This window comes from Halalkaliarchaeum sp. AArc-GB, assembly GCF_031432225.1.
Taxonomy (GTDB): Archaea; Halobacteriota; Halobacteria; order Halobacteriales; family Haloferacaceae; genus Halalkaliarchaeum.
The window spans coordinates 56828-112350 of sequence record NZ_JAVKGM010000006.1 but is presented as its reverse complement, the minus strand read 5'-3'; the positions used below and the strand labels follow the sequence as shown (position 1 = coordinate 112350).

Genomic DNA, 55523 nt, shown 5'->3' with positions numbered 1-55523 from the left:
CCGCGATCGCCCGGGAACATCTGGGCGTGCCGATCGCGAACACGTCGCTTCTGGGGGCATTCGCTGCCGCAACCGGGCTGGTCGAACCGGAGTACGCGAAGTCGGTCGTCTACGAGAAGTTCGACGGCGAGATCGCCGAGAAGAACGCCGCCGCCATCGACGCGGCCGTCCGGGAGGTGTCCGCATGAGCGGCAGCGACGAGCAGTTGACCCTCGGTCCGGTCGTAGAGCCCCGGACGAGCCTCGCAAACGAGACCGGCAGCTGGCGCTCCCAGCGACCGGTGTTCGATCACGACACCTGCATTGGATGTGGCCTGTGTGAACGGTTCTGCCCGGACGGGGTCGCACAGGAAATCGAGAACGGCGCGTACGACGTGGACTTGACTTACTGTAAGGGATGCGGGATCTGCGCCGAGCGCTGTCCAGTCGACGCGATCGAGATGGTCCCGGAGGTGAAATGATGGCTCGCGAGATCATGAAAGGCACCGACGCCGTCGCAAAGGCGGTCGTCAGCGCGGATCCGGACGTCGTCTCGGCGTACCCGATCACGCCCCAGACGGGGATCGTCGAGGGAATCGCCGACCTGGCGGCGCAGGGCGCCTACGACGGGGAGTTCCTGCGGATCGACAGCGAGTTCAACGCCGCCTCGTCGGTGATCGGCGCCAGCGCCGCCGGCGCACGGACGTTCACCGCGACCTCCTCCAACGGGCTGAAGCTGATGAGCGAACCGCTGTTTACCGCCGCCGGAATGCGGCTGCCGCTCGTCCTGGCAGTCGCGAACCGCAGCATCTCCGCGCCGCTTTCGATCTGGAACGACCACACCGACGCGATGGCCGAGCGCGACGCGGGACTGGTCCAGTTGTACGCCGAAAACGTCCAGGAGGCGGTCGACAACACGCTGATCGCGTTCCGCGTCGCCGAAGAGCTGAAGCTGCCCGTCATGTCGAACCTCGACGGGTTCGTACTCACGCACGTCCAGGAGCCGGTCGACGTCCCCGAACCCGAAGCGATCGAGGAGTTCCTGCCGCGGTACGAGCCCGAACACACCCTCGATCCCTCGGACCCGAAGACGATGGGCGCGTACGCGCGTCCGGAACACTGGACGGAGACGACGTACGTCCCACACGAGGTGCTGTTGCAGGCCGGCGACGCGATCGAGCGTGCCACCGCGGAGTTCGAGGACGTCTTCGGCCGGTCGTACGGCGACGCCGGAGGACTGCTCGACACCTACCGGCTCGGAGACGCTGACGTCGCGCTCGTCGTGCTGGGGAGTTTGGCAGGGACCACGAAGGACGCCGTCGACCGGGCGCGCGAGGACGGGATCCGCGTCGGCGTCGTCCGGCCGCGGGTGTTCCGTCCGTTCCCGGGCGAGGCGCTTCGCGAGGCGCTCGGCGGCGTCGAGGCCGTCGGCGTCCTGGAGAAGGCGATCTCGCCAGGATCCGGCGGGCCGCTGACGATGGAACTGAAGGCGGAGCTGTACGACCTGCCGGACCGTCCGCTCGTCCGCAACTACGTGCTGGGTCTGGCCGGCCGCGACGTCACCGTCGAGGACGTCCGGGAGATGAGCGCGGAGCTGTACGCTGACGCCGACGTGCCTCCCCACCAGGCCCCGACCGAGGACCGCGAGATCTGGCCTCAGCTCCGCGAGGATATCCTTCCCGAGGAGGTGTCTCACTGATGGCCACCGATCAACTCGAAGACGGATCGGACGAACCAGACGAATTCGACGATTCCGACAAAACCGAGGCTGCCGACGAATTCGACGATGCCGACGAATTCGAGTTCGATTACGACGACGCTGGCTTCGCGCCGGGGCACCGCGCCTGTTCGGGGTGCGGGCCGGCGATCGTCGCGAGGCACGTCGTCGACGAGGCGGGCGAAAACACGATCGTCGTCAACCCGACCGGCTGTATGGAGGTTGTCTCCTCCCCGTTCCCCGAGAGCGCCTGGGGCGTCAGCTGGATCCACAACGTGTTCGCCAACGCCCCCGGCGTCGCGTCGGGTGTCGAGGCGGCCTATCGGTCGTTCTCCCGGCGGGGTCGCGAGGAGTTCGAGGATCACGAGGACGTGAACTTCATCGTCTTCGCCGGCGACGGGGCCACGTTCGACATCGGGATGCGCAGCCTCAGCGGTATGTTCGAACGCGGCCACGACGTCCTGTACGTCTGTTACGACAACGAGGCGTACATGAACACCGGCGTCCAGCGCAGCGGTTCCACCCCGCCGGGAGCCCACACCACCACGACGCCTTCTGGGGAGTACAGTACCGGCGAGGACGCACCGAAGAAGGACATGCCGGCGATCGCGGCCGCCCACGGCGTGGAGTACGTTGCGACCGCGAGCATCTCCGATCCGATCGACTTCCGGAAGAAGGTCTCCCGGGGACTCGAAGTCGACGGACCCGCCTACGTGCAGGTGCTCTCGCCGTGTCCGGTTGGCTGGGGGTTCGACGGCTCCGAGACGATCGAGATGGGCGAACTCGCCGTCGAGACCGGCGTTTATCCGATTTACGAGATGGAACACGGCGAGGTGACGAGCGCGAAGACCGTTCGCGATCGCAAGCCAGTCGAGGCGTATCTCGAACGGCAGGACCGGTTCTCCCACCTGTTTGGCGGCGACGCGGGCGAGGAGACGATCGAGGCGATCCAGGCCGAGATCGACGCGCAGGCCGAAGATCTCGGTATCGACGGGTAGCCCCGATTCCCACGAGGCCCCGTCAGCCGCGGGCTGATTCCGTCGTCACGTCTGCTGTGCTCGCGCGTTCGCGCGTATCGTCAGTTCGAGAGTCGTCACCGTCCGAAAGGACCGTCCGGTCGGGGAGCGTCGGGTTCGGTTCGCGACCGAGCGTCAGGAGTCGTTCGGTGAGCGTGAGCTCCTCGGAGACCGGGCTGGGCTTTTCGATCGCCTCGTATTCGACGGCCACACCCTCGGGCTCGGACTCGATGCGGACGGCACACAGCTGGTAGGAAGGATAAAAGACCGGCGGCAGTCGGCCGGCGATGACCTCTCGACGGTGGAGTCGCTTCAGCCAGGTGCCAGTGTTGACCAGGAGCCCGCCGTCGACCTGCCGAACCTTTGGACGGTGGGTGTGACCGTAACAGAAGATCGCCGTCTCGGGGTTCTGCAAGAACACTTCGCGTGCGGCCTTGCGGTACGGTCGCTCCGGATCGACCGTGATCTCGGTCTCGAAGACGCCGAAACGGTCGATCGTTTTCCGGGCGTCACGCAGGAAGAAGTAGGCGGGGATCCCGACGAGCAACAGCAGGCCGGCGATCGCGACGTTCACAGTAAGCAGGAGATGGGCGGCCGCCCCGGCGATCCCGAACTGGCCGAGGAACGCCTCGGTTCGCTCGACCGGCATCGACCAGATCCCCGCCAGGTCCAGCCCCGCCAGCACCGCGAGCACGAGGCTGATGTTGAACAGGAACAAAAACGGGACCGCGGCGTACCGCAACAGGGGGTTCATCTCCCGGTAGAAGTATTTCGAGACCAGCCAGTTCGGCATTCGCTCCGTGGGGGTCACCGCCTGGACGTCCTTCAGCCAGTTGAACCGGCCGCGATCCGAGAGGTGGCCGGCACGGCTCACGACGTGGGTGTTGTAAAAGTAGCCCAGCGGCGTCATGTGGGGGTTCCCCCAGTCTTCGATCCGGTTGTTCGGATCCTGCTGGTGGCCGTGCTCGAAGTGGATCACGCGGTCGCCGACCGGGCGGGTGATCGACCGGTCCTGGACGACCTCGACGTTGTACGCTGCGAACCGATCGACGTACTCCTCGTAGGCGGCGAGTTCGTGATCGTGGTTGCCGGGGAGCATCGTGATCGGGACGTTCTCGCCGGTGTCCCGGAGCTGCTCGAACAGCTCCGGATACGTCTCCTCGAGGACGTCGAACTTCTCCGGGCCGTCGATCCCGGTGAACTCCCAGAGGCCGAACGCGTCGCCGTTGATTATCAGCTCGGCGTCCTCGTCGGTTTTCGCCAGCCGTTGCAGGAAGTCCAACAGTTCATCGAAGAACTCGATCTCCTCCAGCTGTTCGTCGCCGCCGATGTGAAGATCGCTGATCACGTAGTAGACCGGGTCCTCGCCCTCGGCAGCCATATCGGGTGCTCCGGTTCCGGCGTAATAGGGGTTGCCCTCGAGAACGAGTCGTCGAGAACAGCTTCGAGATAGCAGTAATATTTGAGTGATGCAATAGAGACAACATGTCGGAAGCGCTGCCTTCTTGCGGGTTAATGTTTCGAACAAAGGAGGAAACGGTGCGGCGGCGTAACGTTCTGCATGTGGGGGTTGGTATCACTACTCTCACTCTCGCGGGCTGTCTCGGAGGTGACGACTCGACCGAAGGAGAGCCAGAAACGGGCGAGGAAGAGGATACAACCGGGGACGGGCGTGACGGCGGAGAGCTCGTTTTCGCCCAGCAGCAGACGCCCCTGGAGCTCGATCCGATCGAGATCGACGACATCTACTCCCAGCAGATCGCCTCACAGCTGTACGAACCACTGTACGACTTCGACGCGGGAACCGAGCCCGTACCAAAGATGGCAGCGGAATTGCCGACCGTCGAACGCGACGGCGAGCGCTACATCGTCGAACTTCGGGATGGCCCGCGGTTCCACAACGGCGAACGGGTGACGGCGACCGACGTGAAACACTCCCTGGAGGCACCCCTCGAGGAGGAGACAGCCAACGCAGCCGACGTCGACATGATCGAGTCCATCGACATCGTCGACGAGCAGACGGTGCAGATCGACCTCGAGTTCGGCTATGGGCCCTTCTTCACGTTGGTTCTCACCCGCAACATCGTCCCGATGGACGTCCGGACCGAGGACAGGACGGCGTTCAACAAGGAGGCACCGGTCGGCTCGGGTCCCTACGAGTTCGTCGACTGGACCGAAGGGGAGTTCGTGGAGCTACAGCGGTGGGATGACTACTGGGACGAATCCCCGAACGTCGAGCGGCTTCGGTTCGAACCGATCGAGGAACAGACCACCCGCGTGACGGTACTGGAAACCGGTGACGTCGACGTTATCGGTGGAATCCCGCCACAGCTGTGGGAGACCGTCGAGAACAACCAGCAGGCGACAATCGACGAGGCGCCGGGGATCTCCTACTTTTATCTTGCCTTCAACACGAACGAGGGGCCCGCTGCCGATCCGCAGGTCAGGGAGGCGATCGACTACGTGTTCTCGATGGACCAGGCCGTCGAGAACTTTGTCGAACCCGCCGGCGTCCGAAACTACGGGCCGGTCCCGGTCCCGGTGGCCGAGACGTGGGAGTTCCCGATCGACGAGTGGGCCGAGATCCCCCACGATCGCGACCTGGATCGGGCAGCCGAACTGCTCGAGGACGCGGGGGTGTCGGAGGATTACGAGTTCACCATCCTCACGCCGCCGGACGACATCCGCGAGCAGATCGGGGTGAGCGTCGGGAACGGGCTCGAGGAAATCGGTTACAGCGCCCAGGTCCAGCGGCTCGACTGGGGGACGTTCACCGACACGTACAACACCGGAAACGAGGACGACTGCAACATGTACACGCTGGGTTGGCTCGGCGGCCCCGATCCCGACAACTACGTGTACAACCTCTTTCACGAAAGTCAGGAGGGAGTCACGAACGGAGTTTACTACCGGGATGACGACCTGATGGACGAGATCCTCCAGGCCCGTCGCGGCGGAAGCATCGAGGAGCGCCGTCCGCTGTACGAGTCGGCCATCGAGACGATCCTCGAAGACCGGTTGCACATCCCGGCGTACAGCCTCAGCGTGTCGCTGGGTATCCGGGACCACGTGAACGACCTCGTCGCCCATCCCCGCGAACAGCGCAACCCGCGGCTGGTCAGCGACTACAACAACGTCTGGCTCGACGAGTGATGAAAGTCGCACTGCTGAACGCCTCGCCGAATCCCGATCGGACGTTCGACAACTTCCGCGGAATCCTCGGCGAGCTCGATTCATACCGATGTTCGCTTTCGGACTACCGAATCCAGGAGCGAACGTTCCCGGATCCCGGCGGGTACGACGCAGCTATCATCTCGGGATCGGCAGACAGCGTCTACGACGACGAGCCGTACCTCGACGAGCTCCGAGCGTGGATCCGCGACGTCGACCTGTCGTGTTTCGGCGTCTGTTTCGGCCATCAGGCGATCGCAGACGCCTACGGCGGTCGCGTCGAGGAGCTGTCCGACGGTGAACTGGGGTATCGCGGCGCCGTCCACTGGGGGGATCCGCTGTTCGATGGCGTCCCTCGGCAGTTCGTGAGCTTCCAGAGTCACGGGGACGGTGTGGTCGAGCCGCCGGACGGCGCCGACATCGTCGCCGCAAACGGCGTCTGTCTGCAGGCAATGCGGGTGGGCGATCACGCTACGGTGCAGTTTCACCCCGAGATCGGGCTGGAGTACGGCAGGGATCTCGTCGACTCGGTCGAAGCCGACGCCGACGATCCGGAAACCGAGCCAGACTTCGATGCGGTCCGGAAGACCCTGACCGAAGCCAACGAACGGCAGGCGAAGCGTGTCCACGCGGTCTTCGAAAACTACCTCGACGCGATCGCGTGAGTCTCGCCACCGGTCGTCGGTGACGGCGCCTTCGTCGGTAGCGCCGATTTGAAAATCGGTGACTCGGCTTCCTCCCACCCTACTGCGTCCTCAGAAGGCGAAGTGTTCTGATCTGCGAACGAGAGGTTTGCTCTCGCTAACGCTCTCCTTCCCGATGATCGCTGCGTTGCTCCTTGAGAACGGAGGCTCCGCCTCAAACAAATCGACCTGTCGAAAAGGATTATTGTCTCCTCGTCGGTAGAAGGGCGTATGTCCCTGCGGACTGCCCTCCTGGCCGTCGGCCTCCTCGTCGTCGGCTACGTGTTGTTCGTGGCGTTCCTCGCGATGGGACCCATCGCCTGGGTCGTGTTCGGAACGATGATCCTGATCGGAATGATCCAGGTGTATCGAACGCAGCGTGCCCCGGACCGCGATAGCGAGAGTGAGCCACGGTTTTGCGCCAACTGTGGGGCAGAACTCGCTTTCGAACCCGTCGACGAGGACGGTGACGGCGAGGACGGCGATGGTGCGGACGGTGACGGCGAGGACGGCGATGGCAAGGATGGTGAAAGTTCGGACGGCCAAGACGAGCATCGTGAATACAGTGTCAACTTCTGCAGTTCCTGCGGGGCGCCGGTGCCCGACGCCACCGACGGCGACGCTGGCGGCGGTGCCGAGAGACGGCGGCAAAACTGCCCCGACTGTGGTGCGCCGAACGATCCGGATCTGACCGCGTGTGACTACTGCGGGACGGCGTTGTGACGAGTTCCTCGGACGGAAAGGGGTCTGGGCCCTCCGGCACGTCCCGCTGTTCCCGGGTGGGGACGCTACACAACGCTGGCTTTCGCTCGCGGTTGTGAGGTGCCGAACAGTGGGCCGGCGCAGGACACATCCACTATTCCAGACAGTACACCGATAAACGATGCAAGATCCTCGCCGAGAAGGGGTTTATCAAGCAGCTGGGAACGGGATCTACGTGATCACTGAAGACGGAGAGGCGTATCTCTATGGGAGACTCGATACGAAAAACTGGGTTTACCTCGACGAATTGGAGTCGATTGGTGGAAATTCTGATTTCGAGGGAGAGGGTATTGTATAAATGCGGTACTCGTCGTCTTGGATGGTCCTAATAGAAGAACGGATTCTCGAATACCTCGCAGAACACGATCTCGCAACTCCCTCCACGATTGCCGACGCGATCTCGCAGACAGTTACGGATGGGCAAGTTCACCAACGGTGTCGGGTACTCTCACACGCCGGGTTCGTCGCACCCCTAATCGACGATCGGACTCATGCAGAGCTGTATCGGATTACTAACTGGGGAGAAGCGTATCTCAAAGGCGAGGTAGATGCTGGATTGCGGTGGCCCATCCCAGCGCCTCGACCGCCAGGAAAAATCCGGCCCGATCGGTGGAAAAGACGGTCGTAGCGAATCTCGATGAGGAATCAGCTACTGAACAAACGGGATATTTACACTATTCAGGTGTCACTTTGAACTAGATGACTGCCTCGCCTGACGAATTGCGGTCAGATCTTCAGAGTCTCGCTACCGAGTTGGGAAGAGCACCTACGCCCGACGAGATTGACGAAAAAGGTTCGTACTCGATGCAGGCGTACAGAGAACAGTTTGGATCATGGGGAAATGCACTCGCGGAGGCAGATTTGAAAAAGCCGATGGGACACCGCATTCCAGACCAAGAACTTCTCGCCGAGCTGCGGCGGTTGGCAGACGAGTTAGATCGAACTCCGAAGGAAAAGGACATGACTTCTCGAGGGCACCACGGCACCCAAACCTACAGAAACCGATTCGGTTCCTGGAATCAGGCAGTCGAAGCGGCGGGCCTCTCGCCGCGGCCCGATCGTCGTGAACCCTCACGCGAGGAGCTGATCGCTGAACTACAACGGGTCGCTGACGAACTCGGGAGATCTCCAACGTGGAGCGAAATGAAGGATCACGGTGAGTTCGTCCCGAATACGTACCGATCTCACTTCGGATCGTGGAACGACGCACTCGAGGCTGCCGAACTCGAGCCTCGAAAGGCGCCCGAGGAAATTCCACGGGACGAACTACTCGAAGAGTTACGACGTCTCGTCGACAAGCACGGTACGAGCCCAAAAACGACGGATATGGAACGCGACGGAGCGTTTAGCCCCGGAACGTATCATCGACGATTCGGATCGTGGAACGACGCACTCGAGGCTGCCGAACTCGATCCTCGCGAATCACTGGAGAGAGTTTCCCGAGAAGAATTACTCAATGAATTACGTCGTCTCGCCGACGAAAGAGGTTCGGCTCCTCGCACGACGGATATGGTTCAAGACGGAGCATTCAATCCGGGAACGTATCGCCGGCGATTCGGTTCATGGGACGGTGCACTCGAAGCTGCTGGACTTGATCCTCGTGAGTCTTCCGGACAGATCTCTCGAGACGAATTGCTTTCGGAATTGCATCGGATTGCCGACGAGAAGGGCGCGGTTCCGAAAACGACCGATATGATCGAAGAGGGTGCGTTCAGTCCCGGGACCTATAATCGTCGGTTTGGCTCCTGGGACGATGCACTTTCGGCTGCCGGACTCGCTCCAGAATAGCCTTGATACGGTTTTCAGAGAGAATATTCGGGTTTCAGAGCGACCCTGAACAGATCAAACCAGAATTTCAGGGGATTCCAGAGACTGTAGAATGGATCTCAAGGCAGGTCTGATAACTCGTCAGAATATTCTGGTATGCTCTGAGTTTCTCCCTTCATGCTTCAGGTGCCCCAATACAGTATGGGTATAGGTTATAGGGGAAACTGAGCACGCTTCCCACGACGGCCCGCTGCTCGGACGTAGGTGGGCGCGGGGGTGTGCGGACAAAACAAAGGTGAAAGAACCATGCAACGACGCAAATTCGTGATCGGAATGGGATCGCTCGTCGCTGGCGGGGCGGCTGCAATGGGTAGTGGCGCGTTCAGTGCCATGACTGCGGACAGAGAAGCAAATATTAACGTAGTGGACGATACGGATGGCCTGATCGCGCTTGACGCAAGCGATGAGGCGAGTGACACTGTTAGTCAGACAGACAACGGTGAACTGTCTATCGACTTCACTAGTGAGGAAGGTGGAAAAGGAGTCAATGTTAACTCTCGATACCAAGTCGGAACTTTCCATCATACTCATGATCTGGAAGATCGCCATGTTATCGGTAAGGACCCGTATACCCATAGTACAACCATGTCGGCTTGGGGATACGCTTTCAGTGTGACTAATCAGTCTGATGAAAGTCGGGATATAACGTTGTCATTTGAAGCTACTCAAGAGGAAGTTGAAGGGTACCTCGGCTTCGGGTGCGAATACGGCGGGTGGACCGACAAATATTTCGAGATCTACGACGATCAAGTGGAAGATAGTACAGAATTTACTGATGTGTCCCCGGGGGAGACCATACTCGTGAGTTTCGTTGTATCTACCCTTGACGTAGAGAATTTTGAGGAGGAGGATCTCTCAGGCACATTCACTGTGAGTGCTGAATAAATAAGATACTCTCGCATCCCTATTGTTGATTCCGGAGAGTAGCTTTGGAGGTAGTCACCATAGCTCGTTGGCTTCCGAATCCAATTGCGTCCCCGCGTACTGCAGATAATCGTTCGCACTCGAGAGATCGGCGTGCCCCATCGTCTGCCGGATATACTGCGGTGATGCTCCCCGATGAGCGATCGTCGTTCCGTAGGTGTGCCGCAGGATATGCGGGGTCACTTTCTTGTCTAGATCGGCGTCCTTCGCGACCGTACACACCCTATTCCGGATCGTCTGCCGAGTCACCCCGATCTCGTCGTTCCGCTTGAAGTACTGCCGAAGCAACCGAAGCGTGTCGACATCCTTCAGCGGAATCGTCCGAACAGCGTGAGACGTTTTCGGCGTCCAATCACCTTCTTCCGCCGGAACACGCACTTTCTCCCCCTGCCAGTCCATCCAGTCGGCGGTCATGTGCGCGAACTCGTCGGCGCGCATCCCGGTAAACGCGAGCGTCCGAACGGTGAGTTCGAACCGGAGCGGGTGATCCCTCGCGGCCTCGAGCAGCTGCTCGAGTTCGTCTTCGGTCAATGGTTCTCTTTTCCAGCCCATCGTTAGCGGGAAAGTCGACTTTCCATTCCGCCGGCCCAAGCCCACGGGAACCGGGGGGTCGGGCGGGGTTCGTTTTCCAGTCTTGTATCTCTGTAAAGTCTCATGGCTAGCTGATCTCAACGGTCTCGGCGTCGAATCGACTCACTCGCCATTCCCCATCCCCGACCTTCTCGATCGCGACGTGTTCCCCTTCGATGAGGTTCCCCTCGTCATCGAGAAGACCCTCGGCGCGGAGATCGTCCTTCGGAACCGTGATCCCCGCGGTACATCGATCCAACTTCCGGAGTTTCCTGATCTCCATACTTTCCGTTGCTCGTCCCGCGGGAAAGTCGTTCGCTAATGTCCACAGAATAGACAGTATAGACGCCTATACCACGATATTCCCCGTTCTTTCGCAGATTTGAGTAGTCTGTGTATACGCACTATGGCGAGTTCATACACTCGCGGTCTGTCGACGATAACGGGCGCACAGAACATGCTGATCGACATGCTGGCGTTGATCCTGGTGCCGTGGTTCGGATCGTTCATCTTCGGGGTGTTCAGCTTCGAGTTGAACATCTTCGGGGGGTACGATTTCACGGCGCCGATCTGGACGGTCGGCGGCGCCGAGATCTCGGCGAGTCTCCTGATCGTGCTGTTCGGGATCGTCTGGATCCTCGCCACCAACGAGATCGACGGCTCGAGCTACGAGCCCGAGGAGTTCGTCGTGATCGCGTTCGCGCTTCTCGCTCCGGTGATGTACGTGTTCGTCCCGGCCTTCGAGTCGCTCGTGATGTGGCACGACGTGAGTCAGCTCGGCTTTACGCTGCTGCTCGCGGCTGCCACCGTCCACCTGAGTTACACCGCCTAATCGCCCACAGCCCACAGAAAAATGAGTTCTACTCAAACCCATGAGACGGATGGTAGTATCGCGTCGGTCGGCGGTGGTGATCGCGATCGCGTGGATGCTCGCGATGCTGGTGATCTACGGGGTCGTGCTCTTCGCCGCGATCTGAACCGGCGCGGGTTCATGCGCGTCTGTGCCGGCGCGGCAGCTGCAGGGTCCGGTCTCGCAGTGTCCGGCTCCGTCACTGCCGAGGAAGACAACGGTGATGACGAAGACGAGTCAGAACCGTGGTATGAAACCGCTCAAGAGTATCCGTGGGGCTCCCCGATCCATGTGTCCGGGTGGCTGTACGAAACGGCCACCCGAATGGCGTCGGACCCGCCCTCTGACGGACTTTCGGCGGAAGCGCTGGAAACCGACGTTCGCAGTACCCTGCACTCGAGAAAATCCGACAACGCCAGTACATTCGTCGATAACCGGGAAATTCTCCGCGGCGTTGATCACGTCGCTTACGCGGAAGCGAAGATCGCCGCAATCGAGGAGTTGAACGACGGATCAAGCCAGTCCGAGTGTGAAGACGCCGGTACAACCGCACTCGACGAGTACGAAACCACGATCCGGCGCAACGCTCACGAAAACTGGAACGAATCGATTCACGAGCTGATGAACCAGTATGAGGTGATCGATGAACATGAAGACGCTTCTCTCACTAGCATCATGTACATCGGTCACGACGGAGACAATATCTCCACTGAGTGGGGTTACCGAGAAGAAGAGTGGGAATACCCCGATGGAACGACCGACACGCTGCTCGTGCTCGAGGTCGAATGTGAGATCACTGCTGGAGACAGCGAGGAAACGACCACCCTCGATTGGTCACCCGAACATGACCAAGAAGAGGAGACTATCGACGCCTACGATTCGGGTGCCGACTACACCTTTGACAACGAGGCAGACGTGTGGGCAGAAGTTCAGGTATTCGATGAAGACGATAGCTACAACGATGAGCCTGAATTCACCTATCTCGTCGAAGAGGAGTGGCGCGATCTCTTTGAGGAGATGTCCGAGAACTTCGGCAACGTCCGAGACGGATTTATTCTGTGGCTCGATTCCGTCTACGGCGACGTTCAAAGCGGTGACATCACCGTCGACGACCTGCTCACACCTCGAGAACAGGCTGAACTCCTCTCGGATGACGAGCGGTATCCCCAGGCGATCGCCGATCTCATGGCGCTGAACGTCCCGGTCGATCCGGACCGCGAGGCGACTATCGAGATCGACGAGTACAACGCCACGCTTCGGGGCACGTTCGGATTCACGGGTGACACCACATTTTCTGCCGGAGAGATATACGACCCTGCGGATCTCGATGGGGACGTGTTCTTCACCTACGATGTCACCGAATCGGAGGGTGTTTGGACAGCCTACGAACAGGGAATCGACGGCGGTGAGGTGACCTTCACTGAGCAGCCGTACGAGGATATTCTGTACCTGATCGAGACAAATCAAGACGAAGTGGCGGAGGTAACCCGTGATGACTTCGAGTTTACTGACGATCAAGAGTGGGTCGTCGATATCAGTGACCAGCTCGAAGAGCAGATCGCCGAGATCGACTCTGTGGAGTACTACACCGAAGCGGAAGACACCCACATGGAGACGATCCGAATCACGGACACCTTCGAGATCAAGAAGCTCGAAGACGCCGACGGTGAAGAAGTCGACGAAACCGAGTTCAGTCAAACAGAACCACAGGATGATGACAACTACATCACTGAAGAAGAGTGGGAGGAAGAACAAGAGCGATACGAAGAGCTAATCGCAGCCTACGAAGACGCTACCGCCGGCGGTGACCCGATTCTCGGCGGTGGATGGGGCGACTGGTTCGACGATTTCGAGGTAGACGCAAGCGCGTACGGTGGGATCGCGGTGGCGATCTTGCTCGTGCTCGCCCTGTACCAGGCGGCCCTCTCGATGCTGCCGGGGAACTAACTCGAGATAGAGATCATGAGCTCCAGATTTTTCGTGCTGGCAAGCGGGTTAGCGGTGGCGCTCTTTGTGGTGACCGCGAGCGGTGGCCTTGTGGGCGCTGCCGCAGCTGCCGATGCACCAGCAAACGAGACGGTGAACGAATCGGTCGCCGAGACGATTCTCGACGAGTCGGAAGCCGACACGCTCGAGCACCAGGAAGAGATCCGACTCTCCGATGCAGTGACGATCGTGGGCTGGGAGTTCGAAAACTCACAGCTCCGGCTCGGGATCGAAGCTGAGCGAACGACCCACGTCCAGATCGCCGACGGCGTGGCCGGCATGGGGGAGGCGGGAGCGACCCGGATCCCCCGAATCGAAGAGCGAGTCTTTGGTGACCGAACCACCGTGATCGTGATGCCCGTCGAAGAGTTCGCCGGTGGGCACGCCGTGGGCGTGGGCGCTGGCGGCTCGTCGATTCGACTCTCTACCGAGATGGATGAATCCGGAGACGATCCGTTCCGGCACTTCGGCGGTGAATCCGGGCTCTTCTCCGGGATGCTGTTGGCGATCTTCGCCTCTCTCGGTGGCGCGGGATACGTGCTGTGGAAGGAAGACAGTGGAGTGATGAAAGCATGAGTGACACATCAACGACGTTCGGCGGGTGGAGCGATCGTCTCACCTGGATTCTCGCCGAGGCACAGCTGCTTGTACTCGGCGTGTTGTTCAGCATCGGCGCCGCGCTGGTGATCTACCGGCCCGATCTCCCCACGGTGCCCCCGATCGTGGTCGGGTGGATCGCCGCGCTGTTGCTGTTCGGCCCGGCGTTGTTCGGGTTCTTCGTCGCGTTCGTCCGGCGACTTCGACAACGCCGAATGGTCGAAGTCCATCACGTCAACGCGGTAGGTGACACCCTCGAGAAGTACTACGTCGAGCCAGGAATCTGGGAAGACAAGAAGGTGCAGGGGGCGGCTCCCTATCCCGTCAACGGCTCGGCGGCGTGGGCGGTCCAGGAGTTCGAATACGACGAAGATCTCGATCAGCTGCGGGTGACCGGCGTGTGGCTCTCGGAGATCGAGGATACAAAGCTACTCACGAAGAAGTCTCACATGGAATCGATGTACAGCAAGCTCACCGAGTCCCACATCACCCTGAACGTGATGCGCGAATCGGTGAGCGAGTTCGGCGCCGACATCCAGGAAACGCTGGTGAACGAGGGAGCCGAAGCCCGCGAGCGGGGCACCTTGATGGACCCCGACGCGGTGAAAGACGTCTTCGAGAACTTCTCGACAGAGATCGAAGGGACCGGTCCGGACGATCTCCCGACGATCGAACTCGAGGAGTTCGCCGAGCCGGTGATCGACGAGCCGAAGACGAACGGCGCCGGCGAGACGACACCACAGGAGGCTGTCACCGATGACTGACGACAACGACGTGTACACCCCGGCGCAGTTTCGCGAGCACCAGGATGGCTACAACGTCCGGGAGCCGGATGCACACCGACACACCGGGATCGTTCGCGATCAACAGGTGAGTCGATACCTCTCGGTTCTCGAGGAGAACTACGATCCGATGCACGCCGATCACCCCGGACGGATGCCCGGCGAAGCGGGAGATCTCCAGGAAGTCCAAGAGATCCGGTCGATCGCCGCGACCGAAACCGGTCGGGAAGCCCTTCACGCGGGGGACATGCCGACCCTCAAACACCTCACCGGTGACCAACAGCAACGCGCCGATATTTCCGGGATGAAAGCGATCCAGAAGGTGGATCAGATCATCGAATCGCCCGCGCCGGTGATCGTGATTCTCGGGGAGATGGGCACCGGGAAGACGGATCTCGGTGGGCTAGTGGGCCAACGAGCGAAGCATCTCCTCGGGATCGAACAGGTCGCGAGCAACATCCCCACGCTTCGAGAAGTCGACGAATGGACCGATTCGGACGGTGACACCCGGAGCGGGTTCGTGCCCGACTTCCGGACGATGGAACAGTGGGTGCAGCAAGACGGTGACCCGCTCGAGCACGAACAATCTCAAAAGCTGTTCATCGGTGACGAGTTCTCGAGCGTCGGCGATGGAAGCGGGAAGTCCGGCTACTTGATGCGGAAGAAGATGGGGCCGCTGGTGTTCAAGATCCGGAAGTACAACGGTCTCTTGGTGTACATCGCGCACGACGAGAGTTCGATCCACCCGTTGCTGTGGCGCGTCGGGGTGATCATCAAGAAGACCTCGAAGAAGCAGGCGATCGTGGCGGACAAGATCAAGTCCGGGGAGATCCGGGACGAACGCTTCCGGATCGACGGGATTCCACAGACGGACTGGCGGTACAACACGAAGGATCCGGCGGTGTGGAGCTGGAGCGACGGCGAGGAAGACGACGGGAATCCCGAACCGGGGGATGTGGCTTACGACGTGGCGGTGTGGACGGCCGTTCGGACGGCCGAAGAGGAGCTGTCAACCCGCGAAGCCGCCAAGTTCGTGCCGTTCAGCCACGAATGGGTGCGAAAGCGCCGGAAGGAACACCGCGAAGAGAACGCACACGCCGATCGGCTTGACAGGGTGGAGGCGATAACTGGATGACTCCGCCGGGATGCCACGCTGTCAACGTCAACCGACCCCCCGACACGAGACGGGGAAGTGACGGCCCACGGCCCGCGCGCGGTGGCGGCGGTCCAAGCCGTGGGCTGCCGGTGAGAGACCCCGAGGAGTCGATATATAAGACGCACGGTGCGCGTGAGAGGCGATAGATGCCAAGCCACAAAGCGAACAAACACGGCACCGCCTGCGAGTACTACCTGGCGGACAAGTACAACGTCCGGTTGACCGACGAGGAGGGAAAGAGGCTTGATTGTTCGTGGTACGATGGGCTCCGGAACGGGACGCCCTGGGAGTTCAAAGCGACGGCGCACAAGCACTCGGATGGGAATCCGGGGAACTTCAAGATCTACGAGAAGTACCACGAAAAGCTACGACAGCAGAAAGGATGGTACGGATTCGCAGTGTACCGGATCCGGGGAACCGGAACGCAAGTGTTGAAGACGACAGCTGTGCGCGCCTCGAGACTGCCGACCGTCCGGTGGCACGGCGGCGGTGATCACCGTGGCACCCGACAGGCGAAAGTAAAACTGGAGACAATTTTCAGATCGTAATGACAAACACAAAATAAAAAAAGTTCAATTCATGACGTAGATTCGAGGTCGTCTTCACTCACATCAAGGGTATGCGTGTATAGGATGGATGAACGATCACCAGATGCCCAAACTAGCGTAAGGTCACCTTCCACTGAATTGCTATCATCGTCTGCTTTGACCATTACGTCGAACGAAGTTCCTGCTGAATATCGTTGATCATCTACTTCAAGATCGCTATTCTCTTCGTCCACGTTGTCAGCATTAACGTTCACTTGAAGTTCTTCGCCCTCAACTGCATCCCCTCCCTGATGATTGAAAGTCACCGTAATCTCGTCGTCTTCAATACTTTCGGTAGTATCGAACTGGGAACTCGGAGCGGTTTCACCAACTTGGTCACCGAGTCCGAGCACGAAAGTGCCGATCACAGCCGCTAGGATCACAGTGATCGCCACCATCAGAATCACTCCGATGACGGGCGATACCGCTTTCTTTCCACGAATAAATTCTTTAATTTCCATTATATTTCAACCTCTTCAGTTGCCAGGACACTGGATGTATCTCCCGATTCCCAGATGAGTCGAACGGAGACTTCACCGGTTGCACCACCGTCAGCTTCTCTCCAGACTTTGTCACCCGCCGACAGTTCATCTTCAGCGAAGTCTGTATTTGAAGTATCGAACACGTTATCATCCGAGTTGATCGTCAGCAACTCGGCATCAACACTATCGCCTCCCTGGTGAGTGAAAATGACCTCATCAGCGGTTGAATCATAGCTTGCATCCCAATTCGCGTTCGGAGCAGTGTCCCCAACTTGATCACCGAGTCCAAGGACGAACGTGCCGATCACGGCCGCAAGGATTACGGTGATCGCCACCATCAGAATCACTCCGATGACGGGCGATACTGCCTCCCTATCCCCGATAAACTCTTTCAATTGCATGGTTTGTCCACCCCCACTAGGCGGGAGGAGCCGTACACATTGTGACGCGCCGTTACTTCGTGACTCGCCCAACAGGAACCCCCCGTCATCGTGGTGGCTATATCTGTATCGAATGATTTCATTGATAAATCCTCCCTGCCAGTTATCACTCTTGAAACCTCCTGAGCGATAGGTATCCTGGAATTATGAATTGTCAAAGAGTAGAATTAGCTATCTATTCAGTCTGTGCAGTTGCAAGAATAGTCGACGTGTCTCCAGACTGCCAAATGAGTTGAACTTCGTCACTGGCAGGGTCATCTAGGCTGACTGAATCACCTGCTGAAAGTGTATCTCCCACCACAAGATCACCACTAAGGTTGTCATTTTCTACAGCTTCAGAACCATCATCATCATTGAGATAAAGGTTATCACTGTTTACACTTTCCCCGCCGTTGTGTGTAAACGTCACATCACCATCATCATCAACGTCAACATCCCAATTCGCGTTCGGCGCAGTGTCTCCAACCTGATCACCGAGTCCAAGGACGAACGTGCCGATCACGGCCGCAAGGATCACGGTGATCGCCACCATCAGAATCACTCCGATGACGGGCGATACTGCCTCTCTATCCCCAATAAACTGTTTCAATTGCATGGTTGTGTCTCGTTTTTGTCCACCGTGATGGCGAAGGTTCCACACTGATTTCTCCCTCACCTAAGGTGGCTGTCTCGTAATTCTTAGGGACATCTTTTAAACCTCATCTCCCCATTATCAGAACTGATGGACAAGACGGGTCTTCGAGATGAGTTCTTTGCTACTTATGAAACCAAAAGTGATGCGTCCGTCCACGAACTCGTCTCTCAGTATCACCGGGTAGAACGCTACACGACAGCGCACCCGGACCTCGGGAGTCACGCTGTTGCTACTGCTCTGGGCCTTCCTCGATCTCGTATCCGTCCTTGGATCGAAGGCGATGCCATGCCTGACGCCTTACGAGGGTGGCAGGTTGTAACGAAAAATGGGTGGGACGATCTTGATGGGACTATGCACGTAGTGCTTACGCGAGCTGTCGCTGGAATATTCGCTGGAGGGTCGATCTCGGCCCAGTTGTTCAAGCCTCTTTGGAGCGTTAGCAACGAACAAGAACGGGTCCACATCGAGGGAATATTAGAAGAGGTGGGGGTTGGCTGCACGTATCGCGATCGCGAGAATCCCCATGGTTCGACCATCGAACCCCGAAAACAAGGCGTTCCCCTCGGTCGCCTTCTCGTAGCTCGAGGTGCGCCGTCTGGCCGAGAGACGGAAAACTTGGTTCTCCCAACCTATCTATTCTCGGAGTCGCAATACACCGCTGCAGAGGCGTTTGTCAGAACGTATCTCGGTCTTCGGGGTGTCGACCGCCCGGACAAAGGCATCGTCCAAATTCTCGAGCAGAACCGCCCAACGAGCTACTACGAGGATCTATTCCGCTTGTTTACTAGGGTGTTTGGTGAAGAAGCCGTAAGGGAAGCGGAGAACGGTGTATTTGTAGATCGGTCAGTTGTTCCTTGGATCGAGGAGTAATCACGTATTTCGGCCCACGCCCACGGCGCCGGCCCGATCACGCCGCTCGCTCTCTCCTTTCCTTTCCCTGTATTACGGGCGGTTGGCAGAGTCCCTTGCCGAACCCTCACTGTGGCCCTTCAACGACTACCACCCCTGTGTATCACCGTCTCACTGGCTCTACTGTGGCGTACGCTCGCCTCGAGTTGTGCGGGAGGCCGGGGGCGGTCTGCCCCCGGCCGTTTTAGGTTCGCCGCCCCAGCGGCACTTTACGGTAGGGGGGGCTGGCAAGGTGGTGAGCCAACAGAACCGGCCGATCGGGGCGATCTCACCCGCGATCGCGACCGTCTCGAGGCTTCCCTCACGGCCGGATTCCGGCCCAAAACTGGGGTGATTTTGCTCTTCGATCGTCGTTAACAGCTAGGTGAAAGTAAAAGTAGACAGGAAAATTACCTAACCGAAGTGTAACACTCACAAATCAGAGGTGAATCGGCCGAAAAAGAGGGTGATTGCGCGAAGCTGTCGCTATCGATCCGGGCGATTTACCCGGTGAACCCCGGATTCAGCCCGGTCTCGGCTCGAGCCAGTCGTAGGGAGTGACGTTCACTCGGACGTCTTCGTCGACGAGGTGACCCTTCTCGGCAGCACGGGCCAGTTGGGAAAGCGTCCAACTGAGTCGATCGACACTCACCCAGTCGGCACGATCTCCCTCCTGGTCGTCGGCGTCTTCCTCCTGGTCGTCATCGTTCTCGTCGTCACGTTGCTCGCGGCGACGTTCCCGACGTTCCTCCGCGCGTTCGCGTCGATCTTCCGGGGTGTCGTCGGGCCGCACCTGATCAAGCGCTTCGTCGGCATCTTCCTCGAAATATCGGCTCGAGAAGGCAACCCACGTTTCTACGTCTTGGATCTTCTTCAGGATTCCCGGCTCTTCCCCGCCCATCGCACAGAGACGGGTGACGTGCTCACGTACGGTCCGATAGGCGGCGCCAGTTTCGTCCATGAGCGTCTGATAGTTTACCCGACCGTACCGGCGCACCACGTCCAGGATGTCGTAGACGAGCGTCGTGTTCGCTTTCGTCGCCTCTCGGTAGAGATCCGGGACAAGGCTCTCGTAGTGTTGCTTCAACCAATCTCGGCGCCCCTCGGGATGTTTCCATTCGCACGGGTCGGCAGCGGCGCCGTCGAAGTAGTCGTCTTCGATGAGATCGCCCACGCCCACGTCAGCCCACGTCAGGTGTGACAGTACGATCTCCTCGAGCGCTTGCATCACCGCGTCCCATCGGTCGAAGTGTAGTTTCTCACCGCCAGGATTCCCGAGAAGAGCGGCTTCGATCTTCGGCTGGTTGAACGGGAATTCGGCTCGCTCGCCGGCGTCGGACTGGTAGATCTTCAACAGGATGGGAACGTTCAGCTGGGGAAACCCGAGCTGCTCCCAATCGGAACTCGTGATCTTCGCCTCGAGCCATTCGTTCTCTTCGTGAATCCCGGTCGTCTCCAGGTCGGCAGCGTGACGCGCCATCAAATCGGCCGATTGCCGCAGTGTGTGAACCATATCCTGAAGCTTCTCCTTACTGAACCGGACGTGTGCTTCCGCTTTCCAGAACCGCAGGCTGTCGTGATTCACGAGGTGTGAGTCGAAGTCGTAGTTCAGTGCGTGCTTGAGGAGATCCTGTGCTTTCTCGAGGAGTTCGTACGGGTCGTCGACCCAGGTTGCCTGAACGTGTACTAGGGAGCCGAGCCCGTAGGGAGTTTCCACACCCTGCCCACGGCTATCGACGAGATCAGGATACTGTGGCTGGATCTTCAGAGTAAGCGCTTCGACGGGTGTCCGACCCCAGGCGATCTCTCCGTCTCCGTCGACGGGCTTCAGGGTGAGATCGTACTTCCACCAAGGGGAGTAGTCGTCTCCCTCACCCTTGCCACCGCGCCATCGGCTGTCGGTCATCACGACGGCGTGCTCGGCGCCACCGATCACGTAGTCTCTCGAAAGCACGATCCGATCCTTCTCGGCGTCTGAATCGTGAACCCGCTCGTCATCAAGAGCGTACGCGGCCGCTCGAGCGTGTTGATAAACGCTCCCGTCGGGAAGGTTTCGTCCCCGGCCGGCATCCCAGTCGACACTCGAAGCGGGTCGACAGCTGTCGTTGAGCACGAACATCCCGGCGGCGCCGTGTGAGGCTGGCTCCGGAAGAGACCGGGTTTCGGTAGTAATCGCTTCGACTCGCGGGAGATCGTCACTGTCCGGCGTCCCGGCCGGTGAAGCGGCGTCGATGCTCACTGCGATCCCTCCCCGAACCGCCGAGAACACGCCCGACAGACGCCAAAGTACCAACACCGATACGGCTCGTTGCGAAGCGATCGTCGGCAGAACCGACAGATACGTTCCGCCCGGATCACTGGGCGGCCCCCGTCGGTGACGATCTCGCCGGCGCCGTCGACGGCCTCGCGAACCTCTTCGTCACTCGCCCCGGCGTCGGGGTGGGCGATCCGCTCGCCAGTACTCGGGTTGTAGAGCTGTGAGGCTCGAACGAACCTCACGCGCACCACCCCCGAAAGCGGCGGCTAAATGTTAGGGAATGCGGGAAAAAGGGTATGTACCCAGTGGGCCGGCGCAGATTCGAACTGCGGTTACGGCCACCCGAAGGCCGAAGGATACCAAGCTACCCCACCGGCCCGCATGTTGATACAGTCTCGTTCGTCGTTTAAGACTTCCGGATCGACGGGAGACGCCGGGCTACGGGCCCCGAACGATTCCTCCGTACCGGTCGAGATAATAAACACTTCGTCGGTTATCTTTACGGGAAAAGCCTCGGGAGATTATTGCCAGCCGGGACGAAATTTTTTCACATGGGATCGGGAACCGCCATCGGAAAATTGCTCGGTGATTCCCGGGAGTTGCGCGCGGAACTGTCCGTGCGTCTCCCAGACGATCACCCCTGTCCGCTCACGGACGCATGTTCCTGCGTGACCGAGATCGAAACGGCGAGCCTGAACGGCGACTGCCACCTGATCACGAAGGCCTCGACCGGCCGGGAGTCGGTCGACTCCGTCCAGTACGTCAGTACAGACGTCGAAGAGTCGTGTTTCTGCAACGCCTTCACCGAACACCAGTGCGTCGCGGTGATCACCGACCGGAAACAGGGCGAGTTGATCGTCGAAACGTATCCACCGGACCGACTCACTCTGATGGACGTTGTCCGGGACGTCTCGGAGATCGCCGAGGTATCGGTCCGGCAGCTCTCGCTGGTCTCGAAGCTCGAGGGACCCCACGAACTCGAGACGGTGAACGTCTCCCGGCTGACCGACCTCGAACGCGAAACCATCGACTGGGCGATCGAACAGGGGTACTACGAACGCCCCCGCGAGATCGGCCTCGACGAGATCGCCGACGAGTTCGGCGTCTCGAAATCCTCCATCTCACAGCGACTGAGCTCCGCAGAACGCAAACTCGTTCTAGAAGCGATGGGGTGAACTCGACCGCGGTCGTTTCGGCACCGGAGTGCGGTTCACCGATCGGGCTTTCGACCCCGGATCGACGCGGACACCACGTGAACCGCGAGGCTTTCCCCTCGTCTTTCCGTAACCAACCTATTACGGTCTTGTGGCCAAAGGTACTGCCATGGCTGACAGCACGCAGTTCGTCTTCACCAGTGGACTCATCATCGGCGTGGCGCTGGTTGTCCTCGGCGTCGGCGCCTGGGTTCTGACCGATTTCGCCAGCATTACGGCGCTCATTCCGGCTTTCTTCGGTATTCTCGCCGTGGGGTTTGCTTCCGTCGGCCGGGAGACCGACCGCGAGCGCCTTTCAGTCTACGGGATCGGAGCACTGGGCGCGCTGGCTGTGCTCGGCTCACTGCGTGCAGTACCCGAGATACTCGCAGTGGCGACCGGCGGTGAAGTAGGGTCCGTCGTCGCCGTGGCTTCCCAGGGAACGATGATCGTCCTCGGGGTGGCACTGGTGGCCGTCGCTGCCCGTGCAGTGGCGACAGATCGGTGACCACGCACTGCCAGTGCCGGTGGACACTGTCTCTCGCACGCTGATTTTAACGAGCAAAAGACCCGACTCACGATATCCGATGCCGTCTCCTGCGCCGTTTCAGTACCGTTGGTAGCCGTCAGTGTCGAGATAGTTGTGCGCAATGGCGATCGCGTGGTCGGCGTGGATGCGCTCGGGGCCGACCCGGACGCGTTCGTCGGCGACGGTCGAAAGCAGCGCCGCCTCCTCCTCGCTGAAGTCGTGGTGATCCGAGAGGACGAACACGGGCGCGTCGGGCACCGCGAGCTCCGGCAGCGGCGTTCCGTCCTCGTGGAGCTGGATGGCTGTCGGATCGGGTGGCCCGCCCTGTCCCGGGCCCGAGACGCGTCGCCCGCCGCCGGCGACGGACTCGAGCGTCTCCTCGAACCCCATGCGGTAGAGCCGGACGCCGGGGGACGGCTCGGCGGGTTGGTGACCGATGGCTCCGTCGCTTGCCGCAAGTGCGCCGCGAACCCGGGCGGCGACGTTGCGCTCGTCGGGCGCGAGGTTGCGGACGGTGCCGCCGTCGAAGCTGACGGTGAAGGTGTCGCTCAAAACGAGGTGGACGCGGACGTTCTCGCGGATCCCGTGCGAGAGGAACAGTCCGGCGTTGACACACCGCGCGAGCAGGTCGAGCCGGCCGGCGCCGCCCGGGAGATCCGACAGCGAAAAGTCCGGCGTCGTCGGGGCGTCGTGGCCCACGATTACGAATGAGACACTCCCACCTTTTTCTGCGTCGGGTGCTTCGCTCACTTCGTTCGCTCAGCACCGCTCCTTGAAAAAGCTGGACCAAAAAGGCCGGCGGCTCACTTCGTTCGCCGCCGGAACAATTTCTTGTGAATCGTTATTCCGTGGTGTTCCTCACGGGTGCTTCGCTCACTTCGTTCGCTCAGCACCGCTCTCCACGGGCGACCTGTGCGTCGCCCGTGGGGCAGCGAGACGCCGAGGGCGTCTCGCGAGCCTTGAAAAAGCTGTCACGCAAATCCGAAGGATTTGCTGGATGCCACGGAGCTTCGCTCCGTGAGCAGACCAAAAAGGCCGGCGGCTCACTTCGTTCGCCGCCGGAACAACTACTCGACAACGCCTTATTTGAGTCATGTACTCTTTGAAACCCGTAGTAACCAGTCGATACAGGTGACTCACATACCACTTAGTGAACCGCCTCGGGGCCAAGTGGTTCGAGAGACTTCGTCTCTCGTCATCACGGAAGACGAAGTCTTCCGTACGACCCCGAGGCACTCGCCTTGCTTATGTGTAGAGAAAAAGACGATTGCTATTTTTCCAGTTGTGCCGAATCCCGAGATAGTCCTCGCACGGACGATCATTCGTTCCCAACGCGACTGCGATTGGTATCTCCGGTTCGCGGTGGCGAGAAACCGCACTGGGATCACTCTCCGCGTTTGCCGTACGTCTCCTCACCCCAACCGAAGTCGGACGCTTCGTCGTTCCGTTCGAGGTAATTCTCCAGTACCTCCTGTACAGCCCGGCCGAGATTATCTAACGCACCGTCGATCATCGAAACCGTGCCCGAATCGAGCGATTCGGTCACGTCTCGCTTACGCCAGTCGTCCGGAATCGTCGGGGCGTCGAAGCGAAGACGATTTTCGGTCGGGTCCCAGTAGAAGTCGAACGCCTGGAACAGGCCGAGGTCGCTAACGATTCGGACCTGCTCTTCGTCGAGATTCGTGTACGCGGCCCACTCGTTGAATCCCTCCTTCCACGCACCCTCCTCTAGCAGGTCTTCGATATCCTCTCGGTAGAAGTCCTCCGATCCGAGCGTCTCTTCCTGCCACTCAAACTCGCGTGGCATCCCCCGGTTCGAGAGGTCTGGTGATTCCGGAACCTCGACATCAAGCGCCATACTAATGGTTTCACTGGGAACACAATAAAGCCCCAATACCAGTTCCCAACGAGAGAGGCGAGATGCCCTCTCAAAAGAACTTCCCGTATGTAAACTACCCCACCCTACTTCGCTCATCGCATACGCGGTTCGCTCGTTGAGGGTGGGGCTTTGACGTGGACTCCCGTTCCGGCCACCAAGACCGGTGGCCCGGAGAGGCCCGTCTCCCCGTCCAAGGGGCTTCGGTGCTTACACGGTCACGGTCATCGTCCCGCCATTCAGCGCAACGTTTACGGGTGCGCCTCCGTCGCCCCCGGTCTGGTTGCGGCGGAGTAGCCGCCGACAGCAGCGTACTGCCACGTTCTTGGCGGCGTTGTAGTCGGCGTGATTCTCGTAGCCACACTTCTGGCACTCGAAGTGCTCTTGCGTGGGGCGGTTGTCCTCGTGGGTGAACCCACAACTGCTGCATCGCTGGGACGTGTAGTAGGCTGGCACCGTCTTCGCCTGCGGACTCCGCTCCAACTCCTCAACGTCGATCCCGTAGGCCTTCGCTTTGTACTCGACGTACTCATACAGGCGGTTAAACCGCCAGCGGTGATGCCACGTCGCCCCCTGTGCTCGTTTGCGGATGTCAGTTAAATCCTCGAAGGCGATCACCGAACAGTCGTTTTCGACCGCCTCCTCGACAATCTCGTTGGCGACGATGTGGAGATACTGCTTGTAGTAGGCCGTTTCCTTCTTGCTGACACGCTGGAGTGTGCGGTGGGCCTCCTGTGAGCCTGCTTGCTGGAGGTTTCCACGGCGTTGCTGGAACTCGCGGTGCCAGTGGTCAAGTTCGTCGCCCGTCCAGAACCGCCCGGTTGACGCGACAGCAAGATTTTCGACGCCGAGGTCGATCCCAAGGACTGTATTGTGCTCAGGGACAGCGGCGTCAGTATGGGTGCTGTCGGTGTCTTCCTCGACCCGTTTGAAGCCGATGTGCAGCCAGAACTCGTCGTCGAACGGCTTGTAGTGGAGTGTGCTGGTACGGAATTCCCACTCGTCGCCGTTGAGGTATTCTTCGAACGGTGTGTTTGTCTCGTCTGCTGGGAGAACATAGTCGGCCTCGATGCGTCCGTCCACGGTGGACAACGAGACGTGGTCGGTGTGGAAGGTTGCAGCGCGTTTGTCGTACCGAGCGGTGTCAGCGGTAAACTCGGGTTGGCTGGTGTCTTCGTTCTTTTCGAGGCGTTCGACGCCAGATTTGACGGCTTCACCGGCCTGGAAGATGGCTTGCTGGACGAGATTCGCCGTCAAGTCGTGCTCTGTTTTCAGGTCGCGGTAGAGCTCGTCTTTGACAGCGTACTTGGCTGTTTTCTTGTAGTCGTTCTCGTCCCAGCAGTGGTCGCTGGTTTCGTTAGCACAGTGTTTGTACTGGTCGATGGTTTCGAGAAGTGCGTCTCTGTCGCTGTCGGTTACGAGGAGTTTGACCGGCAACGTTCGACGCACTTCCATACGTGTTTCAATGTTTTCTATTCAGTTAAATTCTTTTATTAGGTATTGGGGAATTGGCCGAGTGCAGAGAGCAGTGTTGGTGGAGAGCGTGACGCGCTCCTCCCCTCCCTACTGCGCTGCTTGAGAGACAGGCGTCTCTCTGCGCTGCTCGTTGAGGAAGGGGGCTCCGCGCTATCTTATGCTGAATGCATACCCGGGTCGAGGGGACGCTGTATTCGACAGGTCAACGAGAACCCCTATGGATCCCGCGGTCGACCCATTCCTCATGGACGAACTCGACACGCCAGTACTGGACAACCATCTGCATCTCGACCCCGAACGCGGACGCGGTATGGACGCCGTCCGGGACTTCGTCCGGCTGGGCGGCACCCACCTCCTCGTGGTCAACAAACCCTCCTGGCACCTCGACGTCGAACCCGACGAGCCCGAGCAGTTCCGCCAGGTGTTCGAAACCACCATCGGGATCGTCGCGGAGGCGTCGTCGCTTTTGCCCGGCACGGCATGGCCCGTCCTGGGCGTACACCCGACCCTGATCAGTCGGCTCGTCGACGATCGGGGATTCACGCCCGAGGAGGCAGCAGACCTGATGGCCGGCGGACTGGAGATCGCCGCCGAGTACGTCGCGGAAGGCCGGGCGCTCGCCCTCAAGTCCGGGCGACCGCACTACGAGGCGGAGCCGGCAGTCATGGACGCCGCAAACGAGGTGATGAAACGCGCCTTCGAACTCGCAGCCGATCTCGACTGTGCGGTCCAGCTCCACACCGAAGGCGCCGAGGACCTCACCGAGATCGCCGAGTGGGCCGAAGACAGGGGGCTCGACCGGACGCGGGTGGTCAAACACTACGCCGGTGGACGCCTCGCGGGGCCGATCCCGAGCGTGATGAGCGAAACGGAGCGCCTCCGCGTCGCGGCCAAGTCCGACGCGCCGTTCCTGATGGAGACCGACTTCGTCGACGACCCCGACCGGCCGGGGGCGGTGCTCGGGCCGAAAACCGTCCCACGGCGGGTCCGATGGCTGCTCGAGGAGGGCCACGAGGAGGCCGTTCGGCGCGCGCACGTCGAGACGCCGGCGCTCGCGTACGACGTCGACACCGAGGCGACGCTTGGGGCCGCCGAGTCGGCGGAATAGCGAGAACCATCGTTCAGTCCTGCGGTTCCGCTGGTCACGCCAGGGATCCACGCACGAACGTGGAGAAGAAAGGCATTTGAACGCAGCAACGAAGGGTTTGGACATGACCGAGGACGAGCCCGTCGAGTCGTTCTATTCGGAAGAACGCTGGCAGAACTGGATCGAACGCCTCCGTGAGGAGGAACTGGACCCCGAAGAGGAGGACTCCGCGCGCCTGCTTTTGAACCTCCAGGACGACGCCGCCATCGCGGTCGCGAAGATTCTGACCGCCTACGAGGAGGGCCGGATCGACGACGACCGCGCGGTCGAGGAGATCAACGACGTCCGGGAGATCGTACTCACCGAGGTGGAATTCGACGACGAGGACAAGCTGATGTTGATCGACGGCGTCCAGACAAGCCTCGTCCCCGTCTTTTACGCCGCCGAAGAGTTCGTCGTCGGCGGGGCGGTCGAGGAAGGCACCGTCGAAGAGTACCTCAGAGCCGCCGCCGACGCTGAACACGAAGAGGACCTCGACGCCGCACTGGGCTACGTCGTCCAGGCGGGGACGCTGGTGATCGACGGCACGGAACTCGACGTCCAGATCGCCGAAGACATCGACTACGGGCTCGTCTCCGAGTGGATCAACGGCCTCGACTCGCTGCAGTCGGCGCTTGCGGATCCGGAAGTCGTGGACGAGGAATAAAGTGGACTAGTCGCGCGACAGCATTGGTACCTGCTCGGACGAATTCATGCTGATAGCCTTTACCTTGTCCACGGAGGCCCTCCGTTTCCAGGCCCTCCGTTTCCAGGCCCTCCGTTTCCAGGCCCTCCGTCATCTGGATCGATACGATATACTATGAAGACCTTCTCATCAACACCAGTCTCCGCAGCAGATACTGTTGCTGTGATCTCAGACTCATCGGAATCGGGATAAAACATTGTTCTCGCTTCTCCACGTTCGGTCGTCTTCACGTTTTCGTACAGTAATTCCCCGCTCCCTTCCGTTATTTCGAACTCCACGTCGACTCCGGCCGCCGGGTTGTTGAACGCGTCCCGAACCTCCACCCGAAGCACCTTGCTCGCCCCCTGTGCGATCGTCGACACCTCGTCGCTTTTCGCCACGACGTAGGCGACGCCGGGTTCGTCGGCGCTCACGACGTCACCGCGTTCGCGGAGTTCGACCTTGCCCAGTTTGAGCCGGTAGTTCCGGTCGCCATCGAGCGTGACTGCGACCGTTTCGTCCCGGGCCTCGACCGCCACGACGTCCTCGCGGTCGAGCAGGCGGTCGCCGAACGTCTCGTTCCAGGCCGCCGGGTCGCTCCCGGGCGCGATCTCGACGGTGATGTCCTCGTCGCCCTCGCCCTCGACGACGACCGTCCGCTCGGCGGCGCTTATCGGGTCGGTCGTCACCTGCGTTTCCAGCCCGCTCGCGTCCATGTCGCCGTCGATCGCGATCAACTGGAGCCGGTCGCCCTGCAGGAGCGTCTGCCCGCCGGCCGGGACGAGGCGGTCGCCGGCGTCCCGGAACGACGCCTCGCCGGTCACGACGATCGGGAGCCCCTCGAAGTCGCTGTAGGCGGGGGCAAACCGGGCCGGCTTCGTCTCGAACTCCCGTGCGGTGCCGTCCCAGTACGCCTGCGTGTTGGCGTCCTCGGAGCTGACCGCCTGTGCGTTCTCGATCCGGACGGTCGTCGGATCGCCGAGCCCGAGGCTCCCGGTCGATGGTGGCGGGTTCACGAACACCGCCCGCGGAGGGTATCGCGCGCCGGTCTTGACCGTCGTCGTCGACGTCACGTCGCGGCTCGCGCTCGCGATCACGTCCCCCCGGAGGTCGGCCACGTCGCGAGCGGCGTCCTGGTAGGCGTCGAACTCCACCTGGCGGTTCTGCTCGGGCACCACCGAGATCTGGTACACCGCGAGCCCGACGATCAGAAAGCCGAACAGGAGTACGGCTCCGACCTGTAGCGCTTGCGCCCGCTGGTCCCCCCAGAACGTCATTACTCTCCTGAACTCTCTCCTCGGTGAAAAGTACTTCCACAAACGGGCCGCGATCGCGGCCACCTGTCGGTTACGCTTCGTCGATTTTGGTGTCGGTTACCGACTTGCCCTCGACACCCTCCGCGAGGAAGTCCCGGATCGGCGGGCCGACGTTCTCGGGTTCCACCAGGAACGCGTCGTGGCCGTGATCCGACTCGACGACGTGGTGGGCGACCGGCGTGTCTCCGGCCCGGAACGCCCGGGCCACCTCGGCGGACTGCTCGACGGTGAAATGCCAGTCGCCCGTAAAGGAGATCACCAGCGCCTCCCCCTCGAACGCCGCAAGCGCCGCCGCGTCAGAGCCGTAGTCGGCCGCGAGGTCGTACTCGTCCATCGCCCGCGTGAGATACAGATACGTGTTTGCGTCGAAGCGCTCGACGAACTTGCCAGCCTGGTAGTCGAGGTACGACTCCACCTCCCGGTACGGGAAGTACGCACCGGCGTGATCCTGCGGGAACAACTCCGTGCCGGCGTTCGCTGCGGCTTCTCGACCGGCTGTCCGCCGGCCGAACTTTCGCTCCATCGACGCCTTCGAGTGGTACATCACGTGGCCGATCTGCCGGGCGATCGCGAGCCCGCGCTTCGGCGGCTCCTGAGCCTCGCCGTAGTAGTCGCCGCCGTTCCAGTTCGGATCCGCCCGGATCGCCCGCCTGGCGGCGGCGTCGAGTCCGAGACACTGCGCGTCGAGCCTGGGCGCCGCCGCGACCGGAACGATCCGCCGGACGTCGTCGGGATACCGTTTGGCCCACTCGAGGACGTTCATCCCGCCGACGCTTCCCCCGATCACTGCGTGCAGCCGCCCCACGCCGAGTTCGTCCAGGAGTCGGCGCTGGGCTCTGGCCCAGTCTTCGACCGTCACTGGCGGGAAGTCAGATCCCCAGGGGTCGCCGTCCGGCCCCTCGCTCGACGGTCCGGTCGTCCCGTAACACGACCCCGGAACGTTGGCGCAGACGACGTAGTACTCGGTGGTGTCGACGTACTTGCCCGCGCCGATGACGTCGCCCCACCAGGCCCGCGCCTGGCCGGCCTGCCCGGTGTCTGCCTCCGGCGTCCTGGCAACGTTCTGGCTCCCGGTGAGTGCGTGACACACCAGCACAGCGTTGTCGCCGTCGAACTCGCCGTACGCCTCGTATGCGACCTCCAGGTCCGGAATCGACTCCCCGCACTCGAAGGTGAACTCGCCGACCGAGATCACGTCCGATTCGTGTGCGGTCTCCTCGCGACGTCCGCCGTCGGCCGCAGGCTCGCCTTCCGATGTCGTTGGTTCTGTCATCGTGTCGCGTCCGTTGTCGTCGGTTGCGCTGTCATCGTGTCGTCCCCAGTTGTCGGTTGCTTCCGCATCCTGTCCCTCATTCTGTCGCCTCCCGCAGTCCCGCGTCGATGTCGCCGAGAATGTCGGCCGGATCCTCGATGCCGACCGATAGCCGAACCATGTCCGGCGGCACCCCCGCCTCGCGCTGTTCGTCCGGGGTCAACTGGGCGTGAGTGGTGCTGGCGGGATGAATCACGAGCGTCTTCGAGTCGCCCACGTTCGCGAGGAAGCTTGCAAGTTCGACCGACTCGCAGAACCGCCGTGCCGCCGCCTGCCCCGCAGAGAGCCCGAACGTCACCATTCCCCCGAACCCGTCAAGATATCGCTCTGCGTTGTCGTGGGTCGGATGCTCCGGCAGCCCCGGATAGCTCACCCAGTCGACGCGGGGATCGTCCTGCAGTTCCTCGGCGACGATCACGGCATTCTCACAGTGGCGGTCCATCCGCAACGGCAGCGTCTCGATTCCCTGGAGCGTCTGCCAGGCGTCGTCGGGCGACTGGCCGTTACCGAGGATCCGAAGCGCCCGGTGTCGGAGGACGTGCGTCAGCGCCGCGTCGCCGAACCGTTCCGCGAAGTCGACGTCGAAAGCGGGGTTCTCGCCGGAGAGTTCGGGGTAGTCGGCCTCCGGGTGGTCCCACGGGAACGTCCCCCCGTCGACGACGACGCCGCCGACCGTCGTGCCGCCGCCGTGGAGCCACTTCGTCGTCGACTCCCAGACGACGTCGGCGCCGTGTTCGAGCGGCCGACACAGCGCCGGCGTGGCGAACGTGTTGTCGACGACGAGCGGAACAGCGTGCTCGTGGGCGACGTCGGCGAGCCGCTCGAGGTCCGGGGTGAGAAGCGACGGGTTCGCGATCGTCTCCACGTGGACGAACGCGGTGTCGTCGTCGATCGCCGCCGCGTACTCGTCGTACGAACAGGGATCGACCAGGCGCACGTCGACCCCCCGACGCGACGCGATCGTCCGGAAGTACGTGCTCGTTCCGCCGTACATCTCCGCGGCGGCGACGACGTTGTCCCCGGTGCGTGCGAGGACGGTCGTGATCGAGTCGATCGCAGCCATCCCGGAGGCTGTGGCGACACAGCCCACGCCCCCCTCCAGCGTGGCTAGCCGGGATGCAAGCGTCCGCACCGTCGGATTAGAGATGCGAGAGTAGACGTCCCCGTCAGTGCGGAGCGCGTACAGGTCGGCGGCGGTGTCGGCGTCGCCGAACTCGTAGGACGTCGTCCGATAGATCGGCGTCGCACGCGCTCCGGTCGCCGGGTCCGGGGCGGCCCCGGCGTGGAGACTCTCCGTTCGAAACCCACGAGTCATGTATAACACGCATACAGCCAACGACTTCTATAACTGTCAGTTACGGCAAGCCCTGCCGGCGGTTTCGGGTGGTGTGTTGACGAATGGCACAGCATATCGCAGCTTCGATCGCAGTCGCTGCTCGGTAGTTCCGCCCGGAAAAGCAGTGGTGCGTTCTGCGGCGGATCGCTTTGTAGCTGTGCGATCTGCAGCCGTACAGCAGAATCAGGCGCTGCGTCGTTCCTTCGCTTTCGGACGCAGACGGCTGTAGCCGCATTTGCGGCAACTGTCCGCCCGCGTCGGGTTCCGGGCGTTACAGCGCATACAGATGAGTTTGTCCAGTGTGCGGCGCTCTGCGGGTTCGAACTTGGCCATGGTCACTGTACTGGCGGTGTGTTGTTAACAGTTGCGAGAAGCGACGGCCGAGAGGGGCGGCCCGATTCAGGCGCCGGCGTCCTCGAGGGCGACCTCGAGGTCCTCCTTCTGGGTGACGCCGACGAACCGGTCGACGATCCCGTCTTCGTTTTCCACGATCAGGGTCGGGAGCGAGCGTACCTGGTACTCGTTTGCGACGTCCTGCTCTTCGTCGACGTCGACTTTGACGAGTTCGAAGCGGTCGCCCCACTCCTCGGAGAGCTCCTCGAGGATCGGGTCCTGCGTTTTGCACGGGCCACACCAGTCGGCGTGGAAATCGAGAAGTCGAACGGACATGTGTCTCGCGGTTGCAAGGGCGCGCGCATAAGAGTTTCGTGCTGTGGCGAGAGGTGCTCGAAACCGCCAGCAGAGATCAGATCAACAGCTGCACGTCGGCGTCGGCCATGTGTTCCAGCGCCGTCGCAGCGCCGACGTCGGTCGTGACGCCGTCGTGGAGGTCCTCCGCTTCATAGCCCATCAGATCCATCGTCATCTGGCAGGCCTGGAGATCGACGCCGGTGTCCAGGGAGAGTTCGAGCAGCTCTTCGATCGTCGCGGTGCCGTTCTCCTCGATCCGGCGCTTCATCAGCTTGGTCGCAACCGAGTCCATGCCGGGCAACGCAGCCAGCGCGTTCGGCATCGGCATACTCGGGTTGCCGACGGCGCTCAGTTTGAGCTCCCTGGACTTCTCCTCGTGGAGGATGTCCAGTCCCCAGAAGGTGTGGAACACGACGACGTCCCACCCGAACGCGGCCGCGGTACTTGCGAGGATCAGCGGGGGATACGCCATGTCGAAGCTCCCTTTCGTAGAGATGATCGTCATCGACTTCTGCCCGTCGTCGGTCGCCGCTTTTACCTCCGACAGCTCGGCTTCGAGCTCCTCGATGCGCGCCTGAAGCTCCGCCGGGTCGATCTCCTCGACGCTCGGTTCCGCGTCGGCGGTGGCGGGGGAGCCGGCGTCGTCGGCGGTCTCCGAATCTGGCGTTTCGGTGCTCATTTCACTGGGTTTTCCGGACGTAGTGGACGTACAACGTCTCTCCGCCCTCCTCGCGTTCTTCCTGTTCGAGCAGCTCGACGCCGTCGGTACCGCCGGCCCAGCCCTCGATGTCGCTCATGCTTCCCGAATCTGTCGCGACGATCTCGAGCACCTCGTCGGCGTCGAGGTCGTCGGTCGCCTGCTTCGCTTTCACGACAGGCATCGGGCAGTTGAGTCCTTTTACGTCGAGCGTCTCCGTGACAGTGTATTCCGTGCTCATCGTTCGTCTACCCGTGTTGGGTCTATCACACAATATACGCTGGGTTGTTAAAAAGATTGTGTTGTGTATACAATACTGCTGTCCGGTAACGGGATCGTTTTCGTGGATGGCTTAAAAAGATGCGAGCGTCACTCACGACGGAACGTCGAACGGATCAGTGTCAAAAATATACTTAAAAAGCCTCTGACCGAAGGTTCGATTTCCGCACCCATATTTACATAGCTTTTATATAACTTATTCATCCGCGCGTCGCGTGGGCAATCACGTAACTTGTCACCGTCCGGGGCTGGCTCAATGGTATTGTGCTGAAAAGGAAATACTATACAAAGTTTTATGGAGGTGCATCCGGTAGTAGGGGATGTACATGGACGAGATGGACTTCCCGACTCCGGACGTTCCGGTGGAGTCGATAACCCCTGAAGCACTCAAGGAGCAGATCGACGCGGGCGAACCAGTCACCCTCCTCGATACGCGGATGGAAAGCGACTACGAGGAGTGGCGGATAGACGGGCCCACCGTCGAAAGCATCAACGTACCCTACTACGAGTTCCTGGACGACGAGATCGACGAGTCGGTACTCGAGCTGATTCCCGACGACGAGGAGATTACTGTCCTCTGTGCGAAGGGCGGAGCGAGCGAGTACGTGGCCGGCACGCTCATCGAGCGCGGCTACGACGTGAACCACCTCGAGGAAGGGATGAACGGCTGGGCGTCGATCTACGAGGCCGTCGAAGTCGAGCGCTACGACGGTCCGGGGACGCTCCTGCAGTACCAGCGCCCCTCCAGCGGTTGTCTCGGGTACCTGGTGTACGACGACGGTGAAGCCGCGATCGTGGATCCGCTCCGGGCGTTCACCGACCGATACCTCGAAGACGCCGCCGAGCTCGGCGTCGAACTGAAGTATGCGATCGACACCCACATTCACGCGGACCACATCTCCGGCGTCCGCAACCTCGACGAGGAGGGCGTCGAGGGTGTCATCCCGGCGGCCGCAGTCGACCGCGGTGTCACCTACGCCGACGATCTGACGCAGGCGGCCGACGGCGACGAGTTCCAGGTCGGCGACGTCACGATCGAGACGGTGTTTACGCCCGGACACACCACGGGCATGACCTCCTACCTGATCGGCGGGAGCCTGCTCGCGACCGGCGACGGGCTGTTCGTCGAAAGCGTCGCGCGGCCTGACCTCGAGGAGGGCGACGAGGGGGCCCCCGACGCGGCCCGCCAGCTGTACGAGTCGCTCCAGGAACGCGTGTTGACGCTGTCCGACGACGTCCTCGTTGGCGGCGCCCACTTCAGCGACGCCGCCGAGCCCGCCGCTGACGGCACCTACACGGCGCCGATCGGCGAGCTGGTCGAGACCATGGAGGCGCTTTCGGTCGACGAGGAGGAGTTCGTCGAGATCGTACTCGCCGACATGCCCCCGCGCCCGGCCAACTACGAGGACATCATCGCCACCAACCTCGGGCAGCAGTCCGTCGACGACGACGAGGCGTTCACCCTCGAGCTGGGACCGAACAACTGTGCGGCCAGCCAGGACGCGCTGACCGGGGACTGATCGCAGGACAGTGATGGCAATCGAACCGCTCGGAACGCTGGTCTGGGCGCTTCTCGGAGGCGCCTCCTACGAGGCGCTGTTCCCCCACGGGATCAGCCGATACGCCATCGGGGGCCTGTTCGTCGGGCTGGGCGTCGTGGTGATCTATCTGGGCACCGGTCTGATCCCCGGCGCGAGCACGTTCCTCGAGTCGACGCTGTCGTACGCCTCGGACCAGTCCCGGTTCCAGCAGTATCGCCCCTCCCGGGACTGGCGTGTCGTCTTCACCGCGGGGATTCTGCTCGGGGCGGCCGTCTACGCGGTCGTTTATCAGGGCGGCGCGTGGACGACCGACGTCCAGCCGTGGCGGCTGTTCTTCGGCGGGATCCTCGTGGGTATCGGCACCCGCATCGGCAAGGGATGTACCTCCGGACACGGCGTCTGTGGCGTCGGCTCGCGGTCGAAAACCTCGCTCGTCGGCGTCGTGACGTTCCTGATCGTCGCGATCGGAACGGCCCAGCTCGTCGCCGCGCTGGGGGTGACGCCATGAGTGGATCGTCCGGATCCGGCCGACACCCGCTGTTCATGCCCCTGATCTTCGCCGGGGGGCTGCTGTTCGGATTCGGCCTCGGATTCAGCCACATGGCGCGACCGGAAGTCGTCCTCGACTTCCTGCAGTTCACCGACTTCGGGCTGCTGTTCGTCATGTTCGGCGCCGCGATCGTCACCGGCGTGACGTTCGCGGTGGTGCCGCGGCTCCGCGATCGGGCGCCCCTGACAGGCGACGGCTACGGTCGACGGCTCAAGCCGTTCGACCGGAGCGTGCTCGTCGGCGGATCGATCTTCGGCGTCGGCTGGGGGCTGTCGGGCATCTGTCCCGGCGCCGCCTACGCCAGCGTCGGCATCGGCAACTGGCCGATCGTGTGGGCGATCGCCGGCATGTTCGTCGGCGCGTATCTCCAGGGCGTCTGGCGGAGCCAGCGCGCCACGGTCGGGACGCCGACCAGCGCCGACGATTAGGTCACTTCGTGGTTTCGTAGTTTTGTACTAACCACACATTTTTAATCGAACCCGGAGTAGTTTCGGTCGAGAGTCATGCCCCACGCCTCGGAGCCGCTTGCGTTCGCCCGCGAGAACAAAGAGCGCCTCGCGGATCTCGCGCTGGAGCTCCTGTCGGTCGACACGCAGAACCCGCCGGGGGAAACCCGGGGGCTCGTGGACAGCCTAGAAGATTCGTTCCTCGAGTGGGGGTTGGAAGTGGAACGGTACGCCGTCGATTCGGCGAAACCGAACCTCATCGCGACGCTTCCCGGGGAAACCGATCGGACGCTGTGTTTCAACGGCCACGTCGATACCGTCCCGTTCGACCGCGAGGCGTGGGCGTACGACCCCCTGGGTGAGCGCGTCGAGGTCTCGAAAAACGGCGACACCGAAATCAGGCTGTACGGCCGGGGGGCAACCGACATGAAGGGGCCGCTCGCGTCGATGTTGCTCGCCGCCCGGTCGTTCGGGGAAACGGAAACGACCCCGCCGGTGACGCTGTCGTTTGCGATCGTCAGCGACGAGGAGACGGGCGGTGCGGGCCTGAAGACGCTGCTGGAGTCGGGACGGCTCGACGCCGACGCCTGCGTGATCGGCGAGACGACCTGCGAGCGCGGCAACCACTCGGTCGCAGTCGCCGACCGGGGGAGCATCTGGCTTTCACTTTCGGCGACCGGCGAGGCCGCCCACGGTTCCCGGCCGATGCTGGGGGAGAACGCGATCGACAGGCTGTGGACCGCGATCGAGCGCATCCGCGATCGGCTTCCCGCCCGAACGTTCGATCTCGACCCCGCGATCGAGCCGATCGTCGAGGAATCAGTCGATTACTACGCCCCGGCGATGGAGAGAGACGCCGCACGTGAACTGTTCACCCGCCCGACGGTCAACCTGGGTACGATCGAGGGAGGCGAGGCCATAAACAGCGTGCCGCAGGCCGCACGAGCCCGGCTCGACGTCAGGCTGACCGCCGGAGTCGACACGCCCCGGATCCTCGCGGACGTCCGGGAGTGTATCGACGACATCGAGGGCGTGACGATCGACGACGCCAGCTGGTCGGTCGGAACTGCAGAGCCGATCGACGCCCCGATCGTCGAGGCGGTCGCTACCCTCGCCAGGGACGTCACCGGCGAGCACATCTATCGCCGGAGCGCGACGGGCGGCGGCGACGCCAAGAAGCTGCGAAACGCAGGGATCTCGACCGTCGAGTTCGCGCTCGGCACCGACACCGCCCACGCCATCGACGAGTACACCACCCTCGAGGCGTTGCAGGCCAACGCGGAGATTTACGCGCGTCTCCCCGACGCGTTCGCCCGGACGATCGATGCGTGATCTCGGGGGCCGGAGACGAACCGTTTCGTCGGTCGTACCAGACAGTCTATTTAAGTTCGTCGCTAACGCTACTCCATGAGGGAATACGGTCCTGCGACGGTGGTTACCCGTCGGCGACTCCTGTCGGGGGCGGCCGCGGCCGCCACGCTTTCGGTGGGCGGACTCGCCGGCTGTCTCGGCTCGGAGGTCCCGGAGCCGGTCGCGCTCGACGGCGACCAGAGCTGCGATCAATGTGGGATGGTGATCAGCGAGCACCCCGGACCGGCCGGACAGACGTACTTCGAGGGGGACGTCCCGGAGGGTCGGGACGGTCCGGCGTGGTTCTGCAGCAGCAAATGCAGCTACAACTACGTGTTCGACGCGGACGATCGGGGGGAGACGCCGCAGGTGACCTACCTGACCGACTACTCCGCCGTCGACTACGGCGTCGAAGGCGAGGGGGACTCGCTCGTCATCACCGCCCATCTCGAGCCAGAGGCGTTCGCCGACGCTTCCGGGCTCGTCCTCGTCGCCGGCAGCGACGTCGAAGGGGCGATGGGAAGCGCCGTGATCACGTTTTCCGACGGCGACGACGCGGAAGCGTTCGCGGCCGACTACGGCGGTGACGTCGTGCCCCACGCCGAAGTCACCCGCGAGTTGCTCGCGGGGCTTTGATCCGGCAAGTCACTTCTCGTTTCGCTCTTCGTCGGTGCCGCCGCTCGGGAGGCTGTGAGGGTCGAGGGTTTCCTTCCCGCGGCGCGCATCCTCCCGCTCGAAAAGGTACACAGCGGGACCGATAATGGCGACCACCAGCAGCCCAGCCGGCGGGATCTCCGGAAAGATCGCGGCCAGTGCAGCCGCGCCGCCGAGGCTCAGGAAGACGACCGACGCGAGGAGACGCGGTCGAGGGACGGGCACCGAGCGTGCGTCGTAGTAAACGACCGCAGAGAGCAGTGCGGCAGCGACCAGACCGGCGAGCAGGATCCCCCAGTTCACAGTCGTGAGTCGGCGGGAGTCGGCAAAAAGCTGTGCCACGACTGGCCCGGGCGGGCTCCGGACCGGCCACCCGCAGCCTTTTGAGGGTGCCCGCGGTAACGGGCGGATAGATGGAGCTCGAGGACGTGCCGGGCGTCGGGGAGAAGACCGCGTCGGCGCTTTCACAGCTCGAGGATCCCAAGCGAGCGCTCCGGGAGGGCGACGTCGCCGCGATCGCCCGCGCTCCCGGCATCTCGGAGGGGCGGGCCGCCGTCATCGCCCGCGGTGCGATCCGGCGACGACACGGCGACGACGGGAGCTTTCTCGCGACCGACCGCGCCCGGGAGATCTACCGGGACGCGCTCGGGTTGCTCAAACGGCGGGCCGAGACTGACTACGCCGAAAAGCGCCTGGAAACGTTCTATCCGAGCGCGTCCCCCTCCCGGATCGCGGAGGCCCGGGAGTTCACCCGGCAGGCGATCGAACGGGAGCCGGATCAGACTATTTCGGCGGCACTCGAAGGGGTAGAGCCGCTGGAGACGCCCTCGCCGACCCGGGTTCGCGAGCGGTGTCTCGCGACCGCCGACGCGGAGCGATACGCCGCCGCGGAGCGACGGTTCCCGGAGCTGTCCGTCGAGGTGATCGAGGACCGACAGGACGTCGCGGAGCTGGCCCGGTCCTACTCGACGGTGATCGTGCTCGACGAGGCGTTCGCGGGGATGGACGTCGCCGGCGACGTGCAGGTCCGGACGGACGTCCAGCTCGATTCCGAGTCCGACGGCCAGAGCGTGGACCTCGAGACGACCGCGGAGATCGTTCCCGAACGGCTGCTGTCCTTCTTCGCACACAACCGGGAGCCGCTGCGGGCGGCCGTCCGAGTTCACGAGGCGGCCGACCTGGAGCCGGCCGTCGATCCGGAACGACTTCTCGGGGCGCTCGCGCGCGTCGACGAGGACGGCACTGTCGTCGGCGACGAAGAACTCGATCGGCTCTCGCGGGCGGTCGACGACCTCGACGCGGCGGTCGGGACCGCCGAGTCGGTCGCCAACGACCACCTCCGGGCGGCCATCGGCGAGCGGGACGTCACCATCGAGGGACGGGACTTCCTCTCGCTGGTCGAGCAGGGCGCCCGGGTGGACTCGCTGCTCTCCCGGGAACTTCACGAGGAGTACGAGGAGGCGATCCGGAAGGCACGGGAGCAGCTCGTCGACGCGCTGGCGCTGTCCGATGGTGAGACAGAGCTCGCCGAACGCGTGTTCGGCGGGGAGCCGACGTTCCCCGTCGAGCGAAACGAGCAAGCAGTTTCGCGGCTCCGCACGGAGCTTTCGGCGGCGCGGGACCGGCGGGCCGCCCGGCTGAAAACGGAGCTCGCAGCCGATCTGGCGGCGCTTCGAGAGCCCGTCGAGACGCTCGTCGCCGACGCGCTCGAACTGGACGTCGAGCTCGCAATCTCGCGGTTCTACCGGGAGTACGACTGCACGATGCCGACGTTTCTCGACGACGAACTCGACGGTCGGGGCGACGAACTCGACGGTCGGGGCGACGATCCGACGGACGCCCCCGGAATCGAGGTTGTCGGCGGCCGATCTCCCCTTCTGGACGTCGACTTCGAGGCGGTCGAGCCGGTCGATTACGGCGTCTCGGGGGTGACACTGCTTTCGGGGGTCAACTCCGGCGGCAAGACCTCGACGCTGGACCTGCTGGGACTGGTGGCGGTGCTTTCGGCGATGGGGCTGCCGGTGCCGGCCGAACGGGCGCGGCTGCGCCGGTTTTCGGGACTGCACTACTACGCCAAATCCCAGGGGACGCTGGACGCCGGCGCCTTCGAGTCGACCGTCCGGGAGTTCGGTGACCTCGTCGACGGCGCCGACGACAGGCTGGTGCTCGTCGACGAACTGGAGTCGATCACGGAGCCGGGCGCGAGCGCGAAGATCGTCGCCGGCATCCTGGAGGAGCTCGACAGACAGGACGCGACCGCTGTCTTCGTCTCCCACCTCGCCCGGGAGATCCGGGAGGCGGCTGATTTCTCGGTCGCCGTCGACGGGATCGAGGCGGTCGGGCTCGAAGACGGCGAACTCGTCGTCGAGCGGTCGCCGGTTCGAAACCACCTCGCGAGGTCGACCCCGGAGCTGATCGTCGAAAAGCTCGCCGGCGAGTCGGACGCGACGTTCTACGAACGGCTGCTCGAGAAGTTCTAGGTACGTTGGACCCAGGCGGCGTTCAGGCCATCTCGTACTGGATCCTGACCTCGGCGGTGACGGTGACTTCGCCGGTTTCGAGCCCGGTCTGCGGGGAATCGTCGGGAGCGGGCGTCGCCTGCGGCTCCTCGGCGACCATCATCGCGTCGTGACGGACCGGGGAGATCCGCCCCTCGGATGCGTCGACGACGGTCGCCTCGACGATCTCTGCACCCACCTCGGCGGCGATCGTGTCGGCCTCCGAGCGCGCACCGTCGATGGCCTGCCGGAGCGCGTCCTCCCGGAGGTCCTCGCGTTTGTCGTCCGACAACGTGTAGGTCACCCGCCCGACGTCGTCTGCACCGGCGTCGATTGCGACGTCGATTACCTCGCCGACGGTGTCGACGTCGTGGATCTCGATCTCGAAGTCGTGACTCCCCTGGTAGTAGGTGTACTCCGCTTCGTCCACGTCGGGATCTCCGGGACGCACGCCGTCTGCTTCCATCCGCTGTCGGTCGATTCGGTCGCGGATGTAGTAGCGTCGAGTGGTGATGTCGTCCTCGTCGATGCCGTACTCGACGAGCGCGTCGACCAGCTCCTCGGCTCTGGTCGCGATTTCGTCGCGTGCTTCGGGTGCAGTGTCGGCCCGCGACTCGACGCCGGCCCGCAACACGGCCATATCGGGGTCGTCAGCGACCTCGCCGGTGTTGGTGACGATCACGGTTCTAGTGTTGCCGCTTTCGTCCACGTCCTCGACCGACGGGTTGCCGGCTCCATCCGAGTCGTTCGGACCGTCGTCGGCCCTGGTACCTGCACAGCCAGCCAGGGTAATTGTCGCAACGGTACCGCCTGCTGCAAGCAGTTCTCTGCGTCGCATAGCCGTTCATGGGAGCGAATATACACTCAAGTTAGCGATAGCACAAACGGCCGTTTGAGCCATTGACGGCGGCGCTACTCTCGCGGAAGGGAAGATCGATTGGGAAACGGGATGTTCGATGGAAAGGTATAGGACGGAGACGGAAGGACGTGTGTACAAGCGATCACCATGTCCGAACAGGGCTACGACCACACGGCAGTCGAGCGACGATGGCAGGAGGCCTGGGACGAGGCCGACGCGTACCGGATCCCGGACGACGCCGAGGATCCGACCTACGTCCTGGGAATGTACCCATATCCCTCCGGGAAGCTCCACATGGGGCACGTCCGGAACTACACGATAACCGACGCCTACGCCCGGTACCGACGGATGCGTGGCGACGAGGTGCTCCACCCGATGGGGTGGGACGCGTTCGGCCTCCCCGCCGAAAACGCCGCCAAGGAACGGGACACCAACCCCCGGGACTGGACGTTCGACTGCATCGAGACGATGAAAGGACAGATGGAGTCGATGGGCTTCGGCTACGACTGGGACCGGGAAGTCACTACCTGTACGCCGGAGTACTACCGGTGGAACCAGTGGCTGTTCCGCCGCTTCTACGAGGAGGGGCTCGTCGAGCGACGCGACGCCGACGTCAACTGGTGTCCCTCCTGTGAAACTGTCCTCGCCGACGAGCAGGTCGAAGTCGAGGGCGACGCGGAGCTGTGCTGGCGATGTGACACGCCCGTCGAGACGCGGGAGCTGTCCCAATGGTTCCTGGAGATCACCGAGTACGCCGACGAACTGGTCGAGTACATCGACGAACTCGAGGGGTGGCCCGACTCCGTCCGGCAGATGCAGCGCAACTGGATCGGTCGACAGTACGGGACGACCCTCCCGTTCGAGATCTCCGGACCGGAGGGAGCGGACGGGGACGGCCGGGAGTACGGCACCGTCGATGCGTTCACCACCCGGGCCGACACCGTCTTCGGCGCGACGTTCTTCGCGCTTGCGCCAGACCACCCGATCACCGAGAAGCTGATCGAGATCGACGACGCCGTCCACGAGTTCCTCCATCACGAAGCCGATCCCGACGGCGACGAACCCAACGGCGTCCGGACCGACCTGACGGCGAAAAACCCCGTCACCGGCGAGGATCTTCCCGTCTTCGTCGCCGACTTCGTGCTGTCGGACGTCGGCACCGGTGCGCTGATGGGCGTTCCGGGCCACGACCACCGCGACCACGAGTTCGCCTCGAAGATGGGGATCGACATCGATCCCGTGATCGCCCCCGAACCCGACGACTGGGACGGGGAGACCGCCCCCGAAGCGCCCGCCGTCAGCGAGGGAGCGTTCACCGACGACGGCGTGCTCGTAAACTCCGGCGACTACACCGGGCTCGACAGCGAGACCGCCCGCGAGCGGATCACTGAAGACACCCCCGGCGCCGAGGAGGCAACCCAGTACCGGCTGCGCGACTGGGGCATCTCCCGGCAGCGCTACTGGGGGACGCCGATCCCGGTCGTCCACTGTGACGACTGCGGCCCGGTGCTGGTGTCCGAGGGGGAGCTGCCCGTCGAGCTGCCGGAGTTTATAAATACCACCGGCAACCCGCTGGACGAAGCCGACGAGTGGAAGGAGACGACCTGTCCCGAGTGCGGGGGCGAGGCCGTCCGCGAGACCGACACCATGGACACGTTCGTCGACTCCTCGTGGTACTTCCTGCGGTACGTCTCGCCGGGCCTCGAGGAGGCGCCGTTCGACCTGGAGCGGGCAAACGACTGGATGCCGGTCGACCAGTACGTCGGCGGGATCGAACACGCCGTGATGCACCTCCTCTATTCGCGGTTTTTCACCAAGGTACTGGCCGACCACGAGGGGCTCGAGCACCGCGAACCGTTCACCAACCTGCTCGCACAGGGAATGGTCCAGCTCGAGGGGAGCAAGATGTCCAAATCGAAGGGCAACGTCGTCTCCCCCCAGCGCATCGTCGAGGAGTACGGCGCCGATACGGCCCGGCTGTTCATGATGCAGGCCGCCCAGCCGGAACGCGACTTCGACTGGAGCGAGGAGGGCGTCCGGTCGACCTACCGGTTCCTGGCACGGCTCAAAAACGAGGTGGAGGCGTTCGTCTCGGACCGCCCGAACGGCGACCGTACGCCCGTCGCTGACTACGTCGAAAGCGAGATCGACGCGACGATCGACGCCGCGACAGCCGACTACGAGACGCTGACGTTCAACACCGCGCTGCGGGAAGCCCAGAAGCTGGTGCGGACGCTCCGTCAGTACCGCGAACACGCCGAAGAACGCGGGGAACAGCCCCACGCGTCGACCGTCGAGCGGGGGCTGGTGGCCGCGGTCAAACTGCTGGCGCCGGTGTCACCACACCTGTGTGAGGAGCTGTACGACGCCCTCGGCGACGCCGACGGCGGAAGCGACTGGGTCGACGAGGGGCTCCTCGTCGACGCCGACTGGCCAGAACCCGTCGGCGACGTCGAGGGCGCAGACGAGCGCCGGAAGCTCGTGGAAAACACCCGCGAGGACGTCCGCCAGATCGTCGACGTCGCCGGAATCTCCGAACCCGAGCGGATCGATGTCGTCGTGACGCCCGGCTGGAAGTTCCGGGCGCTCGAGATCGCCGTCGAGAGCGACGCGGACAACCTAATCTCCGAGCTGATGGGCGACGCCGAGATCCGCGAGCACGGGGACGCCGCCGCCGACTACGGCAAGGAACTCGACGCCGAACGCGAGGCGCTCACGCTCACGCTGCCGCCCGAGCGGGAGTACGAGGCGCTCCGGGAGGCCGCCTGGCTGATCGAACGGGAGTTCGAGGCGCCGGTGCGGGTGCTCCCAGCCGAGGAGGCCGACGACGACGTCGCCCGAACGGCCGAGCCGGGTCGGCCCGCGATTCACATCGAGGAGTAGCGTCCGACCCCGACGCGGTTCGTCACCAACGATGTTTTTGTGCGGTATCGAAACCCGGCTTAGCGACCCGTCCGGCCCCCGTCCTCCGACGGCGGTCGGAACGCCCGGACGGTTTCCCTGTGATCGTCGGGGACGTCGACCCCGAGTTCGGCCCCGACGTCGGCCTCCCGACATCCCCGGGCAGTGAACACGTTCCCCCAGTTGCGGTGGTACAGCGGGAACTCGTCGTTGACGTGGCTCACCGGCGGGTCGCCCGACGGATCCGCGGCGTCATCTCGCCCGTCGCCGACTGCCTGGCGTTCGTTTTCGACGGTGACGAGCAGCTCCCCCGCGACCCTGACCAGCTCGTCGAAGACCCACTCGATGTCCGGATGGAGGTGCTGGAGCGTCTGCACCGAGTAGATCGCATCGAACCGGTCGTCCTCGAAGCCGCAGACGACGTCCTCGACCGCGTCCAGGTAGAACGTCCCTTCGGCGGCGAGGGCCGGATAGGTCTCGGCCATCACGTCGAGAGCGTCTTCGTTGACCTCGATACCGGACAGATCGGAAAACTCGTGGTCCAGGAGATGCGAGAGGTGTCGGCCCGAGCTACACCCCACCTCGAGGACGGACGCGTCGGTGCCGACGGTGCGCGCGAGGAGACCTCGAAGGAGCTCGCTCGTCTCGTTCGGCCCGTAGTAGGCGTAGTACGCCGGGGAGTACTCGCCCGAGCGCTCCGCCCAGCTGCGCCGAACGTCTGTAGAATTCACGTGGGTGACACGAGAGCGACGCGGAAAAGACCGTCGAAGCGGGAGGCCGAAGGCGTTGCCGTCCCGTCGAAAGCCAAGATCCCGGAGGAGCTTCCAGTCGTTTCACCGAACCAGTCACTTTTTTCGCGAGAACTGCCGATTCGAGGACGAATATCCGGAACAGAGGGCAAAAAAGTTATATTCGAATGCTAGATCCAGAGTTTCGTGGACAGATAGGAACCCTTAACCGCGTGACTATCCCACGTGTAATTGCAATGGCAAACGGAACTGTTGATTTCTTCAACGACACTGGCGGCTACGGTTTCATTTCGACTGGCGACTCCGACGACGACGTGTTCTTCCACATGGAGGACGTTGGCGGCGAGGATCTGTCCGAAGGGACCGAGATCGACTTCGACATCGAACAGGCCCCCAAGGGCCCCCGCGCGACGAACGTCGTCCGCGTGCAGTAACTGATTCGAACGGACGCGTCGTCTTTCGACGCGTCGTAATTTCGTTTTCGTTTTTCGCGAACCTACCAATCGAGAGCGGTGCCGACAGCCGGGCTAGAGCCGCTCTGCGAGCACCGACGCGATCTCGTCGGCCTGCGTTTCGGGGTCGCCCTCGACCCACTCGCCCAGGCGGTCGGGGCCTTCGATCGCCTCCAGATCCGCCACCTCGGTGTAGGAGCCGTCCAGCCCGAGTTCCGATTCCGGCAGGTCGAGATCACCGGCGTCGTAGACGGTGAGCTCCCACTCGTTTTCGGCCCACCGCTTGCGCTTGAAGTCGGGGAATCGGGGATCGTTGACGCCGTACTCCACGCTCGCGACGGTCGGAAGCGGCACCCGGACGGTCTCCTCGCCCCCGGCTTTCGTCCGGACCGCACGCAGGCTCCCGTCCTCGATTTCCGCCTCGCTTACGGCCATCACCTGGGCGGCGTCGAGCCACTCGGCGATCCCCGGCGGGACCTGCCCGGTCGAGGAGTCCGACGACTCCTCGCCACACAGCACCAGGTCGACGTCGCCGACCTTCCGGACGCCGGCCGCGAGCACCCGGCTCGTCGGGTAGGTGTCGGCGCCTGCGAAGGCTCGATCCGAGAGCAACACCGCGTCGTCGGCGCCCATCGCGACCACGTCCTGGAGGTGCTCCTCGAAGAACGGCGGCCCCATCGACACCGCAATCACTTCCGCGTCCTCGCCGGCCTCCAGGGCCGCGTCCTTCAGCTGGAGCGCCATCTCGACGGCGTTCTTGGCGGCGGGATCCAGCTGCGAGTCGGCGTCCTCCCGGTCGATCGTCATCGTCTCCTCGTCGAGGCTCACCTCCTCGGGTTTGGGGACGACCTTCACCGCGACGGCGACGGTGAGCGTCATGCGGAGATCACCCCCTCGGCCTCCAGTCGGTCGATCAGCGGCGGCAACACCTCGAAGAGGTCGCCCTCGATACAGTAGTCGGCGTGATCGAAGATCGGCTCCTCGGGGTCGGTGTTCACCGCGATCACGGTGTCGACGTCGTCGAGGCCGGAGGTGAAGTACACCGAACCGCTGATACCGGCACAGATCGCCACGTCCGCCTGCAGGGAGTAGCCGGTCGAGCCGATCTGTCGCTCCCGGGACACGAGCCCCTCGTCGCACAGCGGCCGAGTTACCCCGAGCGTCCCATCGAGCGCCCCAGTGAGTTCTCGCGCCAGCTCCAGATCCCCGTCGAACCCGCGACCGGCACAGACGACCACGTCCGCGCCGGGGAGGTCGACGGTCTCGCCGACCTCCCGGTCCAGGATCTCCGTGCGGAGGTCCGCCTCGTCGAGGTCGGGCTCGCGAACCGCGACGTCACCCTCCCGGGAGTCGTCGGGCTCGAGCGCGGTGAACACCCCCGGTCGGACGGTGCTCATCTGCGGTCTGCCCTTCGCTTTCACCATCGCGAGGATCCCGCCGGCGAAGGCGGGGACGCCGCCGACGAGGCTCCCGTCGTCGTCGATCTCCAGCCTGACGACGTCGGCGTTGAGCCCGGCGTGGAGCCGGACCGCCAGCCTGCCGGCCAGCCCGATCCCGTCGTTGGTCGCCGGCGACAGGAACATCGCGGGATCGCCCTCGAGGAGCGCCCCCTCGACGGCGTCGACGTACGTTTCGGGCCGGTAGACGTCGAGCAGTTCGTGTTCGATCTGCACGACCCCGTCGGCACCGCGGGCGATCGCCGCCTCCGCCAGCCCGTCGAGGTCGTCTCCGGCGCCCACCAGGACGCCGGTCACCCCGGTGTCGACCTCTTCTGCGAGCTCTCTGGCCTTCCCGAGGATCTCGTAGCTGACGTTCGATACCACACCGTCTTCCGCTTCCAGGTACACCCAGATGTCGTTGTCGTAGGCAGTCATGTCAGTCACCTCCATCGTTCGCGTCCGTATCGTCGCCGGCCTCGAACGCCTCGAGCAACACCGTCGCCAGCTCCCGGACGGGCGCCTCGGCGCCGACCTTCTTCACGCCGTCGTCGAGTGTCTGCACGCAGTAGGGGCAGGCCGTGAGTAACTCCTCCGCCTCGGTGTCGTCGGCCTGTTTCGCGCGGACGTCCGCAAAGCGTTTCCCGCCGTCGCCCTCGCGCCACATGTTGCCGCCGCCGCCACCACAGCAGAGCGTGTCCGTCCCGGACTCGGCGAGTTCGTCTACCTCGACGCCGGCCGCCGAAAGCAGCCGCCGGGGCGCCTCGACGGCGGCCATCCCCCGGGCGAGGTAACAGGGATCGTGGAACGTCACCGTCCGATCGAGATCGCCGAATTCGAGGTGACCCTCCTCGACCAGGTCCGCCAGATACTCGGTGTAGTGGACGACATCGGCGGCGAGATCTGCGCCGTCCTCGAACGTTTCCGCGCAGTGCGGGCTCGTGGTGACGATCGTCTCCGCGCCCGTCTCGGCGAAAGTCGCCGCGTTCATCTCAGAGAGCTGCTGGAAGAAGTCAGGCTCGCCCGTCTGTCTGACCACGTCGCCACAGCAGACCTCCTCGTCGCCGAGGACGGTGTAATCGACGCCGGCCGCCTCGAGCAACTGCACCATCGCCGCCGGCACCGACTGCAGCGACGGGTCGTAGGAGGGCGTACAGCCGACGTAGTAGAGCACCTCGGCTTCCCCGCCGACCGGCACGTCGAGGTCGTCCGGAACCTCCTCGAGCCAGGCGTCCCGCTCGCTCGCGGGGCGCTCCCACGGGTTGTCCTCCTCGTAGACGCTCCAGAGCGCCCCCTCGAGCCGACCGGGCGCGGCGTCCTCCTCGAAGGCGACCTCCCGGAGCCCGCCGATGGCGTCCATGATGTCGACGCCGCGTGGACAGCTGGCCTCACACTCCTTGCACGTGAGACACCGGTAGAGCTCCTCTCCGACGCCGTCGACGCCGAGCTGGCTTCCGCGCATCAGCTCCCGCACCCGGATCGGCTTCTCGTCGATCGCGTCGTACGGACAGCTCGCGGTGCAGGTACCACACTGGTAGCAGACGCTCGCGGCGCCGTCGGTCGCCTCGACGATCCGGTCCCACCGGTCGTCGTCGACGTACAGGGGCGCCGCCTCGTCGGCTTTGCTCATTGGCGGTCACCCCCCTGCGTCGAGTCAGCGTCACAGTCGCCACAACAGCCGCCGTCGGCCCGGACGCGGTCGGCGACGAACTCCCGGACGACTTCGTCCATCTCGGTCGCCTTGGCGGCGAATCGCTCGCCCTCGGCTGCGCTGATCCACTCGAGCTGGAGCCGACCCTCGTCCTCCTCGTCGAGTTTGTTCTGCCAGCGGTTGACGCGCTCTTCGGTGTAGGTGTTGGCGTCGATGTAGTGGCAGTCGCCGATGTGACAGCCGGTCACCAGCACCGCGCCGGCGCCCTCCTCGAAGGCGTGGTCGACGAACTCCTCGTCGACCCGGCCCGAGCACATGGTTCGGACGATCCGGATGCTCTCGGGATAGCTGCGCTTCTCGATGCCGGCCTGGTCGGCGCCGGCGTAGGAACACCAGTTACACGCGAAGGTGAGCACCTTCTCCTCGGGGTTGGTCTCCAGCGCGGCGCTGATCTGGGCTTTGATCTGCTCGTCGGTGAAGCCGGGCATCGTGATCGAGTCGGTCGGGCACGCCGACGCGCAGGTGCCACAGCCCATGCAGGCCGCCTCGATCACGCTGTGGACGCTCTGGGCTTCGCCTTCGACGGCGTTGTACGGACACACCTCCGCACACCGGGTGCAGCCGATGCAGGTCTCGGGATCGATCTGCGCTGCGAGCGGCTCCTGGGTGATCTCCTCCTTCGAGAGCAGTGCGTCGGCCTTGGCAGCCGTCCCCAGCGCCCCGTCGACGGCGTCGCGAACGCCTTTCGGCCCCTGGGCGGTGCCGGCCATGAACACGCCGCCGACGCTGGCTTCGACCGGACCGAGCTTCGGGTGACTCTCCAGCAGGAACTGCTCTTCGTCGCGGGTGACGGTGAGCTGGCTCGCCACGTCACCCTCCTCGTCGGCGCCGTTCGAACGCAGCCCCGTCGCGAGAACGATCAGGTCCGGCTCGAGAACGACTTCGCGGTCGAGCGTCCGTTCGTGGAAGGAGAGTTCGCCCGCCTCGGCGTCGTACGAGAGCGCCTCGCCCGCCGGGGTGTCCTGATCGTACCGGAAGAACCTGACGCCCTGCTTTTGGGCCGCCCGGTAGGCCTCCTCACCCCCCCGGGTGAACGTCCGGACGTCCTTGTTGACGACGTCGACCGTCGCGCCGTCGGCGGCGAGCTGGTTCGCCTGCCCGACGATCGAGGAACAGCAGTAGCGCGAACAGCCGCGGTCGCCGTCGCGGGAGCCGACACAGCCGACGAACGTCACCCGGTCGGCGTCGACGCCGCCGTCGGCGAGCCGCGCGTCGAGTTCGCGGTTCGTGATCACCTCGGGGTTGTCGTCGTAGCCGAACTCCTCGGGCTCGTACGGCGAGGCGCCGGTCGCGAGCACGACCGCGCCCGCGTCGACCGTCTCCCCGGAGTCGAGGTTGATCGCGAAGTTGCCGACGTGACCGCTGACGCCCTCGACTTCGGTGTCGGTGTGGACGACGACGCCCGTCTCCTGGAGCTGCCGTTTCCGCCGTTCGAGCAGTTCATCGGCGTCCCGTCCCCCGGGATGAAGCTCCTCGAGGTGCCGGAGCTGGCCACCGAGCTCCGCTTCGCGTTCGATCAGGTGGACCTCGTTACCGCTCTCGGCCATCGAGACCGCCGCCGACATCCCGGCGATCCCGCCGCCGATCACGACGCCGGTCTGCTCGACCGGCTGTTCGATCTCTTCGAGGGGAGTGAGGAACGCCGCCTTGTCGACGGCCATCTTCACCATGTCTTTCGCCTTCTCCGTGGCGCTCCGTTCGTCGTCGTGGACCCAGGAGTTGTGGTTCCGGACGTTCGCCATCTCGAGCAGGTACTTGTTCAGACCGGCCTCGGCGATCACGCGCTCGAAGGTAGGGCCGTGAGTCTTCGGCGAACAGGAGGCGACCACCACCCGGTTGAGTTCGTGTTCCTTCACCGTCTCGGTGATGTGTTCCTGGGTGTTGCCCGCGCAGGCGAACAGCAGGTCCTCGGTGTACTCGACGTTCGGCAGGTCCTCGGCCCAGTCGGCGACCTCCTCGACGTCGATCGTGCCGGCGATGTTCGATCCGCAGTGACAGACGAACACCCCGACCCGCTCCTCGCCGGTGGCGTCGATCGGCTCGACGTCGACCGGCTCCGGCCAGGTGCGTTCCTCGACGTGTGAAAGCGCCCGCGAGGCCGCCCCGGACGCCTCGGCGACGCTGTCGGGGATGTCCTTCGGCCCGGTCGCGGCGCCGGCGGCGTACACACCGTTGCGGGTGGTTTCGGTCATGTCGCCGCCGGCCTCGGTGGTCGCAAAGAAGCCGTCGTCGTCGACCTCGACGCCGAGCCTGGCGGCGAGATCGGGCGTCCCGTCGCTCGGGATGAGCGCCGGCGCGAGCACGACCATGTCGTACGCTTCCTCGCGGACCTCGCCGGCGTCGGCGTCCTCGTATCGGACGACCGGCGAGTCGCCGTCGGTGTCGACGGCGGCGGGGCGACCCCGGACGTAGTCGACGTCGGCCTCCTCGCGGGCCCGGTCGTAGAAGTCGTCGAACCCCTTGCCGAACGCCCGCATGTCCATGTACAGCGCCGTGACGTCGTCGACGCCGTGGTCGACCGACTGAATCGCCTGCTTGTTGGAGTACATACAGCAGACCCGCGAGCAGTACTCGCAGTGACGCTGGTCCCGGCTCCCCACGCAGTAGACGAACAGCACGTCCTCGGGGTGTTCCCCGTCGGACGGACGCACGATGTGTCCCTCGGTCGGGCCGGCGGCGTCGAGCATGCGCTCGTACTCCATGCTCGTGAGCACGTCCGGATGCTCGCCGTAGCCGTACTCGTCGATCACCTCGGGGTTGAGCAGGTCGAATCCGGTGGCGACGATCACCGAGGAGACGTCGATCTCGTACTCCGTTGGCGTCATCTCGAAGTCGATGCAGTCGGGGCCGCAGGCCCGCTGACACCGGTCGCAGGGCATCCGGTTCGGCGGGTCGTTCATGCAGGTGTCCAGATCGACCACGTACGGGCCGGGCTCTGCCTGCTCGAACGGCGTGAAGATCGCGGTCCGAGAGCCCATCCCCTCGTCGAACTCGTTGGGCGCGTACTCGGGGCACGCCTCCACGCAGTCGTCACATCGGGTGCACTCGTCGCCGACGAACCGGGGAGCCTGGTAGACGTCGGCAGTGAAATCGCCCGCCGCCCCCGAGAGATCCGTCAGTTCCGCGAGAGTGAGCACCTCGATGTTGTCGTGTTCGATCGCGTCGCTCATCACCGGCCCCTCGATGCAGATCGAACAGTCGAGGGTTGGGAAGTTCTTGTCGAGGGCGGCCATCTTGCCGCCGATCGACGGCGATCGCTCGACGAGCACGACCTCCGCGCCGGAGTCGGCGAGATCGAGGCTCGACTGGATACCGGCGATTCCGCCGCCCACCACCAGCACGTCGGCGTCGACGCGCTCGGTCGCGGTTCGTCCGGTGCCGAGCGGATCGACCCGGTCGACGCTCATTGAATCACCTCCCGTGGCCTCTCGCCGAGGTAGTCGAGTTCGTCGTCGGCGACGACCGCCTGGCCGCGCTCGAAGGCGCGTTCGTTGAGGTCCTCGGTGCCGTCGGGAACGGTCTCGCGGATCGCCGCCCCAACCGCTTCCGCGGGCGGCGTGCCGACGAGTTCGACCACCGCCCCGAGCGTCAGGACGTTGGCGACGACCTTGTGACCCAGTTCCTCGGCGAGATCGACCGCCGGGAGCGACGCCACAGTTGCGTCCGGCCGCCGTTCCAGCAGCGGTTCGGGGTCGACCAGGCTCCGTTCGACGAGCACGAGCCCGCCCTCCGTGACAGTGTCGGCGTCGCGTTCGAACGCGTCCTGGGAGAAGGCGACCACGATGTCGGGATCCACCACGTTCGGGTAGTCGATCTCCTCGTCGCTGACAACGACGTCACCCCGGGAGAAGCCGCCGGTCTTCTCGGGGCCGTACGCCTCCGTCATCGTCGCGTCCATGTCGGCGTGGACGCTGGCGCCGTGACCCAGCACGTGGGCCATGGTGATCACGCCCTGCCCGCCGAAGCCCGAAAACCGGAACTCGGTGCGGCTCATTCGGACTCACCTCCGTCCCCGCCGAGCAACCGCTCTTTGGCCTCGAGATACGGCGTGCTCTCCTCGTCGACGAAGTTGCCCAAAACGAGGTCCTCTCCCTCCAGTGCGATGCCGACCTCATCCAGGTCGGCGTCGTGGTCGATCACCGCGTTCTCTTCGAAGTAGTGCATCATGTCCAGTCCCTCCGGGAATTCGTTCGCCTTGCCGAACCCCTCCGGACAGGGAGTGATCACCTCCACGAATCCCAGCCCCGGCTTTTCCATCGCGGCCTCGATCGCGTCCGCGAGCCGTCGCGGGTGGAGGACCGTCCACCGGGCGACGAACGGGACGTCGAGGCTGTCCGCCAAAAGCGGGAGGTTGAACGGCCGTTCGTAGTTGCCTTCCGGTGTCGTCGCGGTCACCTTGCCCGTCGGGGTTGTGCCGCCGAACTGTCCGCCGGTCATGCCGTAGTTGAAGTTGTTCGAACAGACGATCGTGAGATCGAGGTTCCGCCGGGCGGCGTGCAGGAAGTGGTTGCCGCCGATGTTGAACAGGTCGCCGTCGCCGGAGACTACCGACACCTCCATCTCGGGGTTGGCGACCTTCAGCCCGGTCGCGAAGGGGATCGCCCGGCCGTGCGTGGTGTGATACGAGTCGGTGTTGACGTAGCCTGCGGCGCGGCCGGCACAGCCGATCCCGCTGACGACCGCGTGGTCGTCGAGCCCCTTCGGGGAGCGCTCGATCGCCTCGCCGAACGCCTTGATCGTCGTCCCGAGCCCGCAGCCGGGACACCAGATGTGGGGGATCCGCCGGTCCCGAAGCACCCTGTCGTCGGGGTGGTCCTCGACGATCTCCGCCGGCGACTGGGTGGTCTTGCTCATCGAATCACCTCCCGTACGGTGTCGGCGACGTCGTCCGGCCGCGGGATCGCCCCGCCGGGATGGGTGTGGGCGTCGACCGGGCAGTCCGCGTGGGCCCGGACGGGGGTGACGTACTGACCGAGGTTCATCTCGGCGACGACGATCCGGTCGACCACGGTCGAGAGCCCCTCGATCTCGTCGATCGGGAACGGCCAGGGAGTGACGACCCGCAGGAGTCCTGCGTCGACACCCTCACCCCGGAGTTGGTCGACTGCGTCGTGGGCCGAACGGCTCATTGATCCGTACGCGATCAGGGCGACGTCGGCGTCGTCGAGCCGATATCGTTCCACTCGGCAGATCTCCTCGCGGTTGTCGTCGACCTTGTCCATCATGCGCCCGAGCATCGTCTCGTGAGTCTCCACGTCGATGTCCGGATGTCCGCGCTCGTCGTGGGTGAGGCCGGTGACGTGCACCCGACCGCCGTCCCCGGCGGCCGCCATCGGCGGCACCTGGACGGAGTTGTCGTACGGGCGGAACGTCTCGGGGTCGATCTCGTCGTCCGGCCGCGGACGGTCGACCGTCTCGACCGAGTCTGGGATCGACACTTTCCCGGTCATGTGCCCGACGGTCTGGTCGGCGAGGACGATCACCGGCGTCCGGTACCGTTCGGCGGCGTTGAACGCTTCGACCGTCAGATCGAACATTTCCTGGGGGCTGCCCGGGGCGTAAGCGATCATCGGATAGTCGCCCTGGCTCCCGTATCGCGCCTGCATGACATCACCCTGTCCGGGGAGCGTCGGCATCCCCGTCGAGGGTCCACCGCGCTGGACGTTGACGATCACGCACGGAGATTCCGTCATCGCCGCCAGCCCGAGGTTCTCGTTCATGAGACTGATCCCCGGACCGCTCGTTGCGGTCATGCTCTTTTTCCCGGCGTTCGACCCGCCGACCACGGCGGCCATGCTGGCGATCTCGTCTTCCATCTGGATGTACTGGGCGCCGGGGAGACCGGGGAACCGCTGGCTGATGCGTTCGGCGACCTCGCTGGCGGGCGTTATCGGATATCCAGCGAAGAATCGACAGCCGGCGGCGATCGCCCCTTCCGCACAGGCGGTGTCTCCCATCATGAAGTGGTCGCCGGTGAGGATCTCCGGTTCGTCCGCCGACCCTTCGTCGGATTCCTCCTCGGAGACGGCCATCAGCTCTCACCCCCCGCCGGCGTCGGTTCGGCCTCCCCGTCCGTTTGCTCGACGGTGTAAATCGAAAACTCCGGGCAGATCCACGCGCACATCCCACAGTCCACACAGTCGTCGGCCTTGTCCTCGGCCACCGTCGGGGGACGATACCCTTTCCGGTTGGCTTCCTGACCACGTTCGAGAACGTCCTGTGGGCAGTACTCCCAGCAGTACCCGCACTCCTTACAGCGGTCCGGCAGTATCCGAACGACCCCACCCGGTACCAGAACCGACGACTCGTCGATCGGCTCGCGGGGGCGCTGTCGGGCGCGCTCGACGTATCGTTCGAGACCTTCGAACCGTCCGGCACGATTCGCTGGCCACCTATCTGCCAGTTGTGACTCGTTCACACTAATCACTCACTTGAAATCGGCCCCCTACGTCGAAGGGAATCTTCCCATCAATAGATGGGGTTTTATTAGCCGGCACGGTTCCGGCGTAATCGCGGGGAAACGCCGCGATCAATCAGTACGAAAGCCCCCGTCC

Annotated in this window: 57 protein-coding genes, 1 tRNA gene and 1 pseudogene (1 of these 59 cut by a window edge); 29 read left to right on the top strand and 30 right to left on the bottom strand. The window is 63.4% G+C overall.

The window, feature by feature from the left end:
• The 4 genes in view from RH858_RS08165 to RH858_RS08150 are tightly spaced (each overlapping or abutting the next) and all read left to right on the top strand, a layout consistent with a single transcriptional unit that may run on beyond the window.
• Positions 1–188, top strand: the 3' end of a protein-coding gene (locus RH858_RS08165) for a pyruvate ferredoxin oxidoreductase subunit gamma (protein ID WP_259534716.1). The gene continues 358 nt to the left of window position 1, outside the view; 188 of the gene's 546 nt are visible here — the last part of the coding sequence; its start codon lies off the left edge, out of view; it ends in the stop codon at positions 186–188.
• Positions 185–460, top strand: a complete 276-nt coding sequence (locus RH858_RS08160; protein ID WP_310561543.1) for a 4Fe-4S binding protein — start codon at positions 185–187, stop codon at positions 458–460. The genes RH858_RS08165 and RH858_RS08160 overlap by 4 nt, the downstream gene beginning before the upstream one ends.
• Positions 460–1677 (top strand): hypothetical protein, encoded by a 1218-nt coding sequence (porA, locus tag RH858_RS08155; protein ID WP_310561542.1) that lies wholly within the window; start codon positions 460–462, stop codon positions 1675–1677. Before RH858_RS08160 ends, porA begins: the two co-directional genes overlap by 1 nt.
• Positions 1677–2693 carry a thiamine pyrophosphate-dependent enzyme gene (locus RH858_RS08150; protein WP_259534713.1) on the top strand — a complete coding sequence of 339 codons (1017 nt, stop codon included), beginning with the start codon at positions 1677–1679 and terminating at the stop codon, positions 2691–2693. The genes porA and RH858_RS08150 overlap by 1 nt, the downstream gene beginning before the upstream one ends.
• 22 nt (positions 2694–2715) lie before the next feature.
• Here the strand turns inward: RH858_RS08150 and RH858_RS08145 are convergent, their stop codons facing one another.
• Positions 2716–4092: a metallophosphoesterase gene (locus RH858_RS08145; protein ID WP_259534712.1), complete on the bottom strand. Its 1377-nt coding sequence runs from the start codon at positions 4090–4092 to the stop codon at positions 2716–2718.
• Positions 4093–4226: 134 nt separating this feature from the next.
• On the opposite strand from RH858_RS08145, the gene RH858_RS08140 reads away from it, so the two are divergent.
• The 6 genes from RH858_RS08140 to RH858_RS08115 all read left to right on the top strand — a co-directional run bounded on the left by RH858_RS08140 (position 4227) and on the right by RH858_RS08115 (position 10039).
• Positions 4227–5864: an ABC transporter substrate-binding protein gene (locus RH858_RS08140; protein ID WP_259534711.1), complete on the top strand. Its 1638-nt coding sequence runs from the start codon at positions 4227–4229 to the stop codon at positions 5862–5864.
• Positions 5864–6547, top strand: coding sequence for a type 1 glutamine amidotransferase (locus RH858_RS08135; RefSeq protein ID WP_259534709.1), 684 nt, complete (start codon positions 5864–5866; stop codon positions 6545–6547). Before RH858_RS08140 ends, RH858_RS08135 begins: the two co-directional genes overlap by 1 nt.
• Before the next feature lie 249 nt (positions 6548–6796).
• The gene (locus RH858_RS08130) at positions 6797–7288 is read left to right on the top strand and encodes a zinc ribbon domain-containing protein (protein ID WP_259534708.1); all 492 of its coding nucleotides are present in this window, start codon (positions 6797–6799) and stop codon (positions 7286–7288) included.
• Positions 7289–7502: 214 nt separating this feature from the next.
• On the top strand, positions 7503–7625 hold the full coding sequence (locus tag RH858_RS08125; protein ID WP_310561541.1) for a hypothetical protein: 123 nt from the start codon (positions 7503–7505) through the stop codon (positions 7623–7625).
• 401 nt (positions 7626–8026) lie between these two features.
• The gene (locus tag RH858_RS08120; RefSeq protein ID WP_310561540.1) at positions 8027–9115 is read left to right on the top strand and encodes a hypothetical protein; all 1089 of its coding nucleotides are present in this window, start codon (positions 8027–8029) and stop codon (positions 9113–9115) included.
• 285 nt (positions 9116–9400) lie between these two features.
• On the top strand, positions 9401–10039 hold the full coding sequence (locus RH858_RS08115) for a hypothetical protein (RefSeq protein WP_310561539.1): 639 nt from the start codon (positions 9401–9403) through the stop codon (positions 10037–10039).
• Between the two features lie 54 nt (positions 10040–10093).
• On the opposite strand, the gene RH858_RS08110 is transcribed toward RH858_RS08115, so the two are convergent.
• Both RH858_RS08110 and RH858_RS08105 read right to left on the bottom strand, forming a co-directional pair.
• Positions 10094–10609 (bottom strand): tyrosine-type recombinase/integrase, encoded by a 516-nt coding sequence (locus RH858_RS08110; protein WP_310561538.1) that lies wholly within the window; start codon positions 10607–10609, stop codon positions 10094–10096.
• Positions 10610–10736: 127 nt separating this feature from the next.
• Positions 10737–10931: a hypothetical protein gene (locus RH858_RS08105; RefSeq protein WP_310561537.1), complete on the bottom strand. Its 195-nt coding sequence runs from the start codon at positions 10929–10931 to the stop codon at positions 10737–10739.
• A 123-nt stretch (positions 10932–11054) separates the two neighbouring features.
• Here RH858_RS08105 and RH858_RS08100 point away from each other — a divergent pair, with 123 nt between their 5' ends.
• The 6 genes from RH858_RS08100 to RH858_RS08075 all read left to right on the top strand — a co-directional run bounded on the left by RH858_RS08100 (position 11055) and on the right by RH858_RS08075 (position 16567).
• On the top strand, positions 11055–11480 hold the full coding sequence (locus RH858_RS08100; protein WP_310561536.1) for a hypothetical protein: 426 nt from the start codon (positions 11055–11057) through the stop codon (positions 11478–11480).
• Between the two features lie 159 nt (positions 11481–11639).
• Entirely contained in the window at positions 11640–13445 is a 1806-nt protein-coding gene (locus RH858_RS08095; RefSeq protein ID WP_310561535.1) for a hypothetical protein, read from the top strand.
• A gap of 15 nt (positions 13446–13460) precedes the next feature.
• Complete coding sequence (locus tag RH858_RS08090; RefSeq protein WP_310561534.1) at positions 13461–14060, top strand: hypothetical protein; 600 nt, start codon at positions 13461–13463, stop codon at positions 14058–14060.
• On the top strand, positions 14057–14845 hold the full coding sequence (locus tag RH858_RS08085; RefSeq protein WP_310561533.1) for a hypothetical protein: 789 nt from the start codon (positions 14057–14059) through the stop codon (positions 14843–14845). Before RH858_RS08090 ends, RH858_RS08085 begins: the two co-directional genes overlap by 4 nt.
• Complete coding sequence (locus tag RH858_RS08080; protein ID WP_310561532.1) at positions 14838–15998, top strand: hypothetical protein; 1161 nt, start codon at positions 14838–14840, stop codon at positions 15996–15998. Before RH858_RS08085 ends, RH858_RS08080 begins: the two co-directional genes overlap by 8 nt.
• Before the next feature lie 167 nt (positions 15999–16165).
• The gene (locus RH858_RS08075; RefSeq protein ID WP_310561531.1) at positions 16166–16567 is read left to right on the top strand and encodes a hypothetical protein; all 402 of its coding nucleotides are present in this window, start codon (positions 16166–16168) and stop codon (positions 16565–16567) included.
• A 29-nt stretch (positions 16568–16596) separates the two neighbouring features.
• Here the strand turns inward: RH858_RS08075 and RH858_RS08070 are convergent, their stop codons facing one another.
• The 3 genes from RH858_RS08070 to RH858_RS08060 form a co-directional block, all read right to left on the bottom strand.
• The gene (locus RH858_RS08070; protein WP_310561530.1) at positions 16597–17067 is read right to left on the bottom strand and encodes a type IV pilin N-terminal domain-containing protein; all 471 of its coding nucleotides are present in this window, start codon (positions 17065–17067) and stop codon (positions 16597–16599) included.
• The gene (locus RH858_RS08065) at positions 17067–17489 is read right to left on the bottom strand and encodes a type IV pilin N-terminal domain-containing protein (RefSeq protein ID WP_310561529.1); all 423 of its coding nucleotides are present in this window, start codon (positions 17487–17489) and stop codon (positions 17067–17069) included. Before RH858_RS08065 ends, RH858_RS08070 begins: the two co-directional genes overlap by 1 nt.
• A 214-nt stretch (positions 17490–17703) precedes the next feature.
• Positions 17704–18123 carry a type IV pilin N-terminal domain-containing protein gene (locus RH858_RS08060; RefSeq protein ID WP_310561528.1) on the bottom strand — a complete coding sequence of 140 codons (420 nt, stop codon included), beginning with the start codon at positions 18121–18123 and terminating at the stop codon, positions 17704–17706.
• 126 nt (positions 18124–18249) lie between these two features.
• Here RH858_RS08060 and RH858_RS08055 point away from each other — a divergent pair, with 126 nt between their 5' ends.
• A complete protein-coding gene (locus tag RH858_RS08055; RefSeq protein ID WP_310561527.1) occupies positions 18250–19032 on the top strand; it encodes a hypothetical protein in 783 nt (260 codons plus the stop codon).
• Positions 19033–19573: 541 nt separating this feature from the next.
• Here RH858_RS08055 and RH858_RS08050 read toward each other — a convergent pair.
• The 3 genes from RH858_RS08050 to RH858_RS08040 all read right to left on the bottom strand — a co-directional run bounded on the left by RH858_RS08050 (position 19574) and on the right by RH858_RS08040 (position 21686).
• Positions 19574–21289 (bottom strand): hypothetical protein, encoded by a 1716-nt coding sequence (locus RH858_RS08050; RefSeq protein WP_310561526.1) that lies wholly within the window; start codon positions 21287–21289, stop codon positions 19574–19576.
• Positions 21286–21549, bottom strand: coding sequence for a hypothetical protein (locus RH858_RS08045; protein WP_310561525.1), 264 nt, complete (start codon positions 21547–21549; stop codon positions 21286–21288). The genes RH858_RS08050 and RH858_RS08045 overlap by 4 nt, the downstream gene beginning before the upstream one ends.
• Positions 21550–21613: 64 nt before the next feature.
• Positions 21614–21686: transfer RNA gene (locus RH858_RS08040), tRNA-Pro, on the bottom strand.
• 172 nt (positions 21687–21858) lie between these two features.
• Between RH858_RS08040 and RH858_RS08035 the strand changes: the two genes are divergently transcribed.
• Together RH858_RS08035 and RH858_RS08030 are read left to right on the top strand one after the other, a co-directional pair.
• Positions 21859–22482, top strand: coding sequence for a helix-turn-helix domain-containing protein (locus RH858_RS08035; protein WP_259534707.1), 624 nt, complete (start codon positions 21859–21861; stop codon positions 22480–22482).
• Between the two features lie 148 nt (positions 22483–22630).
• Entirely contained in the window at positions 22631–23008 is a 378-nt protein-coding gene (locus RH858_RS08030; protein WP_310561524.1) for a hypothetical protein, read from the top strand.
• Positions 23009–23107: 99 nt separating this feature from the next.
• On the opposite strand, the gene trmY is transcribed toward RH858_RS08030, so the two are convergent.
• The 3 genes from trmY to RH858_RS08015 form a co-directional block, all read right to left on the bottom strand.
• Positions 23108–23779, bottom strand: coding sequence for a tRNA (pseudouridine(54)-N(1))-methyltransferase TrmY (gene trmY, locus RH858_RS08025; protein ID WP_310561523.1), 672 nt, complete (start codon positions 23777–23779; stop codon positions 23108–23110).
• A gap of 634 nt (positions 23780–24413) precedes the next feature.
• Positions 24414–24887, bottom strand: coding sequence for a hypothetical protein (locus RH858_RS08020; RefSeq protein ID WP_259534702.1), 474 nt, complete (start codon positions 24885–24887; stop codon positions 24414–24416).
• 228 nt (positions 24888–25115) lie between these two features.
• The gene (locus RH858_RS08015) at positions 25116–26360 is read right to left on the bottom strand and encodes a transposase (RefSeq protein ID WP_310561522.1); all 1245 of its coding nucleotides are present in this window, start codon (positions 26358–26360) and stop codon (positions 25116–25118) included.
• Between the two features lie 265 nt (positions 26361–26625).
• On the opposite strand from RH858_RS08015, the gene RH858_RS08010 reads away from it, so the two are divergent.
• Positions 26626–27489 (top strand): TatD family hydrolase, encoded by an 864-nt coding sequence (locus tag RH858_RS08010; protein ID WP_259534699.1) that lies wholly within the window; start codon positions 26626–26628, stop codon positions 27487–27489.
• 103 nt (positions 27490–27592) lie between these two features.
• Entirely contained in the window at positions 27593–28174 is a 582-nt protein-coding gene (locus RH858_RS08005) for a DUF2150 family protein (protein WP_259534698.1), read from the top strand.
• A 59-nt stretch (positions 28175–28233) separates the two neighbouring features.
• Here RH858_RS08005 and RH858_RS08000 read toward each other — a convergent pair whose 3' ends face one another.
• The 7 genes and pseudogenes from RH858_RS08000 to RH858_RS07970 form a co-directional block, all read right to left on the bottom strand.
• Complete coding sequence (locus tag RH858_RS08000; RefSeq protein ID WP_310561521.1) at positions 28234–29469, bottom strand: hypothetical protein; 1236 nt, start codon at positions 29467–29469, stop codon at positions 28234–28236.
• A 70-nt stretch (positions 29470–29539) separates the two neighbouring features.
• Positions 29540–30781 carry a homoserine O-acetyltransferase gene (gene metX / locus RH858_RS07995; RefSeq protein ID WP_259534696.1) on the bottom strand — a complete coding sequence of 414 codons (1242 nt, stop codon included), beginning with the start codon at positions 30779–30781 and terminating at the stop codon, positions 29540–29542.
• 76 nt (positions 30782–30857) lie between these two features.
• Complete coding sequence (locus RH858_RS07990; RefSeq protein WP_259534695.1) at positions 30858–32135, bottom strand: aminotransferase class I/II-fold pyridoxal phosphate-dependent enzyme; 1278 nt, start codon at positions 32133–32135, stop codon at positions 30858–30860.
• A gap of 204 nt (positions 32136–32339) precedes the next feature.
• Entirely contained in the window at positions 32340–32489 is a 150-nt protein-coding gene (locus RH858_RS07985) for a 50S ribosomal protein L40e (RefSeq protein WP_259534693.1), read from the bottom strand.
• A gap of 66 nt (positions 32490–32555) precedes the next feature.
• Positions 32556–32849: pseudogene (locus RH858_RS07980) on the bottom strand (thioredoxin domain-containing protein); the annotation flags it as partial.
• 52 nt (positions 32850–32901) lie between these two features.
• The gene (locus RH858_RS07975; RefSeq protein ID WP_310561520.1) at positions 32902–33525 is read right to left on the bottom strand and encodes a DsrE/DsrF/DrsH-like family protein; all 624 of its coding nucleotides are present in this window, start codon (positions 33523–33525) and stop codon (positions 32902–32904) included.
• A gap of 1 nt (position 33526) precedes the next feature.
• Positions 33527–33784: a sulfurtransferase TusA family protein gene (locus RH858_RS07970; protein ID WP_310561519.1), complete on the bottom strand. Its 258-nt coding sequence runs from the start codon at positions 33782–33784 to the stop codon at positions 33527–33529.
• A 364-nt stretch (positions 33785–34148) separates the two neighbouring features.
• Here RH858_RS07970 and RH858_RS07965 point away from each other — a divergent pair, with 364 nt between their 5' ends.
• The 5 genes from RH858_RS07965 (at position 34149) to RH858_RS07945 (ending at position 38345) form a co-directional block, all read left to right on the top strand.
• Complete coding sequence (locus RH858_RS07965; protein ID WP_310561518.1) at positions 34149–35342, top strand: MBL fold metallo-hydrolase; 1194 nt, start codon at positions 34149–34151, stop codon at positions 35340–35342.
• A 13-nt stretch (positions 35343–35355) separates the two neighbouring features.
• Complete coding sequence (locus RH858_RS07960) at positions 35356–35871, top strand: YeeE/YedE family protein (RefSeq protein ID WP_259534686.1); 516 nt, start codon at positions 35356–35358, stop codon at positions 35869–35871.
• On the top strand, positions 35868–36341 hold the full coding sequence (locus RH858_RS07955) for a DUF6691 family protein (protein WP_259534685.1): 474 nt from the start codon (positions 35868–35870) through the stop codon (positions 36339–36341). The genes RH858_RS07960 and RH858_RS07955 overlap by 4 nt, the downstream gene beginning before the upstream one ends.
• Before the next feature lie 75 nt (positions 36342–36416).
• Positions 36417–37691 carry a M20 family metallopeptidase gene (locus RH858_RS07950; RefSeq protein ID WP_310561517.1) on the top strand — a complete coding sequence of 425 codons (1275 nt, stop codon included), beginning with the start codon at positions 36417–36419 and terminating at the stop codon, positions 37689–37691.
• Between the two features lie 75 nt (positions 37692–37766).
• Complete coding sequence (locus tag RH858_RS07945; protein ID WP_259534682.1) at positions 37767–38345, top strand: nitrous oxide reductase accessory protein NosL; 579 nt, start codon at positions 37767–37769, stop codon at positions 38343–38345.
• A gap of 9 nt (positions 38346–38354) precedes the next feature.
• Here the strand turns inward: RH858_RS07945 and RH858_RS07940 are convergent, their stop codons facing one another.
• The gene (locus RH858_RS07940; RefSeq protein WP_259534680.1) at positions 38355–38666 is read right to left on the bottom strand and encodes a hypothetical protein; all 312 of its coding nucleotides are present in this window, start codon (positions 38664–38666) and stop codon (positions 38355–38357) included.
• A 110-nt stretch (positions 38667–38776) separates the two neighbouring features.
• Between RH858_RS07940 and RH858_RS07935 the strand changes: the two genes are divergently transcribed.
• The gene (locus RH858_RS07935) at positions 38777–40843 is read left to right on the top strand and encodes an endonuclease MutS2 (RefSeq protein WP_310561516.1); all 2067 of its coding nucleotides are present in this window, start codon (positions 38777–38779) and stop codon (positions 40841–40843) included.
• A 22-nt stretch (positions 40844–40865) separates the two neighbouring features.
• Here the strand turns inward: RH858_RS07935 and RH858_RS07930 are convergent, their stop codons facing one another.
• Complete coding sequence (locus tag RH858_RS07930) at positions 40866–41699, bottom strand: SIMPL domain-containing protein (protein WP_259534677.1); 834 nt, start codon at positions 41697–41699, stop codon at positions 40866–40868.
• A 168-nt stretch (positions 41700–41867) separates the two neighbouring features.
• Here RH858_RS07930 and leuS point away from each other — a divergent pair, with 168 nt between their 5' ends.
• Positions 41868–44603, top strand: a complete 2736-nt coding sequence (leuS, locus tag RH858_RS07925) for a leucine--tRNA ligase (protein ID WP_259534676.1) — start codon at positions 41868–41870, stop codon at positions 44601–44603.
• A 59-nt stretch (positions 44604–44662) separates the two neighbouring features.
• Here leuS and RH858_RS07920 read toward each other — a convergent pair whose 3' ends face one another.
• Positions 44663–45352 (bottom strand): class I SAM-dependent methyltransferase, encoded by a 690-nt coding sequence (locus tag RH858_RS07920; protein ID WP_259534675.1) that lies wholly within the window; start codon positions 45350–45352, stop codon positions 44663–44665.
• Between the two features lie 254 nt (positions 45353–45606).
• On the opposite strand from RH858_RS07920, the gene RH858_RS07915 reads away from it, so the two are divergent.
• On the top strand, positions 45607–45804 hold the full coding sequence (locus RH858_RS07915) for a cold shock domain-containing protein (protein WP_259534674.1): 198 nt from the start codon (positions 45607–45609) through the stop codon (positions 45802–45804).
• A 93-nt stretch (positions 45805–45897) separates the two neighbouring features.
• Here the strand turns inward: RH858_RS07915 and RH858_RS07910 are convergent, their stop codons facing one another.
• The 8 genes from RH858_RS07910 to RH858_RS07875 are packed head-to-tail and all read right to left on the bottom strand — an operon-like array spanning position 45898 to position 55387.
• Positions 45898–46701 (bottom strand): electron transfer flavoprotein subunit beta/FixA family protein, encoded by an 804-nt coding sequence (locus RH858_RS07910; RefSeq protein WP_259534673.1) that lies wholly within the window; start codon positions 46699–46701, stop codon positions 45898–45900.
• The gene (locus RH858_RS07905) at positions 46698–47696 is read right to left on the bottom strand and encodes an electron transfer flavoprotein subunit alpha/FixB family protein (protein ID WP_310561515.1); all 999 of its coding nucleotides are present in this window, start codon (positions 47694–47696) and stop codon (positions 46698–46700) included. The genes RH858_RS07910 and RH858_RS07905 overlap by 4 nt, the downstream gene beginning before the upstream one ends.
• Position 47697: 1 nt before the next feature.
• Complete coding sequence (locus tag RH858_RS07900; RefSeq protein ID WP_259534670.1) at positions 47698–48888, bottom strand: (Fe-S)-binding protein; 1191 nt, start codon at positions 48886–48888, stop codon at positions 47698–47700.
• A complete protein-coding gene (locus RH858_RS07895; protein ID WP_310561514.1) occupies positions 48885–52376 on the bottom strand; it encodes an RnfABCDGE type electron transport complex subunit B in 3492 nt (1163 codons plus the stop codon). Before RH858_RS07895 ends, RH858_RS07900 begins: the two co-directional genes overlap by 4 nt.
• Complete coding sequence (locus RH858_RS07890; protein ID WP_310561513.1) at positions 52373–52963, bottom strand: 2-oxoacid:acceptor oxidoreductase family protein; 591 nt, start codon at positions 52961–52963, stop codon at positions 52373–52375. Before RH858_RS07890 ends, RH858_RS07895 begins: the two co-directional genes overlap by 4 nt.
• A complete protein-coding gene (locus RH858_RS07885) occupies positions 52960–53823 on the bottom strand; it encodes a thiamine pyrophosphate-dependent enzyme (protein ID WP_259534667.1) in 864 nt (287 codons plus the stop codon). Before RH858_RS07885 ends, RH858_RS07890 begins: the two co-directional genes overlap by 4 nt.
• On the bottom strand, positions 53820–55001 hold the full coding sequence (locus RH858_RS07880) for a 2-oxoacid:acceptor oxidoreductase subunit alpha (protein ID WP_310561512.1): 1182 nt from the start codon (positions 54999–55001) through the stop codon (positions 53820–53822). Before RH858_RS07880 ends, RH858_RS07885 begins: the two co-directional genes overlap by 4 nt.
• Positions 55001–55387, bottom strand: a complete 387-nt coding sequence (locus tag RH858_RS07875) for a ferredoxin family protein (protein WP_259534664.1) — start codon at positions 55385–55387, stop codon at positions 55001–55003. Before RH858_RS07875 ends, RH858_RS07880 begins: the two co-directional genes overlap by 1 nt.
• Between the last annotated feature and the right edge of the window lie 136 nt (positions 55388–55523).

Bases quoted from the DNA above. Each gene is read 5' to 3' on its own strand.
- RH858_RS08160 (WP_310561543.1), top strand. From the start codon at position 185: ATGAGCGGCAGCGACGAGCAGTTGACCCTCGGTCCGGTCGTAGAGCCC.
- porA (WP_310561542.1), top strand. From the start codon at position 460: ATGGCTCGCGAGATCATGAAAGGCACCGACGCCGTCGCAAAGGCGGTC.
- RH858_RS08150 (WP_259534713.1), top strand. From the start codon at position 1,677: ATGGCCACCGATCAACTCGAAGACGGATCGGACGAACCAGACGAATTC.
- RH858_RS08145 (WP_259534712.1), bottom strand. From the start codon at position 4,092: ATGGCTGCCGAGGGCGAGGACCCGGTCTACTACGTGATCAGCGATCTT.
- RH858_RS08140 (WP_259534711.1), top strand. From the start codon at position 4,227: ATGTTTCGAACAAAGGAGGAAACGGTGCGGCGGCGTAACGTTCTGCAT.
- RH858_RS08135 (WP_259534709.1), top strand. From the start codon at position 5,864: ATGAAAGTCGCACTGCTGAACGCCTCGCCGAATCCCGATCGGACGTTC.
- RH858_RS08130 (WP_259534708.1), top strand. From the start codon at position 6,797: ATGTCCCTGCGGACTGCCCTCCTGGCCGTCGGCCTCCTCGTCGTCGGC.
- RH858_RS08120 (WP_310561540.1), top strand. From the start codon at position 8,027: ATGACTGCCTCGCCTGACGAATTGCGGTCAGATCTTCAGAGTCTCGCT.
- RH858_RS08115 (WP_310561539.1), top strand. From the start codon at position 9,401: ATGCAACGACGCAAATTCGTGATCGGAATGGGATCGCTCGTCGCTGGC.
- RH858_RS08105 (WP_310561537.1), bottom strand. From the start codon at position 10,931: ATGGAGATCAGGAAACTCCGGAAGTTGGATCGATGTACCGCGGGGATC.
- RH858_RS08100 (WP_310561536.1), top strand. From the start codon at position 11,055: ATGGCGAGTTCATACACTCGCGGTCTGTCGACGATAACGGGCGCACAG.
- RH858_RS08095 (WP_310561535.1), top strand. From the start codon at position 11,640: ATGCGCGTCTGTGCCGGCGCGGCAGCTGCAGGGTCCGGTCTCGCAGTG.
- RH858_RS08090 (WP_310561534.1), top strand. From the start codon at position 13,461: ATGAGCTCCAGATTTTTCGTGCTGGCAAGCGGGTTAGCGGTGGCGCTC.
- RH858_RS08085 (WP_310561533.1), top strand. From the start codon at position 14,057: ATGAGTGACACATCAACGACGTTCGGCGGGTGGAGCGATCGTCTCACC.
- RH858_RS08080 (WP_310561532.1), top strand. From the start codon at position 14,838: ATGACTGACGACAACGACGTGTACACCCCGGCGCAGTTTCGCGAGCAC.
- RH858_RS08075 (WP_310561531.1), top strand. From the start codon at position 16,166: ATGCCAAGCCACAAAGCGAACAAACACGGCACCGCCTGCGAGTACTAC.
- RH858_RS08070 (WP_310561530.1), bottom strand. From the start codon at position 17,067: ATGGAAATTAAAGAATTTATTCGTGGAAAGAAAGCGGTATCGCCCGTC.
- RH858_RS08065 (WP_310561529.1), bottom strand. From the start codon at position 17,489: ATGCAATTGAAAGAGTTTATCGGGGATAGGGAGGCAGTATCGCCCGTC.
- RH858_RS08060 (WP_310561528.1), bottom strand. From the start codon at position 18,123: ATGCAATTGAAACAGTTTATTGGGGATAGAGAGGCAGTATCGCCCGTC.
- RH858_RS08055 (WP_310561527.1), top strand. From the start codon at position 18,250: ATGGACAAGACGGGTCTTCGAGATGAGTTCTTTGCTACTTATGAAACC.
- RH858_RS08035 (WP_259534707.1), top strand. From the start codon at position 21,859: ATGGGATCGGGAACCGCCATCGGAAAATTGCTCGGTGATTCCCGGGAG.
- RH858_RS08030 (WP_310561524.1), top strand. From the start codon at position 22,631: ATGGCTGACAGCACGCAGTTCGTCTTCACCAGTGGACTCATCATCGGC.
- RH858_RS08020 (WP_259534702.1), bottom strand. From the start codon at position 24,887: ATGGCGCTTGATGTCGAGGTTCCGGAATCACCAGACCTCTCGAACCGG.
- RH858_RS08015 (WP_310561522.1), bottom strand. From the start codon at position 26,360: ATGGAAGTGCGTCGAACGTTGCCGGTCAAACTCCTCGTAACCGACAGC.
- RH858_RS08010 (WP_259534699.1), top strand. From the start codon at position 26,626: ATGGACGAACTCGACACGCCAGTACTGGACAACCATCTGCATCTCGAC.
- RH858_RS08005 (WP_259534698.1), top strand. From the start codon at position 27,593: ATGACCGAGGACGAGCCCGTCGAGTCGTTCTATTCGGAAGAACGCTGG.
- RH858_RS08000 (WP_310561521.1), bottom strand. From the start codon at position 29,469: ATGACGTTCTGGGGGGACCAGCGGGCGCAAGCGCTACAGGTCGGAGCC.
- metX (WP_259534696.1), bottom strand. From the start codon at position 30,781: ATGACAGAACCAACGACATCGGAAGGCGAGCCTGCGGCCGACGGCGGA.
- RH858_RS07990 (WP_259534695.1), bottom strand. From the start codon at position 32,135: ATGACTCGTGGGTTTCGAACGGAGAGTCTCCACGCCGGGGCCGCCCCG.
- RH858_RS07985 (WP_259534693.1), bottom strand. From the start codon at position 32,489: ATGGCCAAGTTCGAACCCGCAGAGCGCCGCACACTGGACAAACTCATC.
- RH858_RS07975 (WP_310561520.1), bottom strand. From the start codon at position 33,525: ATGAGCACCGAAACGCCAGATTCGGAGACCGCCGACGACGCCGGCTCC.
- RH858_RS07970 (WP_310561519.1), bottom strand. From the start codon at position 33,784: ATGAGCACGGAATACACTGTCACGGAGACGCTCGACGTAAAAGGACTC.
- RH858_RS07965 (WP_310561518.1), top strand. From the start codon at position 34,149: ATGGACGAGATGGACTTCCCGACTCCGGACGTTCCGGTGGAGTCGATA.
- RH858_RS07960 (WP_259534686.1), top strand. From the start codon at position 35,356: ATGGCAATCGAACCGCTCGGAACGCTGGTCTGGGCGCTTCTCGGAGGC.
- RH858_RS07955 (WP_259534685.1), top strand. From the start codon at position 35,868: ATGAGTGGATCGTCCGGATCCGGCCGACACCCGCTGTTCATGCCCCTG.
- RH858_RS07950 (WP_310561517.1), top strand. From the start codon at position 36,417: ATGCCCCACGCCTCGGAGCCGCTTGCGTTCGCCCGCGAGAACAAAGAG.
- RH858_RS07945 (WP_259534682.1), top strand. From the start codon at position 37,767: ATGAGGGAATACGGTCCTGCGACGGTGGTTACCCGTCGGCGACTCCTG.
- RH858_RS07935 (WP_310561516.1), top strand. From the start codon at position 38,777: ATGGAGCTCGAGGACGTGCCGGGCGTCGGGGAGAAGACCGCGTCGGCG.
- RH858_RS07930 (WP_259534677.1), bottom strand. From the start codon at position 41,699: ATGCGACGCAGAGAACTGCTTGCAGCAGGCGGTACCGTTGCGACAATT.
- leuS (WP_259534676.1), top strand. From the start codon at position 41,868: ATGTCCGAACAGGGCTACGACCACACGGCAGTCGAGCGACGATGGCAG.
- RH858_RS07915 (WP_259534674.1), top strand. From the start codon at position 45,607: ATGGCAAACGGAACTGTTGATTTCTTCAACGACACTGGCGGCTACGGT.
- RH858_RS07910 (WP_259534673.1), bottom strand. From the start codon at position 46,701: ATGACGCTCACCGTCGCCGTCGCGGTGAAGGTCGTCCCCAAACCCGAG.
- RH858_RS07905 (WP_310561515.1), bottom strand. From the start codon at position 47,696: ATGACTGCCTACGACAACGACATCTGGGTGTACCTGGAAGCGGAAGAC.
- RH858_RS07900 (WP_259534670.1), bottom strand. From the start codon at position 48,888: ATGAGCAAAGCCGACGAGGCGGCGCCCCTGTACGTCGACGACGACCGG.
- RH858_RS07895 (WP_310561514.1), bottom strand. From the start codon at position 52,376: ATGAGCGTCGACCGGGTCGATCCGCTCGGCACCGGACGAACCGCGACC.
- RH858_RS07890 (WP_310561513.1), bottom strand. From the start codon at position 52,963: ATGAGCCGCACCGAGTTCCGGTTTTCGGGCTTCGGCGGGCAGGGCGTG.
- RH858_RS07885 (WP_259534667.1), bottom strand. From the start codon at position 53,823: ATGAGCAAGACCACCCAGTCGCCGGCGGAGATCGTCGAGGACCACCCC.
- RH858_RS07880 (WP_310561512.1), bottom strand. From the start codon at position 55,001: ATGGCCGTCTCCGAGGAGGAATCCGACGAAGGGTCGGCGGACGAACCG.